This window comes from Clostridium sp. DJ247 (genome assembly GCF_014231265.1).
This window is the reverse complement of sequence record NZ_JABAIW010000027.1, coordinates 1-57,671: the sequence shown is the minus strand read 5'-3', so window position 1 is coordinate 57,671 and position 57,671 is coordinate 1. Positions and strand designations below refer to the sequence as shown.

Annotated in this window: 57 protein-coding genes, 3 tRNA genes and 1 other annotated feature (1 of these 61 running past the window's edge); of the genes, 18 read left to right on the top strand and 42 right to left on the bottom strand. The window is 28.8% G+C overall.

The window, feature by feature from the left end; genetic code table 11:
• Positions 1 to 315: the 3' end of a polysaccharide deacetylase family protein gene (locus HGI79_RS12305; RefSeq protein WP_313885211.1), read on the top strand. It extends 435 nt beyond the left edge of the window; 315 of the gene's 750 nt are visible here — the last part of the coding sequence; its start codon lies off the left edge, out of view; its stop codon occupies positions 313 to 315.
• 58 nt (positions 316 to 373) lie between these two features.
• Positions 374 to 1,075 carry a L,D-transpeptidase family protein gene (locus HGI79_RS12300; protein WP_185650980.1) on the top strand — a complete coding sequence of 234 codons (702 nt, stop codon included), beginning with the start codon at positions 374 to 376 and terminating at the stop codon, positions 1,073 to 1,075.
• Between the two features lie 61 nt (positions 1,076 to 1,136).
• On the opposite strand, the gene HGI79_RS12295 is transcribed toward HGI79_RS12300, so the two are convergent.
• The 16 genes from HGI79_RS12295 to HGI79_RS12225 all read right to left on the bottom strand — a co-directional run bounded on the left by HGI79_RS12295 (position 1,137) and on the right by HGI79_RS12225 (position 17,482).
• Positions 1,137 to 1,586 (bottom strand): MarR family winged helix-turn-helix transcriptional regulator, encoded by a 450-nt coding sequence (locus HGI79_RS12295; protein ID WP_185650979.1) that lies wholly within the window; start codon positions 1,584 to 1,586, stop codon positions 1,137 to 1,139.
• Positions 1,587 to 2,045: 459 nt separating this feature from the next.
• Positions 2,046 to 2,687, bottom strand: coding sequence for an amino acid ABC transporter permease (locus HGI79_RS12290; RefSeq protein ID WP_185650978.1), 642 nt, complete (start codon positions 2,685 to 2,687; stop codon positions 2,046 to 2,048).
• Entirely contained in the window at positions 2,684 to 3,355 is a 672-nt protein-coding gene (locus tag HGI79_RS12285; protein ID WP_185650977.1) for an amino acid ABC transporter permease, read from the bottom strand. Before HGI79_RS12285 ends, HGI79_RS12290 begins: the two co-directional genes overlap by 4 nt.
• Positions 3,355 to 4,167, bottom strand: coding sequence for a transporter substrate-binding domain-containing protein (locus tag HGI79_RS12280; RefSeq protein WP_185650976.1), 813 nt, complete (start codon positions 4,165 to 4,167; stop codon positions 3,355 to 3,357). Before HGI79_RS12280 ends, HGI79_RS12285 begins: the two co-directional genes overlap by 1 nt.
• Positions 4,168 to 4,214: 47 nt before the next feature.
• Positions 4,215 to 4,940: an amino acid ABC transporter ATP-binding protein gene (locus HGI79_RS12275; protein WP_185650975.1), complete on the bottom strand. Its 726-nt coding sequence runs from the start codon at positions 4,938 to 4,940 to the stop codon at positions 4,215 to 4,217.
• Between the two features lie 546 nt (positions 4,941 to 5,486).
• Positions 5,487 to 6,971 carry a threonine synthase gene (gene thrC, locus HGI79_RS12270; RefSeq protein WP_185650974.1) on the bottom strand — a complete coding sequence of 495 codons (1,485 nt, stop codon included), beginning with the start codon at positions 6,969 to 6,971 and terminating at the stop codon, positions 5,487 to 5,489.
• Positions 6,972 to 7,218: 247 nt separating this feature from the next.
• Positions 7,219 to 7,980: a PD-(D/E)XK nuclease family protein gene (locus tag HGI79_RS12265; RefSeq protein ID WP_185650973.1), complete on the bottom strand. Its 762-nt coding sequence runs from the start codon at positions 7,978 to 7,980 to the stop codon at positions 7,219 to 7,221.
• 25 nt (positions 7,981 to 8,005) lie between these two features.
• Positions 8,006 to 10,198 carry an ATP-dependent helicase gene (locus HGI79_RS12260; protein ID WP_241428203.1) on the bottom strand — a complete coding sequence of 731 codons (2,193 nt, stop codon included), beginning with the start codon at positions 10,196 to 10,198 and terminating at the stop codon, positions 8,006 to 8,008.
• On the bottom strand, positions 10,195 to 12,261 hold the full coding sequence (locus HGI79_RS12255) for a UvrD-helicase domain-containing protein (RefSeq protein WP_185650972.1): 2,067 nt from the start codon (positions 12,259 to 12,261) through the stop codon (positions 10,195 to 10,197). Before HGI79_RS12255 ends, HGI79_RS12260 begins: the two co-directional genes overlap by 4 nt.
• Before the next feature lie 235 nt (positions 12,262 to 12,496).
• Entirely contained in the window at positions 12,497 to 13,681 is a 1,185-nt protein-coding gene (locus HGI79_RS12250) for a cyclopropane-fatty-acyl-phospholipid synthase family protein (RefSeq protein WP_185650971.1), read from the bottom strand.
• A 179-nt stretch (positions 13,682 to 13,860) separates the two neighbouring features.
• Positions 13,861 to 15,174 carry a hemolysin family protein gene (locus HGI79_RS12245; protein ID WP_185650970.1) on the bottom strand — a complete coding sequence of 438 codons (1,314 nt, stop codon included), beginning with the start codon at positions 15,172 to 15,174 and terminating at the stop codon, positions 13,861 to 13,863.
• 338 nt (positions 15,175 to 15,512) lie between these two features.
• Positions 15,513 to 16,517, bottom strand: coding sequence for an IS200/IS605 family accessory protein TnpB-related protein (locus tag HGI79_RS12240; protein WP_241428202.1), 1,005 nt, complete (start codon positions 16,515 to 16,517; stop codon positions 15,513 to 15,515).
• 83 nt (positions 16,518 to 16,600) lie between these two features.
• Positions 16,601 to 16,951 (bottom strand): hypothetical protein, encoded by a 351-nt coding sequence (locus HGI79_RS22805; RefSeq protein ID WP_241428201.1) that lies wholly within the window; start codon positions 16,949 to 16,951, stop codon positions 16,601 to 16,603.
• Positions 16,952 to 17,235: 284 nt separating this feature from the next.
• Positions 17,236 to 17,319: transfer RNA gene (locus HGI79_RS12235), tRNA-Leu, on the bottom strand.
• 9 nt (positions 17,320 to 17,328) lie between these two features.
• Positions 17,329 to 17,404, bottom strand: a tRNA-Lys gene (locus tag HGI79_RS12230).
• A gap of 3 nt (positions 17,405 to 17,407) precedes the next feature.
• Positions 17,408 to 17,482: transfer RNA gene (locus HGI79_RS12225), tRNA-Gln, on the bottom strand.
• 177 nt (positions 17,483 to 17,659) lie between these two features.
• On the opposite strand from HGI79_RS12225, the gene HGI79_RS12220 reads away from it, so the two are divergent.
• Complete coding sequence (locus tag HGI79_RS12220; protein WP_185650969.1) at positions 17,660 to 17,989, top strand: hypothetical protein; 330 nt, start codon at positions 17,660 to 17,662, stop codon at positions 17,987 to 17,989.
• Positions 17,990 to 18,160: 171 nt separating this feature from the next.
• Here HGI79_RS12220 and HGI79_RS12215 read toward each other — a convergent pair whose 3' ends face one another.
• From HGI79_RS12215 to rpsA, 3 genes are all read right to left on the bottom strand, one after another.
• Positions 18,161 to 20,164, bottom strand: coding sequence for a methyl-accepting chemotaxis protein (locus HGI79_RS12215; RefSeq protein WP_185650968.1), 2,004 nt, complete (start codon positions 20,162 to 20,164; stop codon positions 18,161 to 18,163).
• A 146-nt stretch (positions 20,165 to 20,310) separates the two neighbouring features.
• Entirely contained in the window at positions 20,311 to 22,206 is a 1,896-nt protein-coding gene (locus tag HGI79_RS23495; RefSeq protein WP_185650967.1) for an EAL domain-containing protein, read from the bottom strand.
• 405 nt (positions 22,207 to 22,611) lie between these two features.
• A complete protein-coding gene (gene rpsA / locus HGI79_RS12205) occupies positions 22,612 to 23,793 on the bottom strand; it encodes a 30S ribosomal protein S1 (RefSeq protein ID WP_185650966.1) in 1,182 nt (393 codons plus the stop codon).
• A 442-nt stretch (positions 23,794 to 24,235) separates the two neighbouring features.
• Between rpsA and HGI79_RS12200 the strand changes: the two genes are divergently transcribed.
• Positions 24,236 to 25,183: an L-lactate dehydrogenase gene (locus HGI79_RS12200; protein ID WP_185650965.1), complete on the top strand. Its 948-nt coding sequence runs from the start codon at positions 24,236 to 24,238 to the stop codon at positions 25,181 to 25,183.
• A 326-nt stretch (positions 25,184 to 25,509) separates the two neighbouring features.
• Here HGI79_RS12200 and HGI79_RS12195 read toward each other — a convergent pair whose 3' ends face one another.
• Complete coding sequence (locus HGI79_RS12195) at positions 25,510 to 26,100, bottom strand: ECF transporter S component (protein ID WP_185650964.1); 591 nt, start codon at positions 26,098 to 26,100, stop codon at positions 25,510 to 25,512.
• 222 nt (positions 26,101 to 26,322) lie between these two features.
• The gene (locus tag HGI79_RS12190) at positions 26,323 to 27,843 is read right to left on the bottom strand and encodes a hypothetical protein (protein WP_185650963.1); all 1,521 of its coding nucleotides are present in this window, start codon (positions 27,841 to 27,843) and stop codon (positions 26,323 to 26,325) included.
• 243 nt (positions 27,844 to 28,086) lie between these two features.
• Between HGI79_RS12190 and HGI79_RS12185 the strand changes: the two genes are divergently transcribed.
• Positions 28,087 to 28,293, top strand: a complete 207-nt coding sequence (locus tag HGI79_RS12185) for a heavy-metal-associated domain-containing protein (protein WP_185650962.1) — start codon at positions 28,087 to 28,089, stop codon at positions 28,291 to 28,293.
• Between the two features lie 81 nt (positions 28,294 to 28,374).
• Here HGI79_RS12185 and HGI79_RS12180 read toward each other — a convergent pair whose 3' ends face one another.
• The 7 genes from HGI79_RS12180 to HGI79_RS12150 form a co-directional block, all read right to left on the bottom strand.
• Positions 28,375 to 28,869 carry a dihydrofolate reductase gene (locus tag HGI79_RS12180; RefSeq protein ID WP_185650961.1) on the bottom strand — a complete coding sequence of 165 codons (495 nt, stop codon included), beginning with the start codon at positions 28,867 to 28,869 and terminating at the stop codon, positions 28,375 to 28,377.
• Between the two features lie 286 nt (positions 28,870 to 29,155).
• Complete coding sequence (gene namA / locus HGI79_RS12175) at positions 29,156 to 30,175, bottom strand: NADPH dehydrogenase NamA (protein WP_185650960.1); 1,020 nt, start codon at positions 30,173 to 30,175, stop codon at positions 29,156 to 29,158.
• A 58-nt stretch (positions 30,176 to 30,233) separates the two neighbouring features.
• Positions 30,234 to 31,427 carry a MalY/PatB family protein gene (locus HGI79_RS12170; RefSeq protein ID WP_185650959.1) on the bottom strand — a complete coding sequence of 398 codons (1,194 nt, stop codon included), beginning with the start codon at positions 31,425 to 31,427 and terminating at the stop codon, positions 30,234 to 30,236.
• 249 nt (positions 31,428 to 31,676) lie between these two features.
• On the bottom strand, positions 31,677 to 32,348 hold the full coding sequence (gene queC / locus HGI79_RS12165; RefSeq protein WP_185650958.1) for a 7-cyano-7-deazaguanine synthase QueC: 672 nt from the start codon (positions 32,346 to 32,348) through the stop codon (positions 31,677 to 31,679).
• Complete coding sequence (locus tag HGI79_RS12160) at positions 32,348 to 33,109, bottom strand: acyl-CoA dehydratase activase (RefSeq protein ID WP_185650957.1); 762 nt, start codon at positions 33,107 to 33,109, stop codon at positions 32,348 to 32,350. Before HGI79_RS12160 ends, queC begins: the two co-directional genes overlap by 1 nt.
• A 29-nt stretch (positions 33,110 to 33,138) precedes the next feature.
• On the bottom strand, positions 33,139 to 34,137 hold the full coding sequence (locus HGI79_RS12155) for a 2-hydroxyacyl-CoA dehydratase (protein ID WP_185650956.1): 999 nt from the start codon (positions 34,135 to 34,137) through the stop codon (positions 33,139 to 33,141).
• A 429-nt stretch (positions 34,138 to 34,566) separates the two neighbouring features.
• Positions 34,567 to 34,716: a hypothetical protein gene (locus HGI79_RS12150; RefSeq protein WP_185650955.1), complete on the bottom strand. Its 150-nt coding sequence runs from the start codon at positions 34,714 to 34,716 to the stop codon at positions 34,567 to 34,569.
• Between the two features lie 246 nt (positions 34,717 to 34,962).
• Here HGI79_RS12150 and HGI79_RS12145 point away from each other — a divergent pair, with 246 nt between their 5' ends.
• The 5 genes from HGI79_RS12145 (at position 34,963) to HGI79_RS12125 (ending at position 37,384) form a co-directional block, all read left to right on the top strand.
• Positions 34,963 to 35,106, top strand: coding sequence for a hypothetical protein (locus HGI79_RS12145; protein ID WP_185650954.1), 144 nt, complete (start codon positions 34,963 to 34,965; stop codon positions 35,104 to 35,106).
• A gap of 305 nt (positions 35,107 to 35,411) precedes the next feature.
• Positions 35,412 to 35,615, top strand: coding sequence for a hypothetical protein (locus HGI79_RS12140; protein ID WP_185650953.1), 204 nt, complete (start codon positions 35,412 to 35,414; stop codon positions 35,613 to 35,615).
• Positions 35,616 to 35,861: 246 nt separating this feature from the next.
• Positions 35,862 to 36,113, top strand: coding sequence for a late competence development ComFB family protein (locus tag HGI79_RS12135; RefSeq protein WP_241428200.1), 252 nt, complete (start codon positions 35,862 to 35,864; stop codon positions 36,111 to 36,113).
• 323 nt (positions 36,114 to 36,436) lie between these two features.
• Complete coding sequence (locus tag HGI79_RS12130; protein WP_185650951.1) at positions 36,437 to 36,634, top strand: hypothetical protein; 198 nt, start codon at positions 36,437 to 36,439, stop codon at positions 36,632 to 36,634.
• Positions 36,635 to 37,177: 543 nt separating this feature from the next.
• On the top strand, positions 37,178 to 37,384 hold the full coding sequence (locus HGI79_RS12125) for a hypothetical protein (RefSeq protein WP_185650950.1): 207 nt from the start codon (positions 37,178 to 37,180) through the stop codon (positions 37,382 to 37,384).
• A gap of 66 nt (positions 37,385 to 37,450) precedes the next feature.
• On the opposite strand, the gene HGI79_RS12120 is transcribed toward HGI79_RS12125, so the two are convergent.
• The 7 genes from HGI79_RS12120 to HGI79_RS12090 all read right to left on the bottom strand — a co-directional run bounded on the left by HGI79_RS12120 (position 37,451) and on the right by HGI79_RS12090 (position 42,582).
• Positions 37,451 to 37,729 carry a hypothetical protein gene (locus tag HGI79_RS12120; RefSeq protein WP_185650949.1) on the bottom strand — a complete coding sequence of 93 codons (279 nt, stop codon included), beginning with the start codon at positions 37,727 to 37,729 and terminating at the stop codon, positions 37,451 to 37,453.
• Between the two features lie 76 nt (positions 37,730 to 37,805).
• Positions 37,806 to 38,078 (bottom strand): hypothetical protein, encoded by a 273-nt coding sequence (locus tag HGI79_RS12115; protein ID WP_185650948.1) that lies wholly within the window; start codon positions 38,076 to 38,078, stop codon positions 37,806 to 37,808.
• A 175-nt stretch (positions 38,079 to 38,253) separates the two neighbouring features.
• Entirely contained in the window at positions 38,254 to 39,060 is an 807-nt protein-coding gene (gene folP / locus HGI79_RS12110; protein ID WP_185650988.1) for a dihydropteroate synthase, read from the bottom strand.
• 72 nt (positions 39,061 to 39,132) lie between these two features.
• Positions 39,133 to 39,888 carry an aminotransferase class IV gene (locus HGI79_RS12105; RefSeq protein WP_185650947.1) on the bottom strand — a complete coding sequence of 252 codons (756 nt, stop codon included), beginning with the start codon at positions 39,886 to 39,888 and terminating at the stop codon, positions 39,133 to 39,135.
• A gap of 290 nt (positions 39,889 to 40,178) precedes the next feature.
• On the bottom strand, positions 40,179 to 41,531 hold the full coding sequence (gene pabB / locus HGI79_RS12100) for an aminodeoxychorismate synthase component I (RefSeq protein ID WP_185650946.1): 1,353 nt from the start codon (positions 41,529 to 41,531) through the stop codon (positions 40,179 to 40,181).
• A 45-nt stretch (positions 41,532 to 41,576) separates the two neighbouring features.
• The gene (locus HGI79_RS12095) at positions 41,577 to 42,170 is read right to left on the bottom strand and encodes an aminodeoxychorismate/anthranilate synthase component II (protein ID WP_185650945.1); all 594 of its coding nucleotides are present in this window, start codon (positions 42,168 to 42,170) and stop codon (positions 41,577 to 41,579) included.
• A gap of 262 nt (positions 42,171 to 42,432) precedes the next feature.
• Positions 42,433 to 42,582, bottom strand: coding sequence for a hypothetical protein (locus tag HGI79_RS12090; RefSeq protein WP_185650992.1), 150 nt, complete (start codon positions 42,580 to 42,582; stop codon positions 42,433 to 42,435).
• A 261-nt stretch (positions 42,583 to 42,843) separates the two neighbouring features.
• Between HGI79_RS12090 and nadA the strand changes: the two genes are divergently transcribed.
• The 4 genes from nadA to HGI79_RS12070 all read left to right on the top strand — a co-directional run bounded on the left by nadA (position 42,844) and on the right by HGI79_RS12070 (position 46,762).
• On the top strand, positions 42,844 to 43,755 hold the full coding sequence (nadA, locus tag HGI79_RS12085) for a quinolinate synthase NadA (protein ID WP_185650944.1): 912 nt from the start codon (positions 42,844 to 42,846) through the stop codon (positions 43,753 to 43,755).
• Positions 43,756 to 43,761: 6 nt separating this feature from the next.
• Positions 43,762 to 45,063 carry an L-aspartate oxidase gene (locus tag HGI79_RS12080; RefSeq protein WP_185650943.1) on the top strand — a complete coding sequence of 434 codons (1,302 nt, stop codon included), beginning with the start codon at positions 43,762 to 43,764 and terminating at the stop codon, positions 45,061 to 45,063.
• Positions 45,044 to 45,880: a carboxylating nicotinate-nucleotide diphosphorylase gene (nadC, locus tag HGI79_RS12075; protein WP_185650942.1), complete on the top strand. Its 837-nt coding sequence runs from the start codon at positions 45,044 to 45,046 to the stop codon at positions 45,878 to 45,880. Before HGI79_RS12080 ends, nadC begins: the two co-directional genes overlap by 20 nt.
• Positions 45,881 to 46,360: 480 nt before the next feature.
• Positions 46,361 to 46,762 carry a hypothetical protein gene (locus HGI79_RS12070; protein ID WP_185650941.1) on the top strand — a complete coding sequence of 134 codons (402 nt, stop codon included), beginning with the start codon at positions 46,361 to 46,363 and terminating at the stop codon, positions 46,760 to 46,762.
• Between the two features lie 60 nt (positions 46,763 to 46,822).
• Here HGI79_RS12070 and HGI79_RS12065 read toward each other — a convergent pair whose 3' ends face one another.
• Positions 46,823 to 47,383 carry a tryptophan transporter gene (locus HGI79_RS12065; protein ID WP_185650987.1) on the bottom strand — a complete coding sequence of 187 codons (561 nt, stop codon included), beginning with the start codon at positions 47,381 to 47,383 and terminating at the stop codon, positions 46,823 to 46,825.
• Positions 47,384 to 47,537: 154 nt separating this feature from the next.
• Positions 47,538 to 47,786 (bottom strand) — a binding site (T-box leader).
• Positions 47,787 to 47,988: 202 nt separating this feature from the next.
• Here HGI79_RS12065 and HGI79_RS23255 point away from each other — a divergent pair.
• Both HGI79_RS23255 and HGI79_RS12060 read left to right on the top strand, forming a co-directional pair.
• Positions 47,989 to 48,114 carry a hypothetical protein gene (locus HGI79_RS23255; RefSeq protein WP_278046703.1) on the top strand — a complete coding sequence of 42 codons (126 nt, stop codon included), beginning with the start codon at positions 47,989 to 47,991 and terminating at the stop codon, positions 48,112 to 48,114.
• Between the two features lie 140 nt (positions 48,115 to 48,254).
• The gene (locus HGI79_RS12060) at positions 48,255 to 48,425 is read left to right on the top strand and encodes a hypothetical protein (protein ID WP_185650940.1); all 171 of its coding nucleotides are present in this window, start codon (positions 48,255 to 48,257) and stop codon (positions 48,423 to 48,425) included.
• Between the two features lie 85 nt (positions 48,426 to 48,510).
• Here HGI79_RS12060 and HGI79_RS12055 read toward each other — a convergent pair whose 3' ends face one another.
• The 4 genes from HGI79_RS12055 to HGI79_RS12040 form a co-directional block, all read right to left on the bottom strand.
• On the bottom strand, positions 48,511 to 48,699 hold the full coding sequence (locus tag HGI79_RS12055; protein ID WP_185650939.1) for a hypothetical protein: 189 nt from the start codon (positions 48,697 to 48,699) through the stop codon (positions 48,511 to 48,513).
• A 321-nt stretch (positions 48,700 to 49,020) separates the two neighbouring features.
• A complete protein-coding gene (locus HGI79_RS12050; protein WP_185650938.1) occupies positions 49,021 to 49,416 on the bottom strand; it encodes an HNH endonuclease in 396 nt (131 codons plus the stop codon).
• 394 nt (positions 49,417 to 49,810) lie between these two features.
• Positions 49,811 to 50,545: a 1-acyl-sn-glycerol-3-phosphate acyltransferase gene (locus tag HGI79_RS12045; protein ID WP_185650937.1), complete on the bottom strand. Its 735-nt coding sequence runs from the start codon at positions 50,543 to 50,545 to the stop codon at positions 49,811 to 49,813.
• Between the two features lie 387 nt (positions 50,546 to 50,932).
• Entirely contained in the window at positions 50,933 to 51,385 is a 453-nt protein-coding gene (locus tag HGI79_RS12040; protein ID WP_185650936.1) for an OsmC family protein, read from the bottom strand.
• Between the two features lie 493 nt (positions 51,386 to 51,878).
• Between HGI79_RS12040 and cls the strand changes: the two genes are divergently transcribed.
• On the top strand, positions 51,879 to 53,309 hold the full coding sequence (gene cls / locus HGI79_RS12035) for a cardiolipin synthase (RefSeq protein WP_185650935.1): 1,431 nt from the start codon (positions 51,879 to 51,881) through the stop codon (positions 53,307 to 53,309).
• Between the two features lie 634 nt (positions 53,310 to 53,943).
• On the opposite strand, the gene HGI79_RS12030 is transcribed toward cls, so the two are convergent.
• Entirely contained in the window at positions 53,944 to 55,956 is a 2,013-nt protein-coding gene (locus HGI79_RS12030) for a fructose-1,6-bisphosphatase (RefSeq protein WP_185650934.1), read from the bottom strand.
• 350 nt (positions 55,957 to 56,306) lie between these two features.
• Here HGI79_RS12030 and HGI79_RS12025 point away from each other — a divergent pair, with 350 nt between their 5' ends.
• Positions 56,307 to 56,546, top strand: coding sequence for an AbrB/MazE/SpoVT family DNA-binding domain-containing protein (locus HGI79_RS12025; protein WP_185650933.1), 240 nt, complete (start codon positions 56,307 to 56,309; stop codon positions 56,544 to 56,546).
• A gap of 74 nt (positions 56,547 to 56,620) precedes the next feature.
• Here the strand turns inward: HGI79_RS12025 and pflA are convergent, their stop codons facing one another.
• Entirely contained in the window at positions 56,621 to 57,334 is a 714-nt protein-coding gene (pflA, locus tag HGI79_RS12020) for a pyruvate formate-lyase-activating protein (protein ID WP_185650932.1), read from the bottom strand.
• Positions 57,335 to 57,671: the final 337 nt, after the last annotated feature.

Genomic DNA, 57,671 nt, shown 5'->3' with positions numbered 1-57,671 from the left:
CCATCAGGTAGTAAAAAGCACTTGACCACTAGCATGTTAGAAAAGCTTCATGAAAAAAACTACAAGATATTTGATTGGAATTTAAGTTTATCTGATGGCTTAGATTGCCATACATCACCAGATAAATTGCTAAAGGAAGCCACACAAAAATGCGTCTGCCCTAATAAAATATTTTTACTTCTGCATTGCGATCAACCAAATAAAACTACCTGCGAAGCCTTAGAGGGAATCATATGCCATTACAAAAAATTAGGGTATGATTTTAAATGTATAACAAATTCTACACCAGAATACCATTTTAGAGTATCAAAGTAAATGGAGCCTTATAGATCTTATTTTATTTGAAACAGTAACATTGAAGTGGAGTGGTAAAATGAAAAAATATATATCAACATACATAATTTCCTTGTTTCTACTAATAATGATTTCTTCAATTTACCCACTTAAGGGTAATGCAATGAATTATAATACTAACACTAAAAATAAAAATTCTTATACTGTATTAGTAGATTTAACTGAATTAAGACTATTTCTAATAAATAGTAAAGATTCTAAAATAATAAAAAGTTATCCTATAGCGAAGGGTAAAACTTCTACACCATCACCTATCGGTACATGGACTGTTGTAAATAAGGCCACAGAATGGGGAAGTGGATTTGGTACAAGATGGATTGGATTAAATGTACCTTGGGGAAAATACGGAATACACGGAACTAACAAACCAAATTCTATAGGTGATGCAGCATCTCATGGATGTATAAGGATGTTAAATAAAGATGTTGAGGATCTATATAAAAAAGTTAACCACGGTACTATTGTAATAATATATGGCGGTCCTTATGGACTTTCATCTAATAATTTTAGAATGCTAGTACCTGGTTATAGAGGCTCTGACGTATACGAAGTCCAAATGAGGATGAAACAAAAAGGTTATTATAATGGTACAATAGATGGAATATATGGTGAAGGTATGAAAGCTAAAATACTTAAATTTAGAAAAGATAATAAACTTCGTGCTAGTCACAACGTTGATAAAGAGTTTTTAAAAGCATTGGAAATACTCCCTTTTGAATAATAAAAAATAGCTTATAGATTCCTCTTTATTCCATAAGCTATTTTAAATTTATAAATTTTTATCAATTACCTTCATCATTTACACTTAATAAATTATTAAGCTTTTTTAATTCATTTATCATATTTTCTACTTCTTTGATATCTAATTGTTGGAGCATTTGGCATATATATTTTGTTTTAATATCCTTAATAATATATGCCTTTTCTATTGCATTATTAGATAAGGATATTTTAACTATTCTTCTATTATTTTCAGGTATTTCTCTTATAACATAACCACTTTTTCCCAAACGATCAACAATTCCAGATACAGTACTCTTAGATAAACTTAATTCTTTACTTAGTTCATTTAGTGTAATACCAGGTTTATGATAGAGTACATGCAATAGCATTACCTGAGGCATTGTAATACCATATTCACTGACTTCTTTCTCTATGGTCTTTTTAAACTTATTATTCAAAGACCTGAAGATATCTACTAGTTCCTCAGCATAATCGCTTATCTCCTGCATAACCTAATATCCCTCCTTATTAGCTGTAGTTTAATCTCTACTTAATATTTTACCAAACTTTTTACTTTTAATCATCTTATTTTAAGATATAATTTTTTATGTTAATGTTAAATATCTATATATAACCATGGCCTAAATTTAGATAAACTCGTGCCTCAGTCCGGACCAACTTATCAATTACCATTGATAAGTCGCTCGTTGAAAGCCATTTAGGCTTTCAACCATATCAAAAGTTCTAAGGTTTTTCTCAAATTTGAGCTAAGACTAATAAAAAAATATTTAAATGTGACTTCAACATTGGTAATATATCCCTTAGTATAAGTTAAATTTAGGTTGTGGTTATCTATGCATTTAATTTTTTAGATGACTTAGCTAAACATAAAAATAAAGCTGGTTAGATTTAAACTCTACCAGCTTTATTTTTATGTTATTTTAATATATAACAAATTTATATTACTTTTAACGAACTATCTTTAATTGTTGTCTACGAGCAATAACAGATAGTACATAGTTAACCATAAAGTATGTTATAGCTATCATGGCAAATATAGTGATAACTTGAGAAGTTTTAGAGTATTGACCCATAATTATCATTCCTTTACCTGTCAGTTCTTCAATTCCTACTACCCATACAAAGGATGTATCCTTAATTACAGTAATAAAGGTTGAAACTAAAGGTGGAATCATATTACGTAAAGCTTGTGGTAATATAATATGAATTAATGTTTGTGTATAGTTAAAACCTTGGGATTTTGCTGCTTCCCACTGTCCTCTATTAATTGAATTTAATCCCGCTCGAACAATTTCTGCAATAATAGCACTAGTAAATATAGTCATAGCTACAATTCCTGCATTTAATGGTTCTAGCTTAGTCATAAAACGTATTGCTAGTATGAACAAAAGAAGCGGAGTATTACGTACAACTTCAATATATATAGTTGCTATAGAACTAATAATTTTATGATTCACATAACGGGCAATTCCTAAAATTATTCCAAAAATTGAACTAAATGCAATAGTCATTGCTGCTATATATAAAGTGGTTGCTAATCCCTTCAATAAGAATGTAAATATTTCCGGCTTAAAAACTTCACTTATCATACTCCCACCCCAGTTCTACGTTCTAATCTTGTTGCAAACCTAGCAAGAGGTAAACATAACACTAAATAAAGTAATGCTGTTACAATATAAGCTGGTCCATAATAAAGATTATTACTTGACCAAGAGTCAGCTTGATACATTAAATCTCCTCCAGCAACCATAGCCATTACTGAAGTATTTTTTATTAAGCTTACAGCCTGGTTAGTAAGCGGTGGAAATATAAGCTTTGTTGCTTGAGGCAATATAATATGCCTCATAGCTTCAATATAAGTAAAACCTTGAGAAATTGCTGATTCCATTTGACCTCTAGGAACTGCCTCAATACCACCTCTAACTACTTCTGCAATGTATGCTCCATGATATATTCCCAATCCAAGAACACCTACTACAAAAACTGGTAGCATTATTTCAAAGTGAGGCAATACATGGTATAAAAAGAAAATTTGGATTACTAATGGAGTATTTTGTATTATAGCAACATAAACTTTATTTATTTTTCTAGGAATTTTATAATTTGATGCTCCAAAAACTCCAAAAATAACTCCTAATGCCAATGCTAACGCTAAAGCAATCATAGAGGCCAAAACTGTTGTAATAAATCCTTGTGCAAAAACAGACCAATCACTAAAAAGCGCCTGCCACTTAAAAGCCTCAAAAGGACCTGTCACTATTTAATCCCCCATTTCTGAATAAGCTTGTCAAGCTCACCTGATTTCTTCATTTCGTTAACAGTATCATTTATAGTCTTAGCTAATTCATCGTTTCCTTTCTTAGATGCTATTCCGTAATTTTGTGGGCTGAAACGTTGATCTAAAATTACAGTAGAATCATCTAAGTATCCGTTAAGAATAGCTCCATCAACAGAGAAAGCATCAACACGACCAGCTTCTAAAGCTGCTTTAATTTCTGGGTAAGTTGAAAATTCTAGAAAAGTAACCTTACTTCCAACTTTTTCAGCTTCCTGTTGTATTGCTTGCTTACTTGTAGCACTTTGCGCTACACCTATCTTTTTATCATTTAATCCTTTTAAATCCTTAATTCCTGAAGCCTTTTTAACCATTATGCCCACACCATCTGTAAAGTATGGATCTGAGAAATTATAACTCTTTTTGCGTTCATCATTTACAGTAAATGTAGCTGCAATCATATCAACTTGTCCACTATCTAAAAGCGGTCCCCTTGTTTTTGCAGTTACTCCTTGCAATTCAACTTTATTTTCATCTCCTAAAATCTTTTTAGCTACTGCCTTAGCAATATCTATTTCAAAACCTTCAATTTTTGAAGTTTTAGGATCTTTATACCCAAACTTTGGTACATCAAGCTTAACTCCAACTTTAAGCACTCCTCTATCTTTTATAGCTTTAATATCTGCTGCTGCAGATGTAGTTGTATCTGATTTTTGTGCAGTTGAACCACATCCTGTTAATGCTAAGCCTGTAACAAGTAATAAACTTCCTATGAAAACTTTTAATTTTTTCATATTTTTTCCCCCTTAATATTAATTAATATATTTATATTTAACATTTTCTAGTGTACTATACGACTTAAGAATAACTTTGTTCTTTCATGGGTTGGATTTTTAAAGAAATGTTCTGGAGAACCTTCTTCTAAAATTTCCCCTCCATCAACAAAAATCACTCTATCTGCTACTCTACGTGCAAATCCCATTTCATGAGTCACAGCCACCATTGTAATACCTTCATTGGCAAGTCCAACCATAACATCAAGTACTTCTTGAATCATTTCCGGGTCTAAAGCAGAAGTAGGCTCATCAAAAAGTATTATTTTAGGCTTCATATTAAGAGCTCTAGCAATAGCCACACGTTGTTGTTGTCCACCTGAAAGCTGTATAGGATATGAATTGGCTTTATCTTTAAGCCCAACCCTTTCCAAATAAGCCATTCCTGACTCTTCTGCTTCCTTCTTAGGAACTTTTTTTACGAAAATTGGTGCTAAGGTTACATTTTCAAGAACAGTTTTGTGTGGATATAAATTAAACTGCTGAAAAACCATAGCTATAGCTTGTCTTACTTTTGTAATTGGAGCTTTAGGTTCTGTAATATCAATACCATCTACTATAACTTTTCCTTGAGTAGGTTCTTCTAACAAATTCATACTTCTAATAAGTGTACTTTTTCCTGAACCACTAGGGCCAATTATGACTAACTTTTCACCACTTGCTACTGTTAAATCAATTCCCTTTAACACATGTGTATTTCCATAATATTTATGAACACCTTCTAATTTAATCAATTTTAATCACCTTTCCATAACATCCTTGAAATAAAAAATAAAACATAATTGAAATTACTATGTAACGAAAAATAACTTGCATTTTTCTCATATAATATACTTAAGTATATTATATCATTACTTATTTTGCAATATAATATTCAACATTATGCAAAATAAGTATTAATTTAATAACTATTATGCATTAAAATTATCAATTTGTCAACATTAAATATATTTTTTATTATATATACCACTTTTGTTTTAAATATGACATTTAACCAATCATTAAAATTAAAAAATTATACTTAATTATGAAATAACTACTTTAATAATTATTCATTTTATCTAATTTTTATATAAATTTAATGTAATTATTCTATAGACAATATCTTACTTAAACTTTCTATGCAAGAAACTCAAGCTCTACCAAGCATTAAAAGTGGTCAAAAAATTTATAATTTCTTATACTATAAAAAAGCAATGAATACTTATTAGATAAGTATTCATTGCTTAAATTCTTTAATATATATTCAGAGAAAAAATCTCATGTAATATAGTTTTACTTTATTTAGAACATAAAAAGTCCTTAATTATGTCTTTCATTGCATCCTTCTTACAGGTTGCTTTATGAAGGATTTCTTTTTTATCTAATTCTTTAATTCCACTTGGTATTTTAATGTCAAACTTCTTTGATAACTCTTCCACCATTTCAAAATCAGAAGCAGTGTTATCTGCAAAGTTTAATACTTCATTTATGCTTCTTGGGAACTTAAAAGGACTTGCAGTGGATGCTATTACTGTAACGCTATTGTCCCCAGTATTGTTCTTATATTTTTCATAAACATCATATGCTACTGCAGTATGAGTATCCATAACATAGTTAGAAGCTTCATAAACCTTTTTAACAGCTGAAAGAGTCTCTTGTTCTGTAGAGAAGTCTCCATATAAGGCTTTTAATTTTTCCTTCATATCATTACTTATCTCATATTTTCCTTCTTCTTTCAGTTGTTTCATTAGAGCGCTTACAATTTTGTCATCTCTTCCGCTTATTTCGTATAAAAATCTTTCTAGATTACTTGATATTAGAATATCCATGGAAGGAGAATTAGTTACAAAAAACTCTCTTCTCTTATCATAAACACCTGTATTTATGAAATCTGCAAGAACTTTATTCTCATTAGATGCACAGACAAATCTTCCTATTGGAACTCCCATAATACTAGCATAGTAAGCTGCTAGTATATTTCCAAAGTTTCCTGTTGGAACAACAACATTTATACTTTCACCAGCTTTAATTTTGTTCTCTTTTAATAAGCTTACATAGGAATACACGTAGTAAACTATTTGAGGAACTAATCTGCCTATATTTATGGAATTTGCAGAAGAGAACATATATCCTTGCTGACCTAAAAAGTTGTTAAATTCCTCATCAGCAAATATTTCTTTAACGCCACTTTGAGCATCGTCAAAATTCCCTTCTATTCCAACTACAAAGGTATTTTTACCCTCTTGGGTAGTCATTTGTCTCCTTTGAATTTCACTTACTCCATCCTTCGGGTAAAAGACTATAATTTTTGTACCTTCAATACTATCAAATCCTTCTAAAGCTGCCTTTCCAGTATCTCCTGACGTAGCTGTAAGTATAACTATTTCTTTTTCTATACCTAACTTTTTCGCTGCAGTTTTTAAAAGATGTGGAAGTATACTAAGTGCCATATCTTTGAAGGCTAATGTTCTTCCGTGATAAAGCTCTAAGAAATAAGCTCCTGACTTATAAACTAATGGAGCAATATTAGAAGCTTCAAATTTACTATCGTACGCATTTTCTATACATAACTTAAGCTCATCATCAGTAAAATCATTAAAATATTTCTTCATAATATAAAATGCCAACTCTTGATAACTTAGCTCTGACAGTTCCTCAAAAGATTTTTCTATTTTAGGAAACTCTTCTGGTACATACAAACCACCATCTTCAGCTATACCTCTTACTATAGCTTCACATGCTTTTACAACTTTTCCTTTACCCCTGGTACTTTTATACAACAATGTTTTGGCCCCCTCTTTATGGTTAATAGTTTTAATTACGTTTTTGTAATTCTTTTGAAAATATTAAGTTTCTATTATATATAATAATATACTGTTTGATTTGATAAGTTCAACTGTTTTTTTATAAATTGTAGAATTTTTAATATAAAAATTTATATATTAACTCTTTATTAGGTGTATTTACAGAATTGTCAAAAGAATCTATAATACAATCTCCCTTAGTCAAATACTTATTTAATACAATAAACTATGTATATTCTTCTAAAAAATTGAAATTTACTGTCTCATTATTACAAAAATAGTTAAACTCACAAAACCTACAATTTTTATAATATAAAGTTTTATTAAAATCTTTTAAAAAATTATAATTATCAATTGTTTTTATAATCATTTCTATGCCAATTTCATTTGCAGTGTGTTTTTCACCAGAGTAAGAAATAGCTATAATGTCATCAGCGTACAATGGCTGCCAGAAAAACATTTTTATATTTTCAGCAATTATATCTATATTAAAGAGATTTTTAATCTCTTCCTTTAATACATACATATAAACCATTGTTTGAAATCTTTGTTCCATTTCTTTTAGAGATAACTTTCTATTTTCCGTCTTCCAATCCCATATTTCCACCCTACCCTCTGGTGTTATTATAATTAGATCATATTTTGCTTGAAGTCTAATACTTTTCTTCTTCATCTTTATTTCATATTCAGGTAAATATATATAATCCTTTTGCAAAATAAACCTGTCCTTAAGAGCTTTCACCCAATTTAATATTACGCTATTGTCTACACAATTACCTAGTGGAATGTCAGAGAAGTATCTTTCACACATTAAGTGAAAATCTAGTCCTAGTTTTATACCTTCGTTATAACCCCTATCCATAGGAGAATCATTTCTCCATGACATATTGTCTATATATTTTAGTTTAAATTTAAGAGGGCACTTATAAAAAGTATTTAATGAATTTTGACTATAGTAAAAATACTTAAGCTTTCTAACATCTATCATCTGTTATCCCTTCCTTAAAATTGTATTATTCGCTATTGCGCTTTTTATCTATAAATTCCTTAAGTATTTTATAATATAAAGACGGTTCATCTTTTATATTTTTAAGTTCTTCATAATGTGACATTAGTACAAGATATTCTTTTGCTCTAGTTATTCCCACATATAAGAGTCTTATTCTCTCATTTACAGCATCTATTTTTGCTTGTTCGTATAAATCATAACATATATGACCTCCTAATAGTTTCATTATTTCTCTTTTTCCTGCAGCTACTGGATTCTTAAGTTCACTTTTAAAATAATAGAACTCAGATCTAAATTTGCCTTTTAATGATGCAGGAAAGTTATATTCGGTAAGGCAAAGTAAAAACACACAATCCCACTCTAACCCCTTAGATTTATGATAAGTAGCTAGTGTTATTCTGCCTGGCAGAGCTTCATACCCCTTAATATCATATACCATATCAGAAATATATTTAAATGGTGAATTTTTAACATCTAATAGAGTTTCTGATATATCACTTAATGTTAAATTAGGATTATTCCTTATATCATACCTAAAATAATTTGCTATAGTCTGTATTATAGCCTTATTTTCAATGCTTAATTCTAATATATCACCTATATGTAAAATCAATTTATGTACCGGCTCATCAATATAATCCACTATGCTTTTTATTAACTGCAGCTTTTTATTAAACTTTTTTAAAATTTTATAACTTACCTTATTACTTATGTTAAACTCTAAATTATCTTCACGTAACTTTCCCCAATACAATATATCTTCTACTTTAAATCTTAATATATATTCCATTAATATTTGTTTTTCTTCACAGTTTTCCTCTAAAAGGTTATCAATTAGAATTTTAAACTTATATATATTATCTAAATCTGCAAGAAAACTTAAAATGTACCCCAAGGTATTAATAGTTTCAAATCTTATTTCAGATGCAGTACACAATTCATCATACTGTATATTTAGCTTTCTTAATTCTCTTGCTAATTCACTAACTTGATTATTGAAAGGAACTAATACTGCACAAGTTTTATTTGGGTGACTATTTATAAATCTCAATACAGCTTTAACTGTTGTTTCCTTCTCTTTCTCCCAAGAACTTAAACAATAACCATAGATCCCATAGTCATTTGATTTAGGATTAGCAAATTCCATGTTTTCTGGAATTATATTAATGAATTGTTCTGCTAACGCATTCCTACAGTCCTTTTCTACATGTTTTTCTCTAGTGAAAGACACTAAATAATTGGCTACCTCAATAATTTCTTTTGTGCTTCTACCAGCCATATTCATTACATAATTATTACTAGCTTTTTTGCAGAAATCATGAAAGAAACTTGGATCTGAGGATGTAAAAGTACCCATTATACTTTGATTCATGTCCCCTACTCTCACTAAGTTTCCACTTTTTTGTGAAATCAAGGATAAAATATTGTATTGTATTACATTGGAATCCTGACATTCATCTTCAAATATAAAACTATATTTTTTTTCATATTTTTCTTTAAGTTTTTTATCTATTAATAAGGCTTTATAAGCAAAAATCAGTAAATCATTATAATCTATATATCCTTCTACCTTTAGCCTTTTTACATAGGAGTTATATACATAATACATATGACTTATAATGCTACTATCCCCCAACTCATCTTTTCTCTGTATTAGCATTTCTGGGGAAATATTATTAATCTTTAATTCACTAATTAAGTTATCTATAACAACAAAAAAATTGTTCCACCAATCTACACTTTTTTGTTCATACTTGTTTATGCCGTAACTTGAAAGATAAGATTTAAATATTTTTTCTCCACCAATCCTTCTCCATTCATCAATACAAGCACCTAAATAATATGTCTTTCTTACATCCTCCAGTATTTTAAATTCTTCGTTAACGCCTAGTATATCTGGTCTATCCTTTAATATTTTCATTGCTAGACTGTGAATTGTCATAACTTCATAATCATTATTTGATTTTATACCTTTTTTATCAAGTACAGCACAAATTCTATTTTTAAAGTTATTTACTGCACTATTCATATAGGTTACTATTAATATTTTTCCTTTCTCATTTCTTTTCTCCTTAATAATCTTCGCTGCTAAATTAGCTATTATAAAAGTCTTTCCTGCTCCAGGCACTGCTGGAACAGCCATGGTACCTCCAACATAATCCATTATTGGCTTTTGATCTTCTCTAAATTGCATCATTCCCTCCTTATTTTGTTAGTTATATCCTCAATAATCTCAACAATGAGGCTGCTTTGCTCATATCCACTTACAGAATATTCACTTCCATACAAATAAAGTTCTTCACTACACTTCTTAATTAAACATTTCAACAATGCCATTAAATTATACTTTTTATTATACTGTTCTATTTTGTCTGTATACACTTCGTTTATGTTCCATGTATTCTTAATGACATTTATATTAGTAAGTTCTTTAACGTTTCTCGGGCACCACATATTACTATTTATATCCACCCAAATCTGAATTTTACTTTTTAAATTACATGTAAGAAAATTATATGGATTAGTTATTATTAATTTTTTGTCGTTTAAATACATTTGCTCTAATTCATTTAAAGAATAAAAATCCGAGGCCTCACTAATAACAAAACTAATAAATTTTTCTTCTGGGTTATCTATTGTATTAAATTGGGAGAGTATGCCTATGAATCTTTCTGCTGCTTCACTTAAATTCTTACATATGGCAATATTATCCTTAGAATCAGGTAAGGTTATTAATAAATCTAAAAAAGCTCTTCTAAATAACTCTCCTAAAGGAATTTTATTTGTTTTACTCTCTTGTATAAAGTTATCTATACACTTCTTTAAATAGTTATATCTTTCCTTTTGATTTATATCTAAATCAGTAATAAGCTCTTCTATATATGCTGGCATGCTGCCCTGTTGAATTGTTGTTTTTGCCAGAATAGATGCCTTTACAGGATTTACATTTAGAACCTTTATAAAAAACTTCCTATAGTTATCTATATTTAAATAAGCTTGTTTATAGTTATTACAAAGACAAGCTATTACCACAAGACACTGTACATAGAGATTATCTATAAGCCTACTATTTTTCCATGTGTTAACTAAATCTATCTCTAAATTTTTTAATCTACTTTCTAGTTCATAGTTCAATATAAAGTTATCAGCAGGAGAAATTATTACTAAATCTTCTATTTTACCCCTGTTTTTCATAATTTCTTCAATTTTAACTATAACTTTATTTATCATCTCACTATGTAGTTGTGCTGATAAATCAATATTAATTGGTAATTCACTTTCTATTATAAAATTATTTTCTAATGTATTGTTATTAATACCTTTTATAAGGTCTTGTAATTTATTATTACATAAATAATGTTCTTGTAATTCTAATTCATCATAATTAAATTTAATGTTGTCAGTTAAATATTTGTTATCAGTTCCATAGTATGTACAAAACCCGCCCTCAGGATTTTTAAATAGAATTGCTTTGGATACGATGTTAACTATTTTATTTATTAATGCTAACTGACATGGACATATTTCATCAAAATCATCTACTATTAAGTATTTAATCTTTTTCAAATGCTGTAAGTAATTTTCATCCTCCATTAGATAGTTTTTATATAAATATATTGCTATGGCATAATCTACTACTCCCTGTTTTAATAAGCTATGAATGTAATGTGAAATTATCTCATCCATTTCTTCATAAGTTTCTTTTCTCAATACATCCTTGATTTCCATAGAATTATATATTCTAGTACCTATTTCACTAAAGCTTACCATAGACATCGCTGCATTATTAATATTAGTAATTAAATCATTAGCAACTCTTTTAGAAGTTGAAGTTATATTAGAAAAATACCCTTTTTTATTTCTATAATAACTCACCAAGATTTCCATCATAAATCTACAGGTATCTTCAGATACAAACTCTGGTCTGATTCTATTTCTCTCAATATTGCTGCACTTTTGTTCTATTATAGGCCAGAATTTTATAAGTTCCTTTTTTACAAAGCCTTGATATGTATAAATTCTAACTTCCCCAAAAGCATCAAAATCCAAGTTTTTCTTCCAAGTTAGCATTTGACTTGCATTCATTACGAATACTATTATATTTTCACTATTAACTTTCTTTTCATTAATAAGATTTTTGTATTTATCTATTGCTAATGTAGTTTTACCACTACCTGAACCACCGCTTATTATTATACATTTCTTAGATAGCTCATGATTTAATAGTTTTTCTCTAATTATAGAGTAGCTAATTTTCATCACCCCACCTTCAACAACTGTACACATAAATTCTATATAGAATTCATAACTTCATTTAAACCTAAACCCTATGTTAACATTACATATTAATATTAATACAGTGTCCTGTGCCTCACACATAAACTTTTTTATCTTTTAACTCTATATGGTTATTTTAACATACAAACTAAAAATAAGGTAAAACCTATATCATAACATAGTAAATAAAAAAAACTTGGAATTCCAAGTTTTTTTATTATTTATCATATATGTATTCTCTAGTCATAGGAATATTATTGTTAAGACCCTTAGTAAATAAAAATTGATGTATATCTATTACTCCATAGTGAAAGGATGCAGCACAGGAATTTAGATAAAGTCTCCACATTCTTATAAATTTTTCATCTTTTATTTTTTTTACATTATCTACAGCATCTTCAAAATTCTTAGCCCAGTATTCTAATGTCTTAGAATAATGAAGTCTCAAACTTTCTAAATCCACTATATGTAGATTATAATCTGGCATAAGTCCTATAAGCTCTCTTACAGATGGTATATATCCTCCTGGAAATATGTACTTTTGTATCCATTGATTTGTCTCACTTTCAGTTTGTGAAGTAATACAATGTAAAAGTGATACTCCTTCAGGTTTTAATAATTTATTCACCGTATCCATATAAACAGGTAGATTTTTTCTTCCAACATGTTCTAACATTCCCACACTAACTATTTTATCAAACTGTTCATTGTTTTCAGCCAACTCTCTGTAGTCAACAAGCTTTACTTCTACTTGGTCCTCCAAACAGTTCTCTTTAATTCTTTCTTTTACTTTTTCAAACTGCTCTTTACTTAAGGTTATACCTAAAGCCTTTACTCCGTATTGTTTTGCTGCTGTAATTATAAGTTCTCCCCAACCACAACCTATATCTAATATTCTTTCACCATTTTTCAAGTTTAATTTTTTCAAAATATGCTGTATCTTATTTAATTGAGCTTCATATAAAGAATCTTCTTTTGTTTTAAAATAAGCACAGGAATAACTCATGGTTTCATCTAACCATAAACTATAAAACTCATTTCCTAAATCATAATGATATTGTATGTCCTTTTTACTTTTGCTTATACTGTGAGAAGCTAACTTATAAATTTTTTGAAACAATTCAGCTTTATTTAAAAAACTATTTTTGTTTCTGTATATAGATTCAATTATTTCTTGAATGTTACCTTTAAAATCAATTACTTTATTCATATAGGCTTCTCCAAAAGCTAAAAACGGATCTTTTAAGATATTTCTTTTAGGTATATGCTCATTTATAAATATAGTAAATCTACTATCTCCATCCCCATACCTTTCAATAGAACCATCCCAATACTTTGTTTCCACTGGGTCTGAAAAAGCTCCATCTAAAAACTTTCTAAGAAAAACTTTATCTAATTCCATTATAAATGCATCTCCTGTTCTATGATAATTATATAAATCAACTATAATTATTCCCACAAAAAGTATACTTAAAACACTGATTAATATATTTACACAAATAAAAGACTAATTAATGAATTCCACCCATATTTATAAAACTTTTGTTTAATAAATCACATGATTTTGTATAAAAGCTATCTTCATTTTTCCTGATTCACATATATTTTTAATTTTTCTATTCTTTTCTCACTTACTTTTTCTATTTTAAAAATAATATTCTCATATTCTATAGTGTTTTCCTCGTTTTCTATCGGAATACTTCCAAGCAAATCGATGACAAATCCACCTATAGTATCTGAGTTTTCCGACTGTAAATCCAAATCTAATAATTCATTTACTTCGTCTATAGGAAGCAATCCATTAACCACATAAGTGTCTTTATCTATCTTTTTTATATTTTGCTCATATTCGTCATACTCATCAAATATATTCCCCATTACCTCTTCAATTAAGTCTTCTATTGTAACAATACCTGAAAACCCGCCATATTCATCAATAAGAATTGCCATGTGATTTTTTGTTTCTTGAAGTTCTTTAAATAACACATCTATATTCTTGGTTTCAGGTACAAAATAAGGAGGCCTTAGTAATTGTTTTATATCTATCTTATCTATAGAGGATTTTGCTATTTTACTGAATAAATCCTTTATATATAGTATGCCTATTATATTATCAGTATCTTCTTCATATACTGGAATTCTAGAATACTTCTCTTTTAATATTTCATCTAAAATTATATCATTATGTTTGCTTCCATCTATAGCAAATACATCAGTTCTTGCAGTCATAACTTCTCTTGCTATAGTATCATCGAATTCAAATATACCATTTATCATATCCTTCTCTGTTTCGTTAATTACTCCTTTTTCCTGACCTACTTCTATTAAAGATCTAATTTCTTCCTTAGATACTTTTTCTTCTAAATCTTCAAGACTCATTCCGGATAATTTAATTAAAGAATTAGTAGATCCAGATAGTAATTTTACAAAAGGCATTATTATTTTTGATACAACTAAAATAGGTTTAGCTGCAAACATAGCTATTTCTTCTGATTTTTGCAGTGCAACTCTTTTAGGGTATAATTCACCAAATACAAGAGTAAAGTATGCTAGTAATACAGTTACCACTACAACAGATATTTTATCGCTATATGGCACATTAAAACCTTGTAAAAATATAGAAAATCTATTAGAAACAGTTGTTGCAGCAGAAGCACTGGCAAAAAATCCTGCTAAAGTAATTCCAACTTGGATAATTGCAAGAAATCTGCTTGGTTCCTCCAAAAGCTTTAATATTATACTTGCTTTTTCATTTCCTTCCTCTGCAAGATAAGTTATTCTACTTTTATTTAAAGATATAATAGACATTTCAGATGCGGAAAAAAAGGCATTGACTAAGGTTAACACTAATATCAGAAGTAACTCTGGTACTAAACCGCCAATTATATTATCCATCAAGAGCCCTGATTTCTAAAACTATGACAAATTGATTCTTGCATAGTTTTTCATTCTATCCACTAAATAGAACGGTAGTATCACAGGATTCAACTACTAGGATTAAGATAACTATCTTAAAATCTCGCTTTACATTTAAGTAATACCTTAAGACTTCTTTAAGGAAACTCCTTTTCGTTCCTCAAAGGAGTAAGTGATTCGCACAAAATCACAGATTTTGGCTCTCTGCTTAAGTCCTACAAGATTATGGGTGTTACCCATTCCTCAAATATATTATTCCACCAAAGCCTTTCCTTCTAGGTGTACTTTGGCAGTCTTTATATCTTGAAAATTAAGACTTATGCTATTCCTAATATTCGTTTCCTATTTACTATCCAAGAATCAGGCCTTTCACCTACCTTTCTCTTTATAATTTTATCTATACAATTCCATTTACTCCAATCATTCTTTTGGTCAAATAGTTGAATGTTATCAACAAGCTTATCTTTTAATATTTTAGGTATTTTTTCTTTAAACTTGTAACTTCTTCTAGCTATTACCATAGCAGCCCCATTATGAACTGCCATTCCATACTGATGACAGTATTTATAAAGCCCTATTTTACTTGTATACTGTGGTTTTACTTTAATTAATTCTATTCCTTCTCTATAACAAGAAGCCTCAACCATTGTTAACAACTTTGAATATATAAAACCATGTTTTATTCTTGCAAATTTACTTTGAACATCTTTATCATTCTTAAATTTTAAGTCCTCTATAGATACGCCACAGTTATAAGTTTTAGCAATGAAGATAACTTGCTTAACTAATTCACCACATAAATTTGATCTCCTATTGCTTCTAGAATAGAGTAATTCATGCTGTTTTAAATAGGTATTCCACTTATAATTACCTTTATTATCTATCATAGTTAGAGCAAATCCATCTGGATTGGTATCTATGCCTATAATCCCATTATGCTCTGTATATATTACATCTGCTTTAGATAATTCAAAGGTTATATGACAATAACATTTATCCTTTTTCTTAATCATTTCTACTTGATAAGCATTACCTGTAGCTAAATGATTTAAAAATAATTCTCTATAATTAGTGCCATTTACTCTACCTGTCTTCTTTGATAATTTTTGTGGTAAATATATAGGTACTTCAATTTTTATTGCTCTGTTAGTTTCAGTTTTTTCAAATGTTGATATTTGAAGATAACTCATACCATTACTTAGTATTACTCTTAAATTTGGATTGCCTTTTTTAGTCTTATCTCCTCTTGAATAAATATGATTGTTTCTACAGGCTTTCCATTCTTCGTTAGATATAAGCCCCTTACACCTTTTTAAGAGCATCTTTTTAGTACCAAAAACTACAGATGGAATAGTGCTAGTATCGATAAAACTCTTAAATTGATTAGCTTTTCTTTGTCTTTTATCTAATTTTTAAGTAAAGCATTTCGTTTCTTCTCTGATAGATTTTTCTTTTTGTCCCCTAAAATATTTTCAATTACAGTAACTTTTTTAGTGTAATTTTCATAATTCATTTTTACTAACTCTTTTTGTGAAGCAATAGTTTGCCTTGCCGATTCTACTGCATCTTTTGCCTGTCTTATATTTAGATTGTATTTGTACGCTATTTCTTTCTCCAAATCTCCAATGTTTTTACCTTGCAATATTCTCTTAAATGCAAACCTTACAACAGTAGAAAATATAAGCATCATGTTATCTATAATTTTGATTTGTTCATTTGTTTCATTTATCAATAATGCTTTTATTGTTATTTTCATAAAATAAGTTATCCTTTTCAGATGGTTTTATCCTCTAAAATCATATTTTGTCACAGTTTTTAACAACTGCTGTTACCTCCTTAATAAACTACTAAGCCATTCATTATATTTTTACAATATTATATAAATTATATTCTAATACTAGGATAATATTAAATGATTTCGATATAAATAAAGTGAAGCTTCAATTAATGAGGGTATTAGTGGCAGTCAGCTATGAGATAAAATATTGAAAAACAAAAAAAGATTGATAAAACATCAATCTTAACTGGCATTATATTAAATGGTGCAGGTGAAGGGAGTCGAACCCCCACGCCGTTGGCGCTAGATCCTAAGTCTAGTGCGTCTGCCAATTCCGCCACACCTGCATATTTAATTGGTGGCTTACCGGGGAATCGAACCCCGGACACCATGATTAAAAGTCATGTGCTCTACCGACTGAGCTAGTAAACCAAATGGCTGGGATAGCAGGATTTGAACCTACGAGTGATGGAGTCAAAGTCCATTGCCTTACCGCTTGGCGATATCCCAAAATGTGATTTATTTACCACACAGTTATTGATTATAATATACTATTTATATGTTGTCAACAACTTTTTTATGAATTTTTATCTAAAAAACATTTTTATTAGTTTAAAGTTTTGTATAGTTACATTTTATGACCTTAATCATATATTAATATTACAAGCAATTTTAAAGGTGAAAATTATGATTACTTCAATTAATCTCAGCCTACCAAGAAAAGCAACTTATTCTTTTATAAACAATATACTGCTTGGACAGAGGATGAAAAGCACATATGTAAATAGCTATAATTATGCATTTATTTTAACTATGCTATGTGTACTTACCAACTCTGAAACTGTCTTTGCAAAAGATTCCACCATTCCTGGAGAAATTTTGAAATATCATAATTATTTTATTGATTTTATCACAATTATAGGATATCCAACTATAGACGTTATATTCAACATATTAAGAATGCATAAATCACTTATAGATTATTTTAAATATTGTACACTAAAAAACAAAGATTAAAATACTCTTATAATTATAATTTATAGGATTCCTTAGTCAGAACTTAACTTATACGTAGGAATATGCTGCCAAAACTGATGGCACTTTTAAAAACTTTAGACTGATTAAAAGTTTTTAACGTGCCGAAGCTTGGCAGCATATTCCGGAGTATAAGTTAAATTTCGGGCATGGTTATCTATTTATTTTAAAAATCCCAACTTTGCTTCTTAAATCTTTAGACGCCTCATCTACTTTTAATGCTAGTTTTGTTACCTCTTCACTAGAAGCTAACAATTCTTCAGTAGAAGCTGAAATCTCTTCCGACGATGCTGACACTTCCTCTGCTACAGCAGATATGCTTTGTACCTTATTAACAACTTTGTCTTTGGACTCATTAGTGTTATTCACAGATACCTTTGTCTGCTCCATAAGCGGAACTATGTCTTCAACAGATTTAATTATACCTACAAAAGACTTTATAGTATTCATAGCTATGCCCTCTTGATCATCTAGCAATGATTTTACTTCTTTTGTATTATCTATTACTTCATCAGTTTCACTTGATATAGACTTTATTAAACTTAAAATTTCCTCAGAGGATTGTTTTGATTCTTCTGCAAGTTTCCTTACCTCATCTGCAACTACTGCAAAACCTCTTCCCTGTTCGCCAGCTCTAGCAGCCTCAATAGCCGCATTTAAAGCTAAAAGATTGGTTTGTTCTGATATGGTATTTATTGCATCAGTTATATTTCCTATCTTAGAGACAGTTCCTGATAGGTTATTTACTTTCGATACTACCGTTTCAAAAGAATCTTTTATTTTTCCTATGGAGTTCATCAATAAATCTATTTCGCCTTTACCTTCTTGAGCTTTATTTTGGGTATCAACGGTTCTATCATTAACATTTAGGATATTATCCTCAACCGTCTTTAATTCTTTAGAAAATTCATCTAGAAGACGCACAATATCCATAAGTTCATTAGCTTGATTCGTAGCTCCTTCTGCTATATTATTAATTGCTGCAGATACTTCACTAGAAGCCGTATGCATTTGCATTGAAGTAGCAGATAAATTTTCTGCAGAATCTCCCACTATACTAGCTATATCTTTAACCCCGGATATAGATTGTTTTAAGCTATCTAATGTTTGATTTAATTTTTGAGACATACCTGATATTTCATCTTTTCCTTTACTAGTAACTTCTACAGTAAAATCTCCTTTAGCTACTTTTGCCATACTATCTGATACTTCAACTATAGAATTAGACAAATTCTTTGAAAGTGCAATTGCTAGACCTATACATGCTACTACAGATACAGCAATAAAAATCAACATTAATGTAATTACCTTATTACTCACTTTTGTTAACTCATTCAAAGTTATAGTAGCAATAAAAGTCCACCCCTTATTAGCGTCAGTATCGTAAGCAACTAATTTTGTAACACCATTATATGTATATTTGCCAATTCCTTTTTTATTATTAAGTATTTGTTTCCCTATGCTTATATTTAAAATGTTTTTCTTAAGTAACTCATCACTATTAATATGCGCTATAGCTGTTCCATCTGATTCAACCACATATATATAACCACTATCACCTATTTTAACGTTATTAATAAATTCATTTGATATATCACTTAAGTTAACACTTGTAATTACAACACCCAATAACTCCCCATTATCTTCTAACACAGGCGTTGTTACCACAGTTACAGGTTTACCTGTACTAGAGCTTTTCTTGACTTTTGATATATATTGCTTTTTACTATTCTTTACATTAGTGAAGTATTCCATATCCTTAAGATCTTTTCCTGATAATACATTATGGGCATCAGTTAAACATATACCATTTTTGTCTATAACAGCTAAGGTTTCATAAATTGAATAATTATTCATGTATCTTTCAAAAATATTTATAACTTGTTCTGATAAGGTTTCATTTTTCTGATTTGAGTAGTATAGCTCTAAATAACTTTTTAATATTGGATTTTGCGAAATATTTTGAGATGTTTTTTCAACCATCTCCATATTACTTTGAAAAGATTTCATGGAAGACTTTTGAGAACTTTGTAAGGTACTATATGCATCTTTAATGCTACTATCTTTAATAATAAAATAAACCATTGACCCTAAAGCAATTATTGGCACTATAGAAAATGATATGAACCACAATATAAATTTTTGTTTAATCTTCACAAATTTCACCTGCTTTCAATATTATACTATACATCATTATATATAGACTTTTTTTCGCTATTCCTTTATAACAAAGTGTTAACATACAATTGTAAAAAGAAATAACAATCTTATACGTAACTATACAAGACTGTTGACTTAAGATCTTATTTATAAATATCAAAAGATCCTACCTTTAGTATGTCTTCAATTTGTTCTGCTGGGAAAGGCTTACTAAAATAATACCCCTGTATTCTATTACATTCTTTTTTAATGAGAGATTTTAATTGTTCCTCAACCTCTACCCCCTCAGCAGTAACATCTAGCTTCATTTTATGAGCTAAATTTATAATTTCATGGGTTATTATTTCTTCATAAGAGCTTTCGCATAACCCATCTATAAAGGTTTTATCTAGCTTAAGTGTATTTATAGGTAAACATTTTAAGTAATTTAAAGATGAATATCCAGTTCCAAAATCATCAAGTGCTATTCTAATACCCATGTTTCTTATTTCACTTAATACCTTTAGATTGGATTCTAATGTCTCCATCATTACACTTTCTGTTATCTCCAGTTCTAAACACTCTAACTGCATTCCTGTTTCATTCAAAATTTCATTCAATGAACTTAAAAAATTTGATTTTTGAATTTGAATTACTGAAACATTTACTGCTATAAACTCACAATGATATCCCTGTTTTTTCCAATCCATGTATTGAGTACATGCAGTCCTTAAAACCCATTGTCCAATAGGAACAATAAGACCTGTTTCTTCTGCTACTTTAATAAATTCTAACGGGGATACCCATCCAAATTTTTTACTATTCCACCTAAGTAGTGCCTCTACACTAACTACTCTACCAGTTTTTGCATCTACTTGAGGTTGATAATATAGATTTAGCTCATGGTTTTTAATTGCATTTCTAAGTTCTTTTTCCATCTCAGTCTTTCTATAAATTTCCTCATACATAGAATTTTGAAAGAATACATAAGAATTTTTCCCCAAATGTTTTGCTTTATTTACAGCTATATCTACATTTCTAATTATAGCACTAAAGTTTTCTCCGTCATCTGGATAAACAACTGCTCCTATACTAGCTGATACAATAAATTCCTTTCCTTCTAATACCCACATTTTATTTAGATTAGATAGTAACATTTTTATATTATTCTCAACGTCTTCCTTAGTATCTATTCCATACTGTAATATTAGAAACTCATCTCCACCAGTTCTTGCTACTATACACTTTTTGTTAAGTATTGTATTTAACTGACTTCCTACATTTTTTAGTAACTTGTCTCCGTACTGGTGTCCAAAGGTATCATTAACATTTTTAAAGTTGTCTAAATCAATATATATTACTCCAAGTTTCTGGTTATTTTCTTTTTTTATATGACTTTTTAGATGTTTTTGTATGAAATTAGTATTTGGTAATCCTGTAAGTGAATCATAATAAGCCATTCTTTCTAACTCATAATATTGATTTCTTAATTTATGTTCAGCTGTGTGAAGCTGCTTATAAACACTTGCCAACTCTGAATAACTTCTATTTAACTTTTTATTTATTTCTAGTTCCTTCAAATGCCTGTTTCCTATATTTTCAATAATGTTTCCTATATCTAATAAAAAGTTAACTAAACTCCGAACTTTATTTTTAGAAACTATAGGAATTTCCTTTACCTGGTTTATATATTTACCGTTATAATCTTCTATGTTATCATACAATTTTTTCTCAAAATCTGTTTCTGATTGCTTTAGAAATATTTGTCCTACTAAAATTGTGGCAGTATATATACCTTCTATAAAAATAGGCACAGCTACATATATTAGACCTCTTCTGCATTTATAAATAATAGCCTTCTCTTTTTTTCTAACCTTTTCTACAACCTTTCTTATGGTTCCTTTATGTGAATCCTTAAACGTATCTTTACTCTCTAGTATAATAGATAATTCCCTATCTAGTTCCGCTATGCTGCAATTTATACCTGTAATAGAATAGACGCTTTGTATTAAGCTATTCAGCCTCTCTATTTCTATAAGCTGCGAGAATTTATACTGCACAAAAACACCAACCTTTTGCTTATATATTTAAATACACCAAATAACTATATTTACTTACAAAATATAGTTTATATACCAAACAAATAAAACTTGTATAATTTATAATATAAACATTTTTTCGCAATTTTATTACGTTATATTTAGATCAAATAAAAACCTTACAAAAAACACAAAAATACTGATACATAAGTCATTATGTATATTTTACCATATAATAATACAATTGTATATTAAAATCCGGTTATTTTTTGTCAAATTTTAAACTATACAGCCCCTTTAGTTAACCTCAGGCATGAATTTTCGATATCTTTCAAGTAATGTCGAACATATATTCTATTGTGAATAAGTAAAAAATTAAAAAACAAGTTTTAGCTCAAATACCAAAACTTGTTTTTATATAATCTTCTAATCAAATTTAAAATTTTTTAGCTTATCCTTAAACAAATCTCCAAGAGTTACTCCTGAATTATTTTTATCCACATATTTTTTGAAATCTTCTTTTGGTTTTTCTACTGCTTCTTTAATACTTAAACTTATTTTCTTTTCTTTTTTGTTAACATCTAAAATTTTTACTTTAACATTATTACCTATATTTAATATATCCGATGGTTTTGATATACGGTCCTCAGAAATCTCTGAAATATGAACTAATCCCTCAACTCCAGGCTCTAGCTCTACAAAAGCTCCAAAGTTTAAAAACTTTGAAACTACTCCATCAACTACGTGTCCTACTTTATACTTATTTTCAATATCATTCCAAGGGTCTTTACTTATATCTTTTAGCGAAAGAGAAATTTTATTTTTATCTTTGTTGACCTCTAGCACATATACCTCTACTTTATCTCCAACTGAAACCACTTCTGATGGGTCATTGACTCTTTTCCATGATAACTCAGAAATATGAATAAGCCCATCAATCCCACCTAAATCCACAAATGCTCCAAAACTTGTTATTCTACTTACTGTACCTTCTAATTTTTCTCCTGGCTTTATATTCTTCAAAAGTGATAGTTTTTTAGCTTCTAATTCACTTTTTTCTACTTCTTTTCTGGATAACACAACTTTGGCTTTACTCTTATCTAGTTCAATAACTTTTACATTTAACCTTTCCCCTATGTACTCATTTAAATCTTCAACATATGAAATTGAAAGTTGAGAGGCTGGTATAAATGCTCTAACAGTGTTTACATATGTTACAACTCCCCCTTTAACAACCTCATTTACAGTAACTTCAAAAGTAGAATCGTTTTTTAGATAATTCTCAAGTTCATCCCAAACCTTTACTCTATCTGCAGCTATTTTTGAAACTAAAACATTCCCGTCTCCATCATTCATATCTAGAATATAGGTATAAATTTCATCGCCTTCATTTAAAATATCCTTTAAACTTACTTCTGAACTATTATTAACCTCATTCTTAGGCAATATAGCATCTGACATATATCCTATATTTATTATCGCTTCGTTATCAGTTACTGAAATTATTTTTCCTTTAACAATTTCTCCAGTTTTTACCACCCTCATTGATGATTCAACATTATTTATAACTTCATTCATGGAGTTTATTTCATTATTTTCTAATGTCATTTTACATCTCTCCTAACCTTTTATAGTAAGCTTTCTATCTTAATTATATATAATTTTTTATTACTCTAACATACGTTAGCAAATATTAATATTTGCTAACTTTATATTTATTATTAGAAAGATAATATTAGAATAACTTTTTATAATATATACGCACATATATTTATTATGATATAATTTGAATATTTTTATAATCTTCAATACAGCTCTAAAAAAAGTTTAAAAATTGATTTTATAGTCCATTATTTATTCTAACTAAATATATAGTTACCTTCAAAATTATTTTTATGTAGTTACTAATTAAAAAATAATCTTTCCTAATTGATAATTTTTCCTATTTAATATATAATATAGATATTAAATAGGAATATTTTATATTTATAAAGAAAATAATCTTAATTATTATGTATTATTTGTTTTTGTATAAATTGGAGGTTTTATCATGAAAATTAAAAGTACTAAGATATCTATTGTAGGAGCTGGATTTGTAGGTTCCACTACTGCTTTCGCTCTAATGACAGCCGGATTAGCTTCTGATATTGTGATTGTTGACATTAATAAAGATAAAGCAGAAGGTGAGGCAATGGACTTATCTCATGGAGCATCTTTTGTTAAACCTGTTAATATTACAGCAGGAGATTATTCTGATACCAAAGATTCTGATATTGTAATTATAACAGCAGGTGCTGGTCAAAAACCTGGAGAAACTAGATTAGATTTAATAAACAAAAATTATAAGATATTTCAGTCAATTATACCTGAAGTAGTTAAATATAATCCTAATGCAATACTATTAGTTGTATCTAATCCTGTAGATGTGTTAACCTATATCACTTATAAATTATCTGGCTTTCCAGCTGAAAGAGTAATTGGTTCTGGTACTGTACTAGATACTTCTAGATTAAGATATATGTTAAGCGAACATTTTGACGTTGACACTAGAAACATTCATACTTATATAATGGGTGAACACGGTGATTCTGAAATAGCTACTTGGAGCCTAACATCAATAGCTGGAATGCCTTTAAATGATTATTGTAATTTTATTATGAAAGATTGTAATCAATGTTATAAGGAACAAATTGCAAGCGATGTAAAAAATGCAGCTTACGAAGTTATAAATAGGAAAGGCTCAACCTACTATGCTGTAGCTTTAGCTATACGAAAAATTGTTGAAGCAATTTTAAGAGACGAAAACTCTATATTAACTGTTTCAACACTCCTAAAAGGAGAGTACGATTTAGAAGACGTTTATATTGGAGTTCCTAGTGTAATTGGTGCTAGGGGAATAAAAAAAGTATTAGAATTTCCTTTATCACAGGAAGAAGCCTCTCAATTAAAAGATTCTGCTAAAACTTTAAAAGAAACTTTAAATAAGGCAAATATATAGATAAGCATGCCCGAAATTTAACTTATACTCCGGAATATGTTACCAAACTTCAACACGTTAAATATTTTTAATTAGTCTAAAGCTTAAATTTGAGAAAAACCTAAGAACTTTGATAAACTCGTACCTCAAACATATCTAAAGTTCTAAGATTTCTCTCAAATTTTCGCTAAGACTAATAAAAAAATATTTAAATGTGTTTTCAGTTTTGGTAACATATTCCTACGTATAAGTTAAATTTAAGCTATAACTATCTATAGGATTTCACGGTGGAAACTTAAATTAGAAAATCCCTAAGCTTAATATTAAACTTAGGGATTAAATATGTTTTATCTGTTTCTTATTTTAGTAACTGCAGTTACAATAGAAACTGTAATTACCATTGATAATATTGCTTCTGGTATACCATTAGTTAAGGCTACAGCCCATATTGTAGCTTTAGTAGCACTAACACTTATCTTTAAAGCTTTAGCATATGGTCCTAAGTATATTAAGTATATCATTCCAAGCACACCGCAAGTGTTTGTTAAAGAACCTATAGCCGCTGCAACTGATATGTTTAAAGCTTTAAAATTAGTTTTTATAACTTTATAAGTATAGTAGGATGTAAAAGCAATTAGTACTCTTGGTAACACTGACACAAGAGGATTTAAAAGTACAAAAGAAACTGGGGTAGGTGTGGTAATAGCATGTACAATACTAAAGATTCCAAAGATTAATCCTACCGACGCACCAACTAAAGGTCCTTCTAATATAGCACCTATAATAACTGGTATATGCATAATTGTGGCTTTTATAGGTGGAATAGGTATAAAACCTAATCCTGTTGTACCTAATACTATTGAAATAGCAGAAAGCATTCCAATAACAGCCAGTTGTCTTGTGTTAAACCTAGTTGAAGTTTTTAATTCTTTTTCCATAACTCTCCTCCGTTCTTATTCCTTTTTCATGGATATAATTCGGATCATTTTTTATAAAATTACAGTTCGGTTTCATAAGAATACCGACATTTTCATTTTATCATGTTTTGTTAAAATTTCAATTAGAAAGTTAAAAATTCAACTTTCATTGATTATGAATGTTTTCCTTTATAAAATAATTTATATGTTGTGAATAAAATTTTTTAACTTTTGCTTATACGTTTAATCTCTTATAACTGGAAAACCTTCTTTAAAGTATTCTTTTGGATATAATAAATCAATTACTTTATTTTTACTACATTTTTCACCTGTATTAAATACATTAGGCAATCCTTTTAATGAGACTCTTATATTTTCAATATTAAATATATCACAAATATTTTCTATACACTCAACTACAGTTTTATTTTTACTTTCTTTTATATACTGATTTATTTCTTCTCCTGATAGCCAATCATTACTTCCACTATAATTTTCATCATAATTAATAACAGTACATTTAAGTTTGTTTCTATCATTTCCTGATATAGAAGACATAAAAAATGTTTTTACCATTATGTCATCCAAAGGTAAACTATATCCAGCAAAAATTATATGTTTAGCATTTTTCATTAATAATCCCATTTCAGTTTTTATTTCCTCTAAAGGAGGTATACTTCTTTTCTTTGCTAAGGTCTGCATTATTAATGGCATATCGTAAGGATAAGTAATTTGACCACAGTAAGGGCACTCTATAGCTCCTCTTTTATATTCTAACTCTTTATTTGTCTTGTAATTCCAGTTTTTTTGTAACCCATCTGCTACAGATGGACCAAAGGCTTCAGTTGATAGTTTATCCCATTTCGACCCAAAGGTTGTTATATACTTACCGCACTCTGGACATATTCTAGAACCAAAAATTCCATGTGGAAAAAGAATTTTTCCTATTCTAAAAATTCTAGATGGGTATTCATAGTCATTTACACGCTTACATTGTGATTCATCTGCAGTATACCATATTTCAGATTCACTGCTTCCTATTTCTGTAGATGCAATTTTTGTACCAAAATCATCAAATAACCGCAATTTTAATCCATCCTGTAACTTTATTGGGTTATCATTATGTTCTTTATGAGCGTTGAATATATTCCAGAGCAACACTGGATCCCAATTGAAGGAGACTATAGCATAAGAATATAAATAAAATCTTCTAGTATCTCTTCTATAACCTCTTTTTTCAAAACATTGTGCCTCTTCCACCATTAGTTCTGTAAGTATTTTGGAGAATTGGTAATAAGCTTCTACTTCTCTGTTATCCATGTAACCTGGTCTTTTTTGTATACTAAGTCTCTCTAATTCTTCTATAAGCAAAATTAAACACCTTTTGGCACCTTTTATTCTTTCTACTCTTAAAAATTCTGTCTTTCCATTGCAGAATGCATTAAATCCCATATCATTATCAATTAATTGATCCAGCATAGTAAAGAGTTCATGCATATTAAATTTAGTGTTTGTATTTATTATAGTCTCCAGCGCTTTTATATCATATATCTCTGAAAGCTTGGAATCTTTAATTAAATCTTCTTTTACAAGCTTTATAAATTCATCTCTTAACCCTTTATCTTTTTCCTTTAAAAAAGAAAAATCATTTTTGTTTATTCTTATAACCAGTTGTATTAAATCTTTTGTAGCATAGAGTCCAAGAGGTTTTGTAGCTCCTGCTCCCCATAATATTACTGTTTCTGGCCAATACTTTTCAGGCATACATATCACCTCTATTAAGCTTTTAATAAAAACTATGCTTTATAATAAAATATTCAATACCTATAATAAATTATACCTATGAAATCATTTAGCTATACCAATACAGAAATAAAAACTAGTATTAAATAAGTATAAAAACCTTATAAAACTCGTATTTTTTTCTAATACTATATTGGCACTTAAAATTTACCTTATAAAAATATTTAAGATATAAATATATTACTGAAGGAAGGAAGAATGTATATGAATTCATTACATTACAATGTTTCTGGCATGGCCGGTTCTCAAAGTAAAACAAAACTTAAAAATGCTCTTGATAAAATAGAGGGAGTTCAGGAAATTGAAGTAAACCTTGCTGCTGGTACCGTTGATATTCAATATAACCCACCTGCTAATGCTGGACAGATAGAGCACTGTATCAGAAATACAGGATATAATATAAATAGGTAATTTTAAAAGGTAGAATTTATAAAAATACTTATTGCTATAAATTCTACCTTTCTATTAGTAAAATATATACGGCTTAAAATATTACTTACGCTCTAAAGTAATAAATTTATGTTCAAATTTATTTTCTCGATTAACTATACCTTCTTCACTATGAACAACACACCATTGTTCTTCATTATAGTATGGGAAAAAAGTATCTCCTTGAAAATCCTCATAAATTCTTGTTATATACATTTTTTTTGAGTAAGGAAACAACTCAGAGAAAATTTCTGCTCCACCTATAACAAAGTACTCTTTATAATCTCCAATCATATTTTCTAAATACTTTAGATCATTAATTATAGTAACCTCTTCATCTCCTATTTTATAGTCTTTGTTTCTTGTTATAACTATATGTTTTCTATTTGGTAGTTTTTTAGGTAAGGATTCAAAGGTTTTTCTACCCATAATTATAGTTTTTGTACCACTGGTTGTAATTTCTTTAAATCTTTTTAAATCTTCCGGCAAGTGCCATGGTAACTTGTTATCTTTACCTATAACTCTATTATTAGCTATAGCTACAACATAACTTAACATTAAAAGTATACCTCCTAAGTTTTATAATACAGATAATCACAATTTAAATTTAACTTATACGTAAGTATATATTACCAATGTTTCGTCACATTTAAATATTTTTTATTAGTCTTAGCGAAAATTTGAGAAAAACCTTAGAACTTTAGATATGTTTGAGGTACGAGTTTATCAAAGTTCTTAGGTTTTTTTCAAATTTGAGCTTTAGACTAATTAAAAATATTTAACGTGACGAAACATGGTAATATATACTGGAGTATAAGTTAAATTTCGGGCATGGTTATCTATACTATCTTGCTCTATCATATTGTGAAGGCCATGAATAATCTTCTCCTAATTCACTAGCTGCATGCAATACCCAATATGGATTTCTTAAAAGCTCTCTTCCTATATATACTAAATCAGCCCTGTCATTTTGTAATATTTCCTCTACCATTGAAGCTGTTGTTATTAATCCACCTGCCATAACAGGTATTGAACATTCTCTTTTTATAGTTTCTGCATACTTAACTTGATATCCCGGATAAACATTTATGTGTGCTGATACAACCGCTCCTGAACTAACATTTATTATATCAATTCCCTCATCTTTAACTAAATTAATTATCTTTGCAGTATCTATATCATGGTTTCCTTCTTCAACAAAATCCTCTGCTGAAACTCTTAATATTAAAGGTTTCTCTTTTGGCCATACTTCTCTAACCGCTTTTGTTATCTCTTTAAGAAATCTAGCTCTATTTTCTATGTTTCCACCATACTCATCTTCTCTTTTATTTGAAAGAGGAGACATAAATTCATTAATTAGGTATCCATGCGCACCATGTATTTCTATTACATCGAATCCAGCCTTCTCAGCTCTCAAAGCTGCATCCTTAAATAGTCTTATAACATTAACTATATCTTCTTTACTCATTTCCTTTGGAGTTTTATATTTATCGTTGAATGCTATAGCACTTGGAGCTATGATTTGTTCGCTGTGAACTTCACATTTTCTTCCAGCATGCCCAAGTTGTATTCCTATTTTTGCTCCGTGCTTTTTAACTTCATCAACTATACTTTTTAATCCATCTATATGAGAGTCATCCCATATTCCTAAATCTCTATCACTTATCCTTCCTCTACCTTCAACAGCTGTAGCTTCTACAATAATTAATCCTACTCCACCAATTGCCCTAGTAACATAATGTACATAATGCCATGGTTTTACACTACCATTATTATCTGAGCTATACATACACATAGGTGGCATTACAATCCTATTTTTAATCTCTAAATTTTTCACTTTGAATTTCGAAAACAGTTTTGACATAATAAACCCCTCCCAACTCTCAATAAACATATTTTATACAGATACCCACAACTTAAATTTAACTTATGCTAGGATATATGCTAAGCTTATTCACTTCTCTTTCAATTCTTTCTAAAGCATCTTTCAAAACACTTCTTGGACAAGCTACATTTATTCTTTGAAATTGTGCACCTTCTTCCCCAAACATTATTCCATTACTAAAGCCTAATTTAACTTTTTTTACAAAAAACTCCTTCAATTCATCTCTGTTCATATTTAGTTCTGAACAATCAATCCAAACCAAGTAAGTTCCTTCAGGTTTTATAACTTTTAATTTTGGTATTTTCTCTTGAAAAAACTGCAAAAGATAATCAATATTACCTTCTAAGTACTCCATTAATTGTTCTAACCATTCTTCACCTTCATTATACGCTGCTTTTAAGGCGTCTGTTGCAAATGCATTAGGCTCGTCGATACCACTATTCTCTATTTCTGTTCTAAAGGCTTTTCTTAACTTAGTATTTGGAATTATAATATTAGAAACTTGTAGTCCTGCTATATTAAAGGTCTTACTTGGAGCTGTACATATTATAGAGTTTTGTGCAAATTCTTCACTTATAGAAGCAAAAACAGTGTGCTTAAAACCTTTATATACAAGATCAAAATGTATTTCATCTGAAATCACTAATATATTATTTCTTAAACATATTTCTCCCAAATGAGTTAGTTCTTCCTTAGTCCATACTCTTCCAACTGGATTATGGGGATTGCTTAATATTAAAAGCTTTGTTCTATCTGTTATTTTATTTTTTAAATCCTCAAAATCCATGTAATACTTGCCATCTTCGTATTTTAATGGATTTTTCACTATTTGAGCACCATTATTTTTTATTGCATCATAGAAAGGGTGGTAAACAGGTGTTTGAATAATAACCTCATCACCTGGACTTGTAAAGCCTCTTACTATAAAGTTTAACGCAGGTACTACACCTGGAGTAAATGTAATCCACTGAGTTTTTATATCCCAATTATGTCTTTTTTTCATCCAATTTACAACTGCCTCATTATATTCCTTATCTTTTAAACTATACCCATATATAGCATGTTGAGCTCTTTTTTCTACAGCCCTTGCAATAGGCTCTGCCACCTGAAAATCCATATCTGCTATCCACATAGGAATAACATCCTTGTCACCATATATACGTTCTACCGCATCCCACTTTACACAATTTGTATTTTTTCTATGTATTATTTTATCAAAATCATATATCATATTTCCCCACCTTTCAGTTTCCAAATAAAATTATCCGTTAATTTATTATAATTATATTCCAGTTAATTTATTTCATCAAATAGCCTTAATTAATATAAAAATCTGTAAACAACATATATTGCCTACAGATTCCTCATAAGTAAATTTTATTAACTATTTTTTCGTATTTTATGCATTTATTCTATCATAGATTTACATGCTGAAAAGTGAAATTACTTTTCTTATTTGATTAATTCTCCTTTAATTGTTTTACTTGTACGCAATTGGATCTTCATAACCTGCTTCTTCAAAGGCTTTTATTCTAAGTATACAACTGTCACAAGTTCCACAAGCCAATTCTTCACCTCTATAACAAGACCAAGTTAAGCTATAATCTACACCTAACTCCATACCTAGCTTTATTTCATCTGATTTCTTCATATTTATAAATGGAGTATGAATTTTTATTTTTTTATCATTCTCTACAGCACATACTGTACCGTTATTTATGGCATTCTCCATGGCTTTTATAAATTCTTCTCTACAATCAACATAACCTGAATAATCTACTTCACTAACTCCTATATAAATATCTTGGGCACCTATTGCTTCTGCATAAGATGCTGCATAAGAAAGAAATATCATATTTCTTGCAGGAACATAAGTAACAGGGATTTCTTTATTAATTTCTTTTCCATCTGGTACATCTATGTTATCATCAGTTAAAGCTGATCCTCCCCATGCATTCATATTAGTTGTAACAATAATATGCTCCTTAACTCCAGCAGCTTCAGCTACATTTTTTGCACAGTTAAGTTCCTTGTTATGTCTTTGTCCATAGTCAAAGGATATAGCGTATACTTCATATCCCTCTTTCTTAGCTAAATAAACTGCTGTACTTGAATCAAGACCGCCAGATAATAAAACTACAGCTTTTTTCATTATAAATCCATCCTTTCTGCATAATAACAACATCCTAGAGCTCCATTAAACTGAGCATCAGGTAATGTAATTATTTCATTATAATCATTTTTTAGATATTCCTTTAATGCACTGTTTCGTGCTACTCCACCTGATAACACAAGGGTTTTACCATAAAACTTAGTTAATAGTGGTTGAAGTCTTTTGTAAAGCGAATAATTTACTCCAGCACAAAGCCTTTCAGTGCTTATACCTTCAGCTATTTTTCCTATGAGTTCTGACTCTGAGAAAACTGCACAGGTAGAATTAAGTTCTATAGGATTATCATGATAGCTAAACATTTCATCTAAAGGTATCTCTAGTACATTTGACATATTTTCTAAATACCTTCCGCAGGATGCAGCACATTTTTCATTTAATTCTAAATCTGTAATAACTCCTTTTTCTACTTTAACTACCTTAACGTCTTGGCCTCCCACATCTAATAATATAAAATCTTTTATGTTGGTCTGAAATAAAGCTCCATATACATGTGCTTTTATTTCATTTATAGGTGTAAAGAAGCTTAAATCAGTATTGTTTCTTCCATAACCAGTAGATACGGCAGAATCTACTATTCCTATATCTAACTTTTGTAAATCTACAACTATCTTTCCATTGAAATTACAATAATCTCTATAGAAAGATATAGTGCTTATTTTAAATTTTTTCACTATTTCATTAGCTTTTAGTAAAACTATCTTTACTTCTCTACTCCCCAAATCTATTCCAAGTCTTTCCAAATCCTCACCTTCTTGTAAACTTTCTAAGCCTATTTAAACATCTTGGAATCCATAAGCATGTCTAAAAATGCTTCAATTCTTAGTTTAGTTCTCGCATCTAAATAATTGAGTTTGTCTCCTTCTATATTGAGTACAGGTATACCCAGCTCTTTTTTTATAACTATGTCCTCTATTTGTCTATAACAAAAGGCTTGAGTATAGTGTATGATTCCATCTATTTTTCTTTCTTGTATTTGCTTTTTTATATCCTTTAATCTAAATTTAATATTGTATGGATATGTATAATCATAATACTGCTCATATATGTTTTTAGCATATTCTGCTCTTGGGAATGCAAACTCCCTTTGAACTTCGTTATATACAAAATGAGCATTGAACTTTTCTACATAATCATAAATATCGCAAGTCATTGGCGGCACTCCAATATAACCAAGTTTTATTTTTTTCTCTATTGGTTTTCTTTGCTCTATTTCAATTATCTTTTTACTTATATCAATTTCAAACTTTGCAATATCACTATTAAGATCACTAGCGCTTACTTGATATAAGTGATTTTCAAAGCCTGTTGCTTTATTTTCTTCAAAGGTTAGTTTATCAAGTTTTTTTACTAACTTTCTAACCTTGTTCACTCTTTGTCTAACACCTTCTACCTGTTCCATATTTACTTGAAAAATATCCATAAAAGAATCTATAGACCTTTTTATATCTTTAATATTGTGACTATGTGGGTATGCAAATGGATATACCTTTACACCCTGCATGTCTAATACTTCTTCTAATGCTTTAGTATTAGAACAATCTCCTTCTGTAACTCCCACTATTTCTTTTATTTCATGTTCTACACAAACTCCATACAAGCCCTTCTTCCATGCACAACAACTTTTAGGAAACCCTTCTCTTTCAGCTATATCAATATATTTACTATAATTTTCTGATGTTACAAAAATATTATTAAGATCTATCACTTTATAACCTGCAGCAATAAGTACTTCTATTGGTACAGTTGTGGTTATTCCGATTTTTTTCATATCTAACCTCTCTTAGTAAAAATTTTACCAAAACAAAAAGGGCATACCGCCCTGTAAAAACAAACTTCTTTACTATTAGCAATTGAAGATAGCTTATTAAAGGTACAAGTATATTATACCTTTATATAGCAATAAAAAAGAGGCGTACTGCCCCTATATGTACAAAACAAATCCCTATTGCTAGTAGAAAATTCCTAGTTTTGTTTATAGACAGGATGGTTACGAACTGTCTTATTTAGTTATATTAATCTTAATATAATTCTAATACATATCTATAAGTAAGTCAAACCAATGTTTTTCCACTGATAAAAAAGCTGGCGTTATCTTGCCAGCTTATTCTTTAACGTATAAAAATTTTTCAAAATCGTACTATTTCATAAAAGTATTCAATGTTATAAAGCCTTTGTATTTACAACATTTTAAGATGTACTACTTTTCTTCTTTATACTTTAAGCCTACTCTTCTCCACCTTTGTCTACATTCTTTACATTCTAAAAGCTCTCTGTCTTTTTTTATGTTAAATATTAGGGTTTTAAGTTTGTCGCAGCCACAAGTACATTTGAACTTATTTAGTTTCAATGTATGTTATCCCCTTTCCAAATCTACAATTTATTCATTTATAAATTATACCACTATAATATGACTTCTACTAGCTTCTCTTTTTTTATAGGCTTTCGGTTTTAATTCTAGTAGCTCGTACACTTTATTATAAACTGTTTAACCAAATTTAATTTAAAATGAGAGTTTCAAAAATAAACTCTCATCTTGAATTAAATTTCGTTAAATACATAAAATAACTAAAAAACTTATTTAGGTGGTGTTGTTATGAAAGATTTTGAATTATTAATTGAACAAACTGGGCACCGTAATCTAATCATGCTTATACTAATTTTAGTAGTATTTTTGTATGCACTAATGTTAATTTTTAGGTTAACTATTAAGGACTTTCGTAAAAAGTCTAAGAACTAATTATACATTTAATATTTTGCTAGCTGTAATTACTTCTACATCTATTAAATTACCTTCTTTTACTAAGCCTTCCAACCGTGACATTTTAAACACCTCCGACTACTATTATTGCCAGAAAATGTTTTAATTAAAATGCCTATAATATTCTCCAGTTTCTATTACTTATTTTATCATATTTACTTGACAAAAGTAAGTACCTCATCACACTATAGTTATATATAGTAATTTAATTATCATATATTACTTTGTTACTCTATTATTTTTTATATCAATATTATAGAATGGCAGTTCACAATGGAGCTGCTATGCTAATAGCTAGGAGGAGTTATAAATTTAAAGAAAAAATACCTAAGATATTAAAAGATAAACTTGTAGATAACAATGAACTACTCAATGAAAAGAATGATTGGAGTAAGTGGAATTATATAAATAAAATTATAAAAAGAAAGGTAGGTGAAAGACCTGATTCTTGGATAGTAAATAGGAAACAAATATTAGGAATAGCATAAATCTTAATTTTTATAATATAAAGACTGCCAAAGTACACCTAGAAGGAAAGGCTTTGGTGGAAGGAGTTTCTTTCTAGGAGGCTTAAGACGTTACTTAGATGTAAAGCGAGATTTTAAGATAGTTGTCTTAATCCTAGTAGTTGAATCCTGTGATACTACCGTTCTATTAGTCAATAGAATGAAAAACTATGCAAAAATTAATTTGTCATAGTTTTAGAAATCAGGTTAAAAATGCTTAAAAATTATATGGAAGAAATAGTTGATGAAATATTACCAACAGTTTTAAAAAATTATACCAATATATGCAAATGCGAAAAATGCGTTGATGATATTAAAGCTAAAGCTTTAAACAATTTAAAACCATTATATGTTGTTACTGAAGAGGGTGTTGTTTATTCAAAAATTAATGAATTAGTACCACAATTTAGAACTGATGTTTTAAATGAACTCGTCCAAGCAGTTACTGTAGTATGCCAAAACCCTAAACATAACTTATAGTTAATCTATTAAACACTCAGATGAGGTTTTAGCCCTATCTGAGTGTTTAATAAATTAACTATATTTGCGCTGCATATTACGAAATACAATAAATTCCCTTAATATAGCATAAATTTCTGCAATTTTAAATATATCTATAATAAAAAGTACTAATAAAGTACTTATTTGTTTCCTACAGCAACTATAATAAATTCTTAATATATCATACTTAAATAGTTACTAGTTTAAACACTAATGAATTTAAAAGCACATAATTAGTGAAAAATATAAAGAAAATTTATTAATTAAATTAATTGTTAGTAATTAAAAAGAAAGGTGATATTATGGATTTAGAAAATATCGTTGAAGCTCTTAATGACGTAAATATAAAAATACAAAATGAATACAACAAATGGAATTTAATAGATGACATTGATCTTATTGAGGAATGCATATGGAATATAAAAAGTTTAGAAATACGTCGTGGTAACTTATATAGAAAAGCAAAGGCATTAAACAATAGTCATAAAGAAGTAGTATAGCCAAACTTCCTATATGTTAAATTATTAAATATACAAGTTTATTTTGACTATGGATACTCATGCCCGAAATTTAAGCTGTGGATATCTATATTAAACTTTGTATATAAATAATAGCTGGAACTTATATTCCAGCTACTTCTATAACTTAAAGTATTCTATTATATAAAAATTTTAGTTAACCCCGTTTCGTTACAAATAACTTTTATTATGCTTTATTTATAGCCATTTACTTACTTTAGATTTATTAATAATAGAAGAATTTTTGTTATGATATATAGATAAAATGTCATTTTTATTTAAAACTTTTATAGTGTGATTTTCATATTTGTTTCTACTTGACAAATTTCTTAAGAGATTGCTGAGTTTATCCCTCATTATACAACTCTCCTTTCTAGAATTATAATGTCCACAGATAAAGATTTTATCCTAGTATATAATAGCCTTGTAATCAATATTTTTGTTTGTATGGCAAATATAAATTTATATATTTCCTGTTCTTTTGCACATACTACTACTGATAAAATTACCTGGAGGTGCATAATAATGCAAAAGACAAAGGGTTCTGATAGGGATATGATGTGGTCAACTCCATCTGTTACTGAATCTTTAGGATTGTCAACTTCTGCTGGCTTAACAAGCGAATCTAACCCAGGTTATGATGGGTTATCAGGAAATATTCCTTTGTTACCTAATTATAATGATTCATCTAAATCAAGTAAAAATAGTTTCTTAGAACCTGAAGAGGATTAAAGTTATAAAGCTTATACTTTTTAACTAGTATAGGCTTTATAGCTCTCACTTTATTTTAAATATAAATTATTTTGCTATATATTTATTATTAGGCATAAAAGTGAATTTATGTCCACAACACATACATTGAAAAACCATTTCTTTTGTTTCTATGTTTTTTCCTATTTTAAATACTTCCCCTGTGCACTTACTACATATAGTGGGAATATTTAAATTCATTTCTTTGTTATATTTTTCAAAATCCTTACATTCTGCACATATTAAAATAAGCTTTAGCCTCTGAACACTAACTTTAAATGTATTACCGCTGCAGCCCTCTTTTTTACACACCATAGTATTAATCATTGTACCATCCTCCAATTTGTATATATCATACAATGAAATGTTTATGTATAAAAAGAGCTCTTTAAGAGCCCTTATATTATTTAAGACTTTCCAATTTTGCCTTTAATTCAATAGCTTGTTTTGCCTCATTTAATGCACTTTCTACTTCTTGAGCATACCTATTCCTTTGTTCTATATTTTCAATATTTTCATTGGATAACTTTGTCAATATATCTATTTTCTCCAGTTCTACTTTATAAAATTTGTATCTATCTATACAATCATTAATTATTTTATTTTGTGATTCAATTAATTCTTCAATAGCTTTGTTCCTAATTTCTATCTTACTTAGTTCCTGTAATATGTCCATATTAATACCTCCCATTTATAGTTTTTGGGTTCACATAATATTAAAGCTGAGAAATTATAGTTTACCTATCTAAGTTATATATATGAGTTACCAACGACTTATATACTAATAGTTTTAGTATGTATAATAAAAAATATCTTAAGATTTCCTTAAGATATTTAAGTGTATTATTTTATTATCTTCTAATTATAGTGTCAGTCATAACACAAGCTCTTTTATTTTCTTTAACATCATGTACCCTTATAAAGTCACATTGTTTAATGATTCCTATAACAGTGGTAGCAACTGTTCCCTCTACTCTTTCATCTGGCGGAAGATTTAAAGTATTACCTATCATTGATTTCCTAGATGTACCTAAGAGAACTGGATATCCTAAGGTTTTTAAGTATTCTAAATTCCTCATAACTTCTAGATTTTGTTCGTAACTTTTGGCAAATCCTATTCCTGGATCTAATATAATATTTTCTGATTTTACGCCTGCTTTAAGTGCTATATCTATACTTACTTTTAAATCATTTAATATATCTTCTATTAAATTAGAATAATTTTTGTTATCTCTGTTATGCATGATACAACAAGGCACATCATATTTTGCTGTAACTTTAGCTATGTATGGATCCTTTTTAAAGCCCCATATATCATTAACCAATGCTGCACCTTCTCTTATTGCTGCTTCTGCTACTTTTCCTTTATATGTATCTATAGAAATTGGTATATCAATTTCCTTTGCTAAAGCTTTAATTATAGGAATAACCCTGTTTATCTCCTCTTCTTCAGATATTTGTGTATAATTAGGTCTTGTGGACTCACCACCAATATCTATTATATCTGCTCCCTGTTCAATCATTTCTTTTGCATGTTTAACTGCTTCCTCTAAATTATTAAATCTTCCACCATCAGAAAATGAATCTGGTGTAATATTTAATATTCCCATAACATATGTCCTTTTTCCAAGTTCAAAACTTTTATTGCCTATTTTCATTACTTTTGTCATAACTTATCCGGCCTGTTATCTATATTATTCTACTAGATATAGCCAGCCTTCACCTCATTTCTAAATAATTTTTAGCTGTTTCTCATATTCTTGTGCTACTTCTTCTATAATTTCACAAAAATCGTATTTTTTTTCATACAAACTAGATACCCTCATAATACCCATAACACTGTTAGTTAGGAATACTGCATCTGCACATACCAAATCCTCTTTAGTAAAACTTCCTTCAACTACTTTGAAGTTGTTTAATACAAACTTTCTTAAAGTACCATCCAGCAATCCACATTCTAAAGCCGGTGTATATATTTTACTATTTTTAACAAAAAATACATTAGAGATGCTGCCTTCTGTTAACTTATTCTTAGTATTGAGAAACAAAACTTCATTATACCCTTCATTAATACACTTCTCATGTTCTAAAATATTTTCAAGGTAATTTAAAGACTTTAAATATGTGATTTGAGAATATTCATTTCTTCTATACGAGCTTATTTTAACTTTAAAGCCTTTTTTATATTGTTGCTCTGTATAATTATTTTTTCTTGTAGTAAAAATTATGTTTTTCTCCGTAACTACTAATTTTAATACACAGTCTTTACACCCCATAGTTTTTATAGCATTCATTACTATGTCTTCATGTATTTTTGTATTTATCCCTATAGTTTCAAGCCCACTGTTTATTCTATCCAAATGTTCCTTCAGAAAAATAGGCCTATCCTTAACCATCATAGTTTCAAAGAGCCCTCTACCAAAATAAAGACCACTATCCAATTCCAAGGATTTTGACTCTCCATTATGACCATTTATTAAAATCATTATAAAATTCACCTCCATACCATCCATTAAGCTTTAGGAGTTCCTAGCTGAAAGCTTAACTTATACGTAGGAATATGTTGACAAAACTGAATACACATTTAAAAACTTTTTATCAGTCTTAGTAAAGTGTTTTAGAAAATCTTAGAACCTTATATATGTTTGAGCGTAGCGAGTTTATATAAGGTTCTTAGATTTTCTTGAACACGAACTTTAGACTGATTAAAAGTTTTTAACGTGCTGAAGTTTGTCAACATATTCCGGAGTATAAGTTAAGCTTCCAGCTAGGAACTCTATAGAACTTTCATTAAAGCTTTTGCCTTGTCTAGAGTTTCTTCATATTCGTTTTCTTTTACAGATTCCCAGGTGATTCCTCCACCAACTCCAAAGTATGCTTTTCCATTCTTCATAAGTATAGTTCTTATTACTATATTTAAGTCTATGTTTCCATCAAAACCTAGATATCCTATAGAACCAGTATATATATTTCTTCTGGTTGGTTCTAATTCTTCTATAATCTCCATAGCTCTAACCTTAGGTGCTCCCGTAATAGATCCTCCTGGAAAGCAAGCTTTAATACAATCTATTGAAGTATATTCATCTCTTAACTCCCCAATAACAGTTGATACTAAGTGAAACACTGTACTGTACTTTTCTAACTTGAATAGTTCTGTAACCTTTACTGAATAGGGTTTACACACTTTACTTAAATCATTTCTTTCTAAATCTACTATCATAAGCAACTCCGATTTATCTTTTTCACTATTAATAAGTTCCAATTTATTACTTAAGTCCTCTTCTTCATTCTTTCCTCTAGGTCTAGTTCCTTTTATAGGTCTAGTTTGCACTAATCTGTTTCTTATTTCCAAAAACCTTTCTGGTGAAGATGATAGTATGCTAAACCCTTCAACATTCATAAATGCAGCAAAAGGAGCGGGATTTATATTTCTTAAATCCTTATAAACTTCATAAGGGTTTCTTCTAGTTTCACAGGAAAATCTTTGTGTCAAATTTGTAATATATACATGACCATTCTTTATATACTGCCTAACTTTTTCTACAGTATCAATATATCCATCTCTTGTAAAATTAGCTGTAAATTCTGTTGTTCTTTCTATTAAATTTGTATACTTAACTGGTTGTCCTTGCATTATTACTTTTTTTATGTCATAACAGCTTTCATTTTGTGGTTTAAGCATACCTAGAGCCGTTATATATGTTCTTTTTTCTAGATTATCTACAATTATTGCGTTATCATAAAAGTATAGGTAACATTCAGGTATCTCAACCTCTTCTATAGCTGATTTAGGAATCTTTTCTATGTACCTACATAAATCATAGGCGAAATACCCCATGGCACCAGCTACATATGGCAATCCAGTACTATTTTCTACTCTATACTTATTAAGAAGCTTCTTTATCTGTTCAAAAGGGTCTCCATGCATTTTTTCTTCACTATTAATAGTACAAATACCCTTTTCATATTTAAATGTATTAAAGGGATTAAGACCTATAAAAGAGTATCTTCCTAAATTTTCTGCATCCATACCACTGTCTAAAAATGTTGCAGTACTATCATCCTTAAATAATGAATATATATCAAAGCTATCTAATTCTGTTTTTATCTCTTCTACAAATACATCCATATATACCTCCATAAGTTTCACCAATTAGTCAATACATTTTATCTCTTATCTATACTTACTTTTATTAAAACTTTTTGCTTCGTCTATGAAATTTTTAAGCATTTCATGTCCACATTCCGTCAGCTCCGCTTCAGGATGAAACTGTACTCCTTCAATGAAATAATCCTTATGTCTTATTCCCATTATAATCCCATCTGTTGTTTTGCAAGTTATTGTAAAACATTGTGGCAGAGTCATCTCGTCTATAACTAAAGAATGATATCGAGTAACCTTAATAGGGTTCTTTATCTTCTTAAACACGCCCGTTTCATTATGATATACTTTTGATATTTTCCCATGAATAGGATCTTTTCCATTAACTATATTACCACCAAAAGCATAACCTATACTTTGGTGACCTAGACATATACCCAAAATAGGTATCTTACCTCCGAACTTTTTTATTACATCTACACAAACTCCTGCTTGCTGTGGATTTTTAGGTCCAGGAGAAATTATAATACCCTCTATGTCCATTTTATCTATATCATTCAGATTTATTTCATCATTTCTAAATACCTTAATATTTTCATTTAATTCTTGAAAATATCTTACTAGGTTATAAACAAAAGAATCATAGTTATCAATCATCAAAAACATATTTTTTACCTCTTAACTAGTTTATTATAGGGTTCTAATCTGGAACCCTATAATTCTTTTATTTTCAAAAGTATTATATCATTTAATTATAAATTCGTCTAAGATTCAAAGCTTAGTATAATAAGCCTACATTTTAATCGTTAATAAAAGCTTGCCGCGACAATACTACTTATATCACAACAAGCTTTTTGTAAAAGTTATATATTTATATTACTGTGCTTATTTCAGTATTACACTTCCCATTGAGATCAGAATTTATATTCTATTCATACTGTTCTCCATCTTTGTTATTCCATCCACTCTCATTATAGGCTCTTTTCTCTATAGTTTGCTTTATCTGATTTTTAGAAAATTGATTTTGATCTTTAAATCCTTTTTGCTTAAAGTTTCTTTTATCACCTATTTTACCCAAATGTAACACCTCCATGCATTTTGTGTACATTACTTATGTTATCCTACTATAAAATTTATTATTCTTTTCTTATTGTGTAAGTTAAATTTCCAGCGTGGGTATCTAAATAGATTACTCTACCATTTTAACAGCATTATTCCTTAAAAATTCCATTAACAATACAAATAAATAAGTTGATATAAGTATTCTTTGGTGGTATATTTTATATATCGGTGTATATACACTTGTAAAGTATATTGTATAGCTTACGGAGGCAAAATTATGGTAGTAAATTTAAAAGAAGAAATAATAAAATTAAAAAAAGAAAGAAACGCATTCATTTTAGCACATTATTATCAACGAGCTGATATTCAAGATATAGCTGATGCGGTTGGCGATTCTTACTATTTAAGTAAAGTGGCAAAAGAATGTAGTGAAAAAGTTATAGTATTTTGCGGAGTAAAATTTATGGCTGAAAGTGCAAAAATACTCTCTCCTGAGAAAACTGTACTGTTACCAGCTATAGATGCAGGTTGTCCTATGGCTGAAATGGCAGATGCTGCAGATGTAGAGGAACTTAAGAGAAAACACCCTAACGCTAAGGTTGTTTGTTATATAAATTCAACAGCAGAAGTAAAAGCAGTATCAGACATATGTTGTACTTCATCTAATGCTGTAAAAATATTAAAGAATATTAAAGAAAACGAAATAATATTTTTACCAGATAAAAATTTAGGCGAATATGTTCAACAACAAGTGCCTGAAAAAAATATTATTTTATGGAATGGCTTTTGTATAACTCATAAAAAAGTTAGAGTTGATGAATTAAAAAAAGCAAGAAACTTGCATAATGATATAGTAATTCTTGCTCATCCTGAGTGTGAAAAACCTGTTAGAGAAGCTGCAGACTTTCTAGGAAGTACTGGCGAAATCATAAGTTATGTAAATAATTCCTCTAGGAATAAGTTTCTTATTGTTACTGAAGAAGGAGTCCTTCATCAACTTAAAACTAAAAATCCTCATAAAGAATTTTATCTTCCTGGTGGAGGAATGTCTTGTATCAATATGAAGAAAACTAATCTTACAGATGTTCATAATAGTCTTTTAAATATGGAATATAATATTGAAGTTGACGAAGAGGTTAGACAAAAAGCATATAACTCATTAGCAATGATGCATGAACTAGGGAGGTAAAATTATATGGATATGATTACTGACGTTCTAATAGTAGGAACAGGAGTGGCAGGCCTTTATACAGCTCTCAATTTACGAGAGGATTTAAATATATTAATGGTTTCCAAGGGTAAAGCTGATGAATGTAACTCTAATTTAGCTCAAGGTGGAATATCCGTTGCTAGAGGTTATACTGATATAGATGTTTTTGTTAACGACACAATGAAAGCTGGTCAATACTTAAATGATATTAATGCAGTTAAAATTTTAGCAGAAGAGTCTATGGACAATATTAACCAATTACTACAACTTGGTGTAGACTTTACCAAAGAAAAACAGGAGTTGTCTTTTACTAGAGAAGGTGCCCATACAGTTAACAGAATAGTTCATTACAAAGATAAAACAGGAGCAAAAGTAGAAGAAACTCTTTTAAATAATGTTTTATCTAAAAAAAATGTAAAGATAGTTGAAAATTTATGTGTAATTGATGTATTAAAAAATAATAATACATGTATAGGTGCAGTATGTATAAAAGAAGATAAACAAATTAATATTTATGCCAAAGTTACAGTGTTGGCTACAGGAGGAATTGGTGGCTTATTCAAAAGCTCCACTAATGAGAGAATAATAACAGGTGATGGTATAGCTATTGCTTTAAAAAACGGAATTCAGGTGAAGAATTTAAATTATATTCAATTTCATCCTACTGCTCTCTTCACTAAGGATACTAGCAAAAAAAAATTTCTAATTTCTGAATCGGTTAGAGGTGAAGGTGGTAAACTTATTAACAATAGTGGACAAAGATTTGTAAATGAGCTGCTTCCTAGAGATGTGGTTAGTAAGCGTATACTTGAAGAAGAAAAGAATACTGATTCAGAGTGTGTTTACCTTGATGTTAGTTTTATGCCAAAAAGCTTTTTAGAAAATAGATTTCCTACAATTTATAGTGAATGCTTGAAAAATGGTATAGATATATCAAAGGAACCTATACCTGTTACACCTGCACAGCACTATTTTATGGGTGGTATAGCTGTTAATTCATACGGTAAAACATCTATGGAAAGTTTGTATGCATTTGGTGAGGTTAGCTGTACTGGTGTTCACGGTGCTAACAGACTGGCAAGTAATTCCCTTTTAGAGGCTTTAGTTTTTTCTAGAAGAGGAGCCTGCGACATCAATAATAGGATTGATGGTATATCAGTTAAAGATATTAATGTATTTAATTCAAATTTTGATTTAAATTGTATAAAAACATTAAACAAAAAAATACTTACCAATGCCATTATAGAATTGAGAGGAGATATAAAGAATGAATTGGCTATTAGCTGATGATATTATAAAAAGAGCACTTAACGAAGATATATACTATGGAGATATAACCACCGAATCTATAATCCTTCACAATAAACAAGCTACTGTAGATTTGATTGCTAAAGAAGATGGTATAATAGCTGGTACTGAAGTTTTTCAAAGAGTTTTTTCTATACTAGGAGATGTTATTGTGAATTTTTATGTAAAAGACTCTGATAACATCTATAAAGGACAAAAGATTGCAGAAATACATGGAAACACCAAAACCATATTAACAGGTGAAAGAGTTGCTTTAAACTTTCTTCAAAGAATGAGTGGAATAGCTACTCTAACTAGAGAGTTTGTTGAAAAATTACAAGAAACAAATGTGAAGCTTTTAGATACTAGAAAAACTACACCTAATATGAGAGTATTCGAAAAATATGCTGTAAAAGTTGGTGGAGGAACAAATCACAGATTTGGTCTAAATGATGGGGTTTTAATAAAGGATAACCATATAGATGCTGCTGGTGGAATAAAAACTGCTATAGAAACCGCAAGAAAAAATATTCCTTTTGTGAGAAAAGTAGAAGTGGAAGTGGAAAGCCTAGAGCAAGTTAAAGAAGCTCTAGAATATAAGGCTGATATAATAATGCTTGATAATATGGATATAGAAACTATGACAACAGCAGTGGAGCTTATAGATGGAAAAGCGGAGATTGAAGCTTCTGGTAATGTTACTTTAGATACTATAGGAGCTATAGCTAAAACAGGAATAGATTACATTTCTACAGGTGCTTTGACTCATTCTTTTAAAGTTTTAGATTTAAGTATGAAAAATCTTAGATATAGATAACCATGCCCGCAATTTAACTTATACTCCAGTATATATTACCATGTTTTGTCACGTTAAATATTTTTAATTAGTCTAAAGCTCAAATTTGAGAAAAGCCTAAGAACTTTGATAAACTCGTACCTCAGACATATCTAAAGTTCTAAGGCTTTTCTAAAATTTTCGCTAAGACTAATAAAAAAATATTTAAATGTGACTTCAACATGGTAATATATACTTACGTATAAGTTAAATTTAATCTGTGTGTATCTATATGAATAAATATCCAGCTGAGCATAACAGGTTTTAAAGTTATATATCTACATATAAAAAACATTAATTTAAATTTTATGTAATTTAAATTAATGTTTTGTATTCCAATTTAATGATTTTAAAATATAGTTACTAAAATACTTGTAATTTTAGTAAAGATTCTATAGTATTAAACCTCTTCATAAAACCCAAAATAAGAATGTATCTTATGGTTGTGAGGAGGAATTATTAATGACAAAAGTAGAAAATAAGGAAAATGATAGATTAGCATCAAAAAGAAGATATGAAGAAGAAACTGAACATCGTATAGATCAATTAATGAGTACTGTAGAAAACCATACTAGAACTGAAAGACATTTAGAGCAATACTCAAACATAGGTGATCCTAAAGGAAAAGCTCACGCAAGAGATATACAATTAGCTAGAGAAGCTGAACTTCAACATCTAAAAAATACTATCCTTTATGGCCCTACCTATGATGACCATCAGTTAGAGAACTTAAAGGAAAATTATGAAGATACTAAAGAATATGTTGATCACTTTGGTTCTAAGATGGATGATGAAACTCTAGAAAACGTAAAAGAAAAACAAAAAAATAGAAAAGAATCTATAAAGCAATTGGAGTATGATTAATACCTAAAACTAAAGTATTAAAGGTTGCATAGGTTTAAACCTATAGCAACCTTTAATTAGTTACATTCCTTTAATAGCTCCACGTTTTATGGCTATATTTAAAGCATTGAATAAAATTGCAGCAACTATAGTATTTATTAAACAACCTGGCAGAACTACTCCTATGAATAATACGCTAAATTTTCCTGGCAACCCTGCAGTTAAAAATGCTACTGATAAAAAAGCTGTTCCACTTATTATAGTTCCTATTGCTGTAGTTAAAATAATTTTTATCTGATTATTTAACCTACTTGATAAATCTTCTCTTAAAAAAAACATAATATTTATATTTCTTAAAGGTTGTATTAGGAAGAACATAATATTTGTAGTTACAAATTTGTCTACTATGTTTGCTAGTTGTCCACCTGGGAAGCTTGTGGCAGCTGCTGCTAATATTCCTGCTACCACACCTGATATTAAACAAGTCTTATAATCATCATTTAAAACCAGTATTATAAATAGCATAGCTAGTGAAAAATCTGGTCTCATTCCAAATAATAGAGGTGGAGCAATTTGATGTAAAACAGCTCCTATAGCCAAAAATAATGAATTTATTATAACTTTTTTTATTTTCATAAATATACACATCTCCTTTTAAAAATTAATTATTAAATAAATTGCTAATTCATATAAAAACTTTTACCTTTCACAACATACTAATACTTCCCTTAGAATTTTTAGAGGAACTTTTCTGTTAACAAAAATATATTTTTGTAAAATAAAAACTCCGTCCTAAAAATAGGACGGAGATATATCCGCGGTACCACCTAAATTGTGCTAAAATAAGCACCTCTCATTTTCAGACACTAACATGTCCTACCCATTATAACGTATGGTTAACGGTAAATACTACTCTTCAAATATGTTTGAATTTCGGCTTACTCCTCTAAGGTCCATTCACTATTAGTTATGGTATTGAGATTCCACCATCCTCAACTCTCTAAAACTAAACTTTATAGTTACTACTCCTTGTCAAAAGATTAAGTATATGTTTATGTAATACATAATAATACTTTATATTATATTTGTCAATAAAGAATTTAAAAATTTAAAAGTATTGAACTGATTACATAAAACTTTATATAAGTTTCAAGTCTAAATGTCTATATTTTAAAATTTTATCATATGATTTTTTTAGAATAAAACACTTAGCATAGGAGAAAATAATCTTGAAAGGGGAGTTATGAATGGTTAAAAAGAAAATTGAAGTTCTTGGAGAAGAAAAATTCACTAAACAAACCGGAAAAAAGTTTGAACACAGAAGAGTTAACAAAGAAATACCAGGAACATCTGGAAAATACTCAGCAAGGTAATGTGAAACTTTAGGTTAAACAAATCTATAGAGTAAAAATAGTTAATTCTATACTACAGAAGCAAGAGTCTTACTACTAGTAAAATTGGTAGATTTAAAATATAAAAGGCATATTCTATAAAATAAAGGTGGAGTATAGTTATGACAAGAAAGAAATTTGTTAATATAGAAGATTCAAAGTTACAATCTGCAAATGATCATAATGAAAATAGTTTAGATTCTAGAACTGGATATATGGATACTGGCAATACTGCAGCACCCCATGCTAAGGCAAGAGCTATAAGAAATGAAGATAATGGTTCTCACATTTAGTATATAAGAACCCTAGTGATTAACTCACTAGGGTTTTTTGTTATTACTAAAAGAACTACTTATAAGCAATACTTATAAAAGTTTACTAATCAGCTTTTTTTATATACTCAGATTCAACATATCGTAATTTTTTTAACATATCATCTATATCTTTTTTAAATTTTTCATCTATTTTTATTTCTTTATCATTAATGTAATTTAATGCAAGTCTTAATCCTTTTACAGTACTGCTAATTTCATCTAGGCTTAAAAGCATTAATATATTTTCGTTCATAGTTATTCCCCCTCTTTCTAATATAATTAATTTTATTTATAAAGGAAATTTAAATAATTTGCTTATATTTCGTATAATCTACTTTAAAGTTTAGTGTTTATCAATAAATAAACTTTATCTTTTATAAAAAAGTAAAATTTATTAAATATTGAGAAAATTTTCTTTAGAAATAATTATGTATAATATATTTTTATAGCAAATGACAAGCATTTATACCTCTTGTCATTTGCTATTTTATTATTAATAATTGTACTTATATAAATAAATATATATAAACTTTTACTATATATTCTTAGAATCTTTTATACTAAGAATACATATTTAAAAGTTTATTATAAAATCATAATATTCTTCTAGCATATCTTCTGTGTACACTTTTTTACCCATAAGCCTGTATATTATATCTGACTTTTTGTATCCTTCCTTGTATAACTTAAATTCTTTAAATAATCTTTTTAACATACCTTTGTTTATCTGGATTAATGGTACTAATTCATCTATAGTATAGAATTCTTTATGCAATACTAAGTTTAACTTGCTCTGCATTTCAAGCTTATACTCTAAATCTAACTTTCTATTCTTGTGTGGACCTGTCCTACCCCTATGATGCTCGGAACAAAGATACTTAAAGTTAAGCGGAAAATCTATACCACCCTGGCTTCTGTACACAATATGATGTTTATCCGCTAGTTTACCACAGACTTCGCACTTTAGCAATTTTTCCCCTCCCATTTATTTAAGTTATATCTATACTCTGATTATATCATAATTTTTATTATTTTACACTTGTAAAAATTTTGAAAATTGTTAATTTTGCATATATATTTATGGTGGAACTTACATATAATTGTGCCATTATATTTTAAAAACAATTATAGTTTATCTTTACAGATTATGATAGATTTTAATTCAAATATTCATGCACCTTGAGCGGGGTATAGTATAAGTTCATTATTTAACGTAATAATTGCTGTGGTAATTTAAGTCAGCATAGAATTTGTTTGTAAAAAGTCTTCCTATACCTTTTTACAAACAGGTTTCTTGTTAGCAATTGTTGCTAACATCTTTTTAATATTATATAGATTATTAAGGAAAGGTGCAAAAAAATAAGCTAAGAGTTCTGTTTATTAATAATTTTTGATAGGTTAGACTCTATAGTATTCTCTATAAGTTCAGATAGATTTTGTTGTTGTTCTTTTGTTAAATCACTAACATCAATTGGTTTTGATATAACTACATTTACATGTGCTGGTTTAACCTTCCAGCCATTAGCCTCTACTACTTTATAAGTACCATCTATGGTCACTGGAACAACCAAAGCATTTGACTTTAATGCAAGCTTCAAACTACCCTTTTTAAACTTGCCCATTCTATGACCTCTACTTCTTGTTCCTTCTGGAAATATAGCCATATTGTAACCATTTTTAAGATTTTCGGCTCCTTCATTAATTGCAGTTATAGATTCTCTTATATTAGATCTATCTATAAACACACAATGATTCTCCTTGGCCCATGAACTAACCAATTTAAATTTCAACAACTCTTTTTTTGCTATAAAACCTATAGCTTTATTTATTGCACATAATATTACGGGTATATCTAATACGCCCTGATGATTTGATACAAAAAGGCAATTTCCTTCTGGTATATTTTCCCGCCCCTCTACATGTAATTTAACTCCTGCATGCTTTACAGTAAAGTTAGCCCATCGTAAAAGTACTGATATGGAAACTTTTTCAGCTTCTTTAATTTTTCCTTGTTTCTTTAATCTATTTACTATAAATCTACTTGGAATAGTACCTAATAAAAATGCTACAAACATTAAATATAAAATAATTGATTTCATACTTTTTCCCTTTCTTTTAAATTTACCTCTTTTATTTAAATATAAACATCTTAATTTTATCATAAAGTAACACAATATGACAAAAAATTTACAATAGTAATTTTTTCGTTATTGTTAAAATATAATAGTAGCTCATAATATATGACAATTTATTATTAATTTTAACATTGTGTTAACACTTAATTAACTAACAATAAAACAAAGCAGAGAACTATTTAATTCTCTGCTTTGTTTTTTATCCGATAACTACCCGCTCTAATACTCCCATCTTTATATGAAACTCATCTTCCTTAGATCAGATGAGTACTCACAGAGTAAGCGACCATATCAAAATCACAGATTTTGGCTCTCTGCTTTCACTTTATTTGATAAATCTAAAATTTTAAATTAAATCATAGTTTTTATTGGCTTTATATTAACTATATCAAGTTTAACTCCACTTTGTATTGTATCTGCCACTGGAGCTTTGCTCTTTACAGTATCCATCAAATTACTAATCTGCTCCTGACTAGCATCAGTGTCTATATGAACTTTACATCTTATATCAGTGTAACCTGATTTTATATTGGGCGACATTGTTCCATCAGAGTCAAGATCTCCCTCTAGCTCCACCCAAATATCTTCTATGTTTATACCATTATTTTTAGCATGATTAAGGGTAATAAGAGTTACACATGCTCCTAGTGACCCTAATAAAGCTTCCATGGGATTCATAGCTGAATTCATGTTATCATTTTCAGCTGTTGGTTCTAAAGTAAAATTAAATCCTCTACTCTCACATATAACTGAGTTTTTATCTTTAATTTTTTTAGTAGTAGATTTTACAGTTGTTATTGGCATAATAACTTCACATCCTTATACTTATTACTATATATAATTCAACATTATTTTATGTTTTTATATAAAAGTCTATTCACTCAATAATTTTTTATATTAACCTGATACAGTAAAATTTATTTAATAGATTTTTATAGGTACTAAATCTTTAAATTAACTTTAAAAGTTCCATCTATATAAATAATTTATCTGATGACTACTTACTGTTGTGTTTTATCATATTATAAAGTAATACTACTATGTTTATTTTTTCATAATAAGTGTATTCTATAATTAAGATGTGTTTTACAAACTAATACAAACTTTTCATAATAATTTAATCGATTATGTCATATTTTAAGTAATTTTACATTTTTATGACTATTGATCAGCTTAATATGTTATAATTAAATTAATATTTCTATATAAGAGAATAATTATTAAACACATTAGTATCTCAAGTTAGTTTTTACATTCTAGTATAGTATAAATTATTACTTAGGGAGGTGGGCATAATTTGAGAAGTGCTTTATACTGGATAATTATAGTTAATGCTATAATATCTGTTACTGTAATAATATTGGAAAGGAAAAATCCTGAAAAGACTATAGCATGGCTTTTGGTATTTGTTGTATTTCCTTTCTTAGGGTTATTTGCATATATATTTTTAGGGAGAAATTGGAAAAAGCACAAGCTTCATAATGAAACTAATATTAACCTTCAAGAATTAATATATGAGGTAATGAAGGGAATAAAAGATAACACTTATACTTCTCTTATTGAACTTTTATATAAAAATAGTGAATCACCTCTATTTAAATACAATAATATAACTATTTTCAAAGATGGTAAAGAGAAATTCCAAGCCCTTAAAGAGGAACTTTTAAAAGCCAAACACCATATTCACATGGAGTATTATATAGTTAAAAGTGATGAACTTGGTAATGAAATAAAAGATATACTAATTAAGCAATCTATGTCCGGCGTTAAAGTAAGAATCATATTTGATAGAGTAGGTTGTATACGGCTAAAAAGGAAGTACGTTGATGATTTAAAAAAAGCTGGTGTAGATATAGTGCAATATTCATATTTCTTAGCTCCTTTACTGAGAAAAATTAATACACAAATTAATTATCGCAATCATAGAAAAATAGTAATTATAGACGGAAAAGTAGGTTTTACCGGGGGTATCAATATAGGTGATGAGTATATTGGAAAAAGCAAATTTGGATATTGGCGAGACACTCACCTTATGGTTAGAGGAGATTTTGTATATGGACTCCAAGCAGTATTCTTGGATGATTTTGCAACAATAAAAGAAGCAAATAAAGAATTTTTCTACTATGGTGATGACTTTGAAGAATTCTTTCCTACTATGGAGAATAGCAGCAGCAGCGAAAAACTCATGCAGTTAGTAAAAAGTGGTCCTGACTCGGAATTCCCAGCTATAGAACAGGCGGTTTTAAAGATGATAAGTATGGCAAAGGACCATATTTATATTACCACCCCTTACTTTATACCAAGTGAAAGTATAGCTAATGCGCTAAAAATTGCAGCTTTAAGTGGAGTTAACGTCCATATACTGTTTCCTGCTAGATGTGATCACATTCTAGTTTATTATGCATCTAGAACCTACTTAGCAGAAATGGCTAAAAATGAAGTAAGAGTATATCTTTATGATCCAAAACGTTTTATACACGCTAAAACTACTTCAGTAGATGGTAAGATATGTACCATCGGAACCGCAAATATGGATATTAGAAGTTACGTGTTAAATTATGAGATAAATGCAGTTATTTATGATGAAGAGACAACTGAACAATTGGAAAGTTTATTTTATGAAGATTTGAAAAACAGTAAAAGGGTAACTGAAGAATACTTTACTAATCTTTCACCTTTTATTAAAGCCTTTGAGGCTATTTGCAGAATTTTTTCATCACTACTATAGATAGTCACGCCCGAAATTTAACTTATACGACCGGATATATTATCATGTTTCGTCATGTTAAATATTTTTAATTAGTCTAAAGTTCAAATTTAAGCAGAGAGCCAAAATCTGTGATTTTGTGCGAATCGCTTACTCCTCTGACGTAAGGAGGAGGAGTTTCATAATAATATAAAAGAACTTTGATAAACTCGCTATGCTCAACCATATCTAAAGTTCTAAGATTTTTTCTCAAATTTTCACTAAGATTAATAAAAAAATATTTAAATGTGACTTCAACATTGGTACTATATCCCTACGTATAAGTTAAATTTAAGTTGTGGCTATCTATAGGGTAGGGTTTTTAACTCGAAACTTAACTTATACGTAGGAATATGTTGACAAAACTGAAGCACATTTAAAAACTTTTTATCAGTCTTAGTGAAGTGTTTTTTGAAAATCTTAGGAGCTTTGATATGTTTGAGGTACGAGTTTATCAAAGCTTCTTAGATTTTCAAAAACACGAACTTTAGACTGATTAAAAGTTTTTAACGTGCTGAAGTTTGGCAACATATTCCGGAGTATAAGTTAAGTTTCCTCTTAGAAACCCTATATTGTATGTATTATGAATTAAAAATCTGATATACAGTGATTTTATTTAAATACTGCTGTCCGTTGCCCCTTCTTTAACTAGACCTTTTCTATAAGCAGTAAGCAGTTTCTCTAAATCTGTAATTTGTTTTTTTAGTTCTACACCTATGTCTGTATCGGATACTCTTTTTCTCTTTACTACATGTTCTAATATTATTGTAGAGGATAAAATATCTCTATCTTCTTCTACTGCATCTTTTATAGTAGAAAATGGTTCGTGTGATGTTAGTAATAGTCCAAAAGAATTATAAATTAAAGTGTATCCTGCAATTCCAGTTTGTGGTTGATATGCCTTACAAAACCCACCATCAATTACAAGTAGCCTTCCATTTCCTTTTATAGGACTCTCTCCATCTTTTGTCTTTACAGGAAGATGTCCATTTATAATGTGCGAAGTGTTTATATTAAGGTCAAATTCACTTAAAATATTTTTGCATATATTTTCGTTTTCTCTATATTTGTAATAATAACTTCTTTCCTCTTTATGAGTACTTTCATCGTCAATAAAATATCTTTCAAAAGTAGTCATTTTGGCTTTTCCAAACATTGGAGAGTCAGGTCCACACCATAAATACCACATCATATCTAAAGCATGTTTTTTCAATTTCATATCATTCTTAATAAAAAATGAATCTCTTGCTATAAGATCAACCTTATCCAGCAGCGTTCTTCCACTATATTTTGTGTTGCCTATTTTAACTTCCTTAAAGCTTCCATCCTCATTTAGGGGTATACAACCATGAAACAGTAAATTAGAATTATAAACTAAATACATACTGCCTTTATTATATAAAAATTTTATATGACGTTGAAATTTTTCACTATTACTAAAGGATTGAGTTAGTTTTTCTATTAAGTCTAATTCTCTATGAGTCAGCTTATACGGATCTTCCCAATCCACCGTAGGAAAATTTGTATCATTTAACTTATATGTTTTACCATATAAGTTTATTTCCCCTTGTTCTATATTTATTTTATCTAATAATAATCTATCTTCCATATCAAACTCTGGATGCCTTCTTATTATATTACCCTCAATTTTAAACTGAATTATTGATATAGCCTTATGCATTTTTGCAAAAAGAAATAGTTCATTTTCATTTAGATTTTTATCCAATACTTTTGGAATAAATCTTTCACAGATATCATCTTCATAAGACCTCATGGCAAAAGTAGCTAGTGGTAATAGATTTATTCCATATCCATCTTCAATGATTCTGAGATTAGCGTATCTTAAGGATATTCTAAGTACGTTAGCTACACAAGCCTGGCATCCAGCTGCTGCACCCATCCATAACATGTCATGATTTCCCCATTGGATATCAACAGAATGATGTTTCATCAACTCATCTAAGATAATATCTGCACCAGGACCCCTATCATATATGTCCCCTATAATATGAAGTTTATCAACTACAAGCCTTTGAATAACTTTTGATATTGCTATAATAAATTCACTAGCCCTGTCAATATCAATAATGGTTTTTATAATACCATTATAGTATGCTTGCTTATCTACTATATCTACATTTTCATGAAGAAGTTCTTCAATTATATATGCAAAATCCTTCGGAAGTGCCTTTCTTACTTTGGATCTTGTATACTTACTGCTTATATTTTTACATAATTGTATAATCTGATTTAATGTTATCTTATACCAATCCTCTAGATCTTCTTTATTACTTTTATTTTTTTTAATTAGTTCTATCTTTTGTTCTGGATAGTACACTAGAGTTGCTAGTCCATCTTTTTCTCTTTCTCTTAGTGAGTTTTGGAATACATCATCTATTTTTCTTCTTATAACCCCTGATGCATTTTTAAGCATATGAGTAAAGGACTCATACTCACCGTGAATATCACTTATAAAGTGTTCTGTCCCCTTTGGTAGATTTAATATAGACTGCAAGTTTATTATTTCCGTACTTGCTGCTGAAATTGAAGGGTACTGTTTGGACAATAATTCTAAATATCGTAAATCGTTTTCTATTATACATAAATCATCTTCATTATAGTAAACCATGTTCATATTCTCCTTTTACTTTATGTATTTATAATAATGCTATTAGTTAACATTAAATATTATTTAAAATTATTTAGCATACTCTATATAACTAATTACCTTATTAGTATATCACATTAATATATATAGAACAATTTTATTTTACTTAATTTAACTACAAATTTACCCAGTTCATAATTTATTTTTTATTTAACAAATTATTTTTATGCAACGATTTCATGCCACATAAATCCATATTTATATATTTATTATATATTATATTAAAATTTATAAATTACATTGACTAATAATAGCATTAATGTTATTATTTAATTAAATAATAAGTCGAATTTTGTTTAGGAGGAAATCACATGAAATCTACTGGTATTGTTAGAAAAGTGGACGAACTAGGAAGAATAGTTTTACCTATAGAATTAAGACGAACTTTGGGGATTGACCTAAAAGACTCTTTAGGAATTTATGTAGAAGGAAATAATATTATATTAAAAAAGTACAACCCTTCCTGCATATTTTGTGGTGATGCTAAAGACGTAATAAACTACAAAGGCAAGAATATCTGTACTAGCTGTATTGCAGAATTAAAAAAATAACATATAAAAAAAACTATATTACGCAACACCTATTTATAGTATTCGTAATATAGTTTTTATTTTTTAATGTATTTTTATTTTAATTCATTTAGCAAAAGTTCTTGTAGTTTTTTTGTTTTTTCCTTATCCATAGGTTCTAGACCAGCCAACTTGTAATCTATACCTAATCTCTCATATTTATCTATACCAAGGGTATGGTATGGCAGTAGTTCGACTTTCTCTACATTTTTAATACCTTTTATAATTTTAGCTAATTTCTTTATATGTTCCTCGACCTCTGTTAACCCTGGCACTACTACATGCCTTATCCAAAGTTTTGTATTACTTTTTTGCACAGCATCTAAAAATTCATCAAATCCAGTTTTACTTCTTCCAGCTAAATTCTTATAACCATCATCATCAACATGCTTTATATCAAGTATCACTAAGTCAGTATATTTTAAAATTTCTTCGTACTTCCCTACCCCATATCCAGCAGTATCAATAGTTGTATGGATACCTGCATCTTTACATAACTTTAAAGCTTCTTTTAAAAAGTCTGGCTGCATTAATGGGTCACCACCTGAAAAAGTTACACCTCCATTATTTTTAAAATATGGTTTAAATCTAATTATCTTTTTAACTAATTCTTGTGGTGTTATTTCTGTTCCGCAATTAAATGCCCAAGTATCAGGATTATGGCAGTATAAACATCTTAAAACACATCCCTGCATAAATACTACACATCTTATTCCTGGACCATCTACCAATCCCATGCTCTCGAAAGAGTGAATTTTACCTATTGTCATATGATACCTCCATAAAATATATCATCTTTTGAATCTAAAAATATTATATAATAAACTTCCTAATTAATAAATATGCCCGTTGACGTAAAGACAACGGGCATATTTATTAATATTAAGTTAATATATATTTAACTATAAGGATATGGCTATTTTTATATATCTATTTTTTATATCTATTTTTTATATTTATATGTTATCTTGTAAGTGTTCGTTCGTTTTCATCTATTCTTAACAGTTTTTTCTTATCTATATTGGTAATCCTATAAGTTACAGAGCTTCATGGAAAGTTCTGCTTATAACTTCCTTCTGTTGTTCCTTAGTTAATCTGTTGAAGTGA

What these genes read in the sequence shown, in the direction of transcription:
- HGI79_RS12300 (WP_185650980.1), top strand. Translation starts at nt 374, where the DNA reads ATGAAAAAATATATATCAACATACATAATTTCCTTGTTTCTACTAATA.
- HGI79_RS12295 (WP_185650979.1), bottom strand. Translation starts at nt 1,586, where the DNA reads ATGCAGGAGATAAGCGATTATGCTGAGGAACTAGTAGATATCTTCAGG.
- HGI79_RS12290 (WP_185650978.1), bottom strand. Translation starts at nt 2,687, where the DNA reads ATGATAAGTGAAGTTTTTAAGCCGGAAATATTTACATTCTTATTGAAG.
- HGI79_RS12280 (WP_185650976.1), bottom strand. Translation starts at nt 4,167, where the DNA reads ATGAAAAAATTAAAAGTTTTCATAGGAAGTTTATTACTTGTTACAGGC.
- HGI79_RS12265 (WP_185650973.1), bottom strand. Translation starts at nt 7,980, where the DNA reads ATGATAGATGTTAGAAAGCTTAAGTATTTTTACTATAGTCAAAATTCA.
- HGI79_RS12260 (WP_241428203.1), bottom strand. Translation starts at nt 10,198, where the DNA reads ATGATGCAATTTAGAGAAGATCAAAAGCCAATAATGGATTATGTTGGA.
- HGI79_RS12255 (WP_185650972.1), bottom strand. Translation starts at nt 12,261, where the DNA reads ATGAAAATTAGCTACTCTATAATTAGAGAAAAACTATTAAATCATGAG.
- HGI79_RS12250 (WP_185650971.1), bottom strand. Translation starts at nt 13,681, where the DNA reads ATGGAATTAGATAAAGTTTTTCTTAGAAAGTTTTTAGATGGAGCTTTT.
- HGI79_RS12245 (WP_185650970.1), bottom strand. Translation starts at nt 15,174, where the DNA reads ATGGATAATATAATTGGCGGTTTAGTACCAGAGTTACTTCTGATATTA.
- HGI79_RS12240 (WP_241428202.1), bottom strand. Translation starts at nt 16,517, where the DNA reads ATGCTCTTAAAAAGGTGTAAGGGGCTTATATCTAACGAAGAATGGAAA.
- HGI79_RS22805 (WP_241428201.1), bottom strand. Translation starts at nt 16,951, where the DNA reads ATGAAAATAACAATAAAAGCATTATTGATAAATGAAACAAATGAACAA.
- HGI79_RS12220 (WP_185650969.1), top strand. Translation starts at nt 17,660, where the DNA reads ATGATTACTTCAATTAATCTCAGCCTACCAAGAAAAGCAACTTATTCT.
- rpsA (WP_185650966.1), bottom strand. Translation starts at nt 23,793, where the DNA reads ATGACATTAGAAAATAATGAAATAAACTCCATGAATGAAGTTATAAAT.
- HGI79_RS12200 (WP_185650965.1), top strand. Translation starts at nt 24,236, where the DNA reads ATGAAAATTAAAAGTACTAAGATATCTATTGTAGGAGCTGGATTTGTA.
- HGI79_RS12195 (WP_185650964.1), bottom strand. Translation starts at nt 26,100, where the DNA reads ATGGAAAAAGAATTAAAAACTTCAACTAGGTTTAACACAAGACAACTG.
- HGI79_RS12190 (WP_185650963.1), bottom strand. Translation starts at nt 27,843, where the DNA reads ATGCCTGAAAAGTATTGGCCAGAAACAGTAATATTATGGGGAGCAGGA.
- HGI79_RS12185 (WP_185650962.1), top strand. Translation starts at nt 28,087, where the DNA reads ATGAATTCATTACATTACAATGTTTCTGGCATGGCCGGTTCTCAAAGT.
- HGI79_RS12180 (WP_185650961.1), bottom strand. Translation starts at nt 28,869, where the DNA reads ATGTTAAGTTATGTTGTAGCTATAGCTAATAATAGAGTTATAGGTAAA.
- namA (WP_185650960.1), bottom strand. Translation starts at nt 30,175, where the DNA reads ATGTCAAAACTGTTTTCGAAATTCAAAGTGAAAAATTTAGAGATTAAA.
- HGI79_RS12170 (WP_185650959.1), bottom strand. Translation starts at nt 31,427, where the DNA reads ATGATATATGATTTTGATAAAATAATACATAGAAAAAATACAAATTGT.
- queC (WP_185650958.1), bottom strand. Translation starts at nt 32,348, where the DNA reads ATGAAAAAAGCTGTAGTTTTATTATCTGGCGGTCTTGATTCAAGTACA.
- HGI79_RS12155 (WP_185650956.1), bottom strand. Translation starts at nt 34,137, where the DNA reads ATGAAAAAAATCGGAATAACCACAACTGTACCAATAGAAGTACTTATT.
- HGI79_RS12145 (WP_185650954.1), top strand. Translation starts at nt 34,963, where the DNA reads ATGAAAGATTTTGAATTATTAATTGAACAAACTGGGCACCGTAATCTA.
- HGI79_RS12140 (WP_185650953.1), top strand. Translation starts at nt 35,412, where the DNA reads ATGCTAATAGCTAGGAGGAGTTATAAATTTAAAGAAAAAATACCTAAG.
- HGI79_RS12135 (WP_241428200.1), top strand. Translation starts at nt 35,862, where the DNA reads ATGGAAGAAATAGTTGATGAAATATTACCAACAGTTTTAAAAAATTAT.
- HGI79_RS12130 (WP_185650951.1), top strand. Translation starts at nt 36,437, where the DNA reads ATGGATTTAGAAAATATCGTTGAAGCTCTTAATGACGTAAATATAAAA.
- HGI79_RS12125 (WP_185650950.1), top strand. Translation starts at nt 37,178, where the DNA reads ATGCAAAAGACAAAGGGTTCTGATAGGGATATGATGTGGTCAACTCCA.
- HGI79_RS12120 (WP_185650949.1), bottom strand. Translation starts at nt 37,729, where the DNA reads ATGATTAATACTATGGTGTGTAAAAAAGAGGGCTGCAGCGGTAATACA.
- HGI79_RS12115 (WP_185650948.1), bottom strand. Translation starts at nt 38,078, where the DNA reads ATGGACATATTACAGGAACTAAGTAAGATAGAAATTAGGAACAAAGCT.
- folP (WP_185650988.1), bottom strand. Translation starts at nt 39,060, where the DNA reads ATGAAAATAGGCAATAAAAGTTTTGAACTTGGAAAAAGGACATATGTT.
- HGI79_RS12105 (WP_185650947.1), bottom strand. Translation starts at nt 39,888, where the DNA reads ATGATTTTAATAAATGGTCATAATGGAGAGTCAAAATCCTTGGAATTG.
- pabB (WP_185650946.1), bottom strand. Translation starts at nt 41,531, where the DNA reads ATGGATGTATTTGTAGAAGAGATAAAAACAGAATTAGATAGCTTTGAT.
- HGI79_RS12095 (WP_185650945.1), bottom strand. Translation starts at nt 42,170, where the DNA reads ATGTTTTTGATGATTGATAACTATGATTCTTTTGTTTATAACCTAGTA.
- nadA (WP_185650944.1), top strand. Translation starts at nt 42,844, where the DNA reads ATGGTAGTAAATTTAAAAGAAGAAATAATAAAATTAAAAAAAGAAAGA.
- HGI79_RS12080 (WP_185650943.1), top strand. Translation starts at nt 43,762, where the DNA reads ATGGATATGATTACTGACGTTCTAATAGTAGGAACAGGAGTGGCAGGC.
- nadC (WP_185650942.1), top strand. Translation starts at nt 45,044, where the DNA reads ATGAATTGGCTATTAGCTGATGATATTATAAAAAGAGCACTTAACGAA.
- HGI79_RS12070 (WP_185650941.1), top strand. Translation starts at nt 46,361, where the DNA reads ATGACAAAAGTAGAAAATAAGGAAAATGATAGATTAGCATCAAAAAGA.
- HGI79_RS23255 (WP_278046703.1), top strand. Translation starts at nt 47,989, where the DNA reads ATGGTTAAAAAGAAAATTGAAGTTCTTGGAGAAGAAAAATTCACTAAA.
- HGI79_RS12060 (WP_185650940.1), top strand. Translation starts at nt 48,255, where the DNA reads ATGACAAGAAAGAAATTTGTTAATATAGAAGATTCAAAGTTACAATCT.
- HGI79_RS12055 (WP_185650939.1), bottom strand. Translation starts at nt 48,699, where the DNA reads ATGAACGAAAATATATTAATGCTTTTAAGCCTAGATGAAATTAGCAGT.
- HGI79_RS12045 (WP_185650937.1), bottom strand. Translation starts at nt 50,545, where the DNA reads ATGAAATCAATTATTTTATATTTAATGTTTGTAGCATTTTTATTAGGT.
- HGI79_RS12040 (WP_185650936.1), bottom strand. Translation starts at nt 51,385, where the DNA reads ATGCCAATAACAACTGTAAAATCTACTACTAAAAAAATTAAAGATAAA.
- HGI79_RS12030 (WP_185650934.1), bottom strand. Translation starts at nt 55,956, where the DNA reads ATGGTTTACTATAATGAAGATGATTTATGTATAATAGAAAACGATTTA.
- HGI79_RS12025 (WP_185650933.1), top strand. Translation starts at nt 56,307, where the DNA reads ATGAAATCTACTGGTATTGTTAGAAAAGTGGACGAACTAGGAAGAATA.
- pflA (WP_185650932.1), bottom strand. Translation starts at nt 57,334, where the DNA reads ATGACAATAGGTAAAATTCACTCTTTCGAGAGCATGGGATTGGTAGAT.